Raw genomic sequence first — 56,240 nt, forward strand, 5'->3', positions numbered from 1 at the left:
ATCTCTATGATCCGCGAGACCACGACACGCCCCGACGCTGGTGCGCTGTCGGCGTGGTGGGATCAGATCGAGGCTTGGCGCGGCCGCGACTGCCTGAAGTACGATCGCGGGAACACCGAGGTGATCAAGCCGCAGTACGTGATCGAGACGCTGTGGAATATGACCCGTGATGCGGACGCCTACGTCACCTCCGATGTGGGCCAGCATCAGATGTGGGCCGCCCAGTTTTACAAATTCGACGAGCCGCGCCGCTGGATCAACTCCGGCGGCCTGGGCACCATGGGCGTGGGCATTCCCTATGCCATGGGCATCAAGCTGGCTAAGCCCGAGTCTGAGGTGTTCTGCGTGACGGGCGAAGGCTCGGTGCAGATGAACATCCAGGAGCTCTCCACCTGCCTGCAGTACAACACCCCTATCAAGGTGCTGTCGCTCAACAACCGCTACCTGGGCATGGTGCGCCAGTGGCAAGAAATTGAATACTCGGGCCGCTACAGCCACAGCTACATGGACGCGCTGCCCAACTTCGTGAAGCTGGCCGAGGCCTATGGCCACGTGGGCATGCTCATTGAGCGCCCGCAGGACGTGGAGCCGGCGCTGCGCGAAGCGCGCAAGCTCAAGGACCGCACGGTGTTCCTGGACTTCCGGACCGACCCCACCGAGAACGTGTTCCCGATGGTGCAGGCTGGCAAGGGCATCACCGAGATGCTGCTGGGGTCGGAAGACCTTTAAGCATCAAAAAGGCCTGTAACGCTTGCCTGGCAAGCGCTAATAGCTATTTATTTAATAGCGTTTTCTGACGAATCTATTGTCTGCCAAGCCTGGCGCTTACCGGCGCCAGGGGAGGGCAGCGAGAAGAGGAAGCTCATCCCATGAAACACATCATCGCCGTCCTGCTGGAGAACGAACCGGGTGCGCTGTCGCGCGTCGTTGGCCTGTTTTCCGCGCGGGGCTACAACATTGAATCGCTGACCGTGGCGCCTACCGAGGACGCGTCCCTGTCGCGCATGACCATCCAGACCCATGGATCGGAAGACGTGATCGAGCAGATCACCAAGCACCTGAACCGCCTCATCGAGGTGGTCAAGGTGGTTGACCTGACCGAAGGCGCCTACACCGAGCGCGAACTCATGATGGTGAAGGTGCGCGCCGTGGGCAAGGAGCGCGAAGAGATGAAGCGCATGGCCGACATCTTTCGCGGACGCATCATCGACGTGACCGAAAAGAGCTACACGATCGAGCTGACCGGCGACCAGTCCAAGAACGACGCTTTCCTGCAGGCCATCGACCGTACCGCCATTTTGGAGACGGTGCGCACGGGCGCCAGCGGCATCGGCCGTGGCGAACGCATCCTGCGTGTGTAAGTACGACAATCCCCCCGTTTTCCTTTCCCCCTGAACAGAATCCCAACCGGAGCGACCATGAAAGTTTTCTACGACAAAGACTGTGATCTGAGCCTCATCAAGGGCAAGACCGTGGCCATCATCGGCTATGGCAGCCAAGGCCACGCCCATGCCCAAAACCTCAACGACAGCGGCGTGAAGGTCGTGGTCGGCCTGCGCAAGGGCGGCGCTTCGTGGGACAAGGTCGGCAAGGCCGGCCTGACGGTCAAGGAAGTGAACGACGCCGTGAAGGAAGCCGACGTCGTCATGATCCTGCTGCCCGACGAGCAGATCGCCGAGGTCTACAAGAACAACGTCGAGCCCCACATCAAGCAGGGCGCCTCGCTGGCCTTCGCCCACGGCTTCAACGTGCACTACAACCAAGTCGTGCCCCGCGCCGATCTGGATGTGTGGATGGTGGCGCCCAAGGCCCCCGGCCACACCGTGCGCAACACCTACACCCAGGGCGGCGGCGTGCCCCACCTGGTGGCCGTGCACCAGGACAAGTCCGGCAAGGCCCGTGACCTGGCGCTGTCCTACGCCATGGCCAATGGCGGCGGCAAGGCCGGCATCATCGAGACCAACTTCAAGGAAGAGACCGAGACCGACCTGTTCGGCGAGCAGGCCGTGCTGTGCGGTGGCGCTGTCGAGCTGATCAAGATGGGCTACGAGACGCTGGTGGAAGCCGGCTACGCCCCCGAGATGGCCTACTTCGAGTGCCTGCACGAGCTCAAGCTCATCGTGGACCTGATCTACGAAGGCGGCATCGCCAACATGAACTACTCGATCTCGAACAACGCCGAGTTCGGCGAGTACGTGACCGGCCCTGAAGTGATCAACGAGCAGTCGCGCGCCGCCATGCGCAATGCCCTGAAGCGCATCCAGAACGGCTACTACGCCAAGATGTTCATCCAGGAAGGCCGCCTGAACTACCCGAGCATGACGGCCCGCCGCCGCAACACCGCCGACCACAGCATCGAAGTGGTGGGTGCCCAGCTGCGTGCGATGATGCCCTGGATCGCCAAGAACAAGCTGGTGGACCAGACGCGCAACTGATGCGCGAGCGCGGCCGGGCCGCGCTGGCGTCTTTCCCCAAGGCCACCCCGGTGGCCTTTTTTGCGTGCGGGGCAGCGGCTACACTGCGTCCTTTTCCGCACGCGTGTGCGGAACAAAAATACTATTGATTTTATAGCTGTTGGCGCTTGCTGGATGGGCGCTGGAGGTCGATTGAATGCATGATGGCAACGACGCCGCCGAAAACACGGGCGTGATGGTGCGCAAGCGCCGCAAGGGCATCTACATCCTGCCCAACCTGTTCACGCTGGCAGCGTTGTTTGGCGGGTTCTACGCCATTGTCATGGCCATGAATGGCCGCTTCGACTATGCGGCGGTGGGAGTGTTCTGCGCCATGGTGCTGGACAGCCTGGATGGCCGCGTGGCGCGCATGACCAACACGCAAAGCGCGTTCGGCGAGCAGATGGATTCGCTGTCGGACATGGTGTCCTTCGGCGTGGCGCCTGCACTGATCGCCTACGAGTGGGCCCTCAGCGGCCTGGGGCGCTGGGGCTGGATCGCGGCCTTCGTCTACTGTTCATGCGCTGCCCTGCGGCTGGCGCGCTTCAACGTCAACACCGGCACCGTGGACAAGCGCTGGTTCCAGGGGCTTCCATCTCCGGCCGCGGCGGCGCTGGTGACGGGCTTTATCTGGCTGCTGTCCGACGCGGGTGTGCAGCGTGGGCAGGACGGCCTGCTGACCTGGAGCCAGCTCTCCTGGGTGATGTTCGGGCTGACGCTGTACGCCGGGCTCACCATGGTGACCAATGCGCCGTTCTACAGCTTCAAGGACCTGCACCTCAAGCGCAGCGTGCCCTTCACGGCCATCGTGCTCATCGTGCTGGGGATCGCCATCATCAACATCCATGCGCCCACGGTGCTGTTCAGCATTTTCGTGGCTTATGGATTGAGCGGCTACGGCGTGTATGCATGGCGGCGTGCCAAGGGGTATCGGGCCAGCGTGATCAGCACCTCTAAGGACGAGCCTGAGGAGCGCGGGTTGCACGAGTAGCCCTGCGTGTCGCCGTGTGTTTTTTGTGCTAGAGTCGTTCGCATGCATTTCCTGTCGCTAGCACTACTACTGAACTTGTCCCTCGGGCAGGCATAGTAGCGCGCGCGTACACACCTACTTCCCACGGCCCGTGAGCACCAGCGACGGGCCGTTTTTGTTTTTCCGGGGTCGCTGGAGCACAGGTCAGACACCTACCTTGTTCCACGAAAGAGAGAATTCCGATGCTGCAGAACCCCGCCGCCAAATACCGTCCCTTTGCCCCCGTGCGCTTGACGGACCGCACCTGGCCCGACGCGGTGATCGACCGCGCGCCCATCTGGTGCAGTGTGGACCTGCGCGACGGCAACCAGGCGTTGATCGAGCCCATGGACATCGCGCGCAAGATGCGCATGTTCGAGCAACTGGTGAAGATCGGATTCAAGGAGATCGAGGTAGGCTTCCCGTCGGCCTCCCAGGTCGAGTTCGACTTCGTGCGCAAGCTCATCGAGGAAGACCGCATTCCTGACGACGTGACCATTCAGGTGCTGACCCAGGCGCGTGACCATCTGATCCGTCGCACGTTTGAGGCTTTGGAAGGCGCGCCCCGCGCCATCGTCCACCTCTATAACGCCACCGCGCCCGTGATGCGCCGCGTGGTGCTGGACATGAGCGAGGAGGAAATCGTGGAACTGGCGCGTGGAAACGCGCAGATGTTCAAGGACATTGCTGCCCAGTACCCCCTTACCGACTGGACGTTCCAGTATTCGCCTGAGATGTACTCGGACACCGAACTGGAGTTTTCCAAGCGTGTGATCGATGCGGTGACCGACGTGTGGCAGCCGACACCCCAGAAGAAGTGCATCATCAATCTGCCGACCACGGTGGAGCATTCCACGCCGAACATCTTCGCGGACATGGTCGAGTGGACGCACCGCCACATCCAGCGCCGCGACTGCGTGGTGCTGTCGGTGCACCCGCACAACGACCGCGGCACCGGCACGGCAACGGCGGAGCTGGCCTTGATGGCGGGCGCTGACCGCCTGGAGGGCTGCCTCTTCGGCAACGGCGAACGTACGGGTAACCTGGACGTGGTGAACGTGGCCCTCAACATGTACACGCAAGGCGTGCATCCGGGGCTGGACTTTTCGGACATCGACGGCATCCGCAGCACCGTGGAGTATTGCAACCAGTTACCCGTGCACCCGCGCCATCCGTACGTGGGCGATCTGGTCTATACCTCTTTCTCCGGTTCGCATCAGGACGCCATCAAGAAAGCATTTGCCGCCCGGCGCGAGGGCGACATCTGGGAGATGCCCTACCTGCCGATCGATCCCAAGGACCTGGGGCGCAGTTATGAAGCCATCATTCGCGTCAACAGCCAGTCCGGCAAGGGCGGCATCGCGTATCTGTTGGAGAGTGAATACGGCGTGCAACTGCCGCGGCGCTTGCAGATCGAGTTCAGCCAGGCAGTGCAGCGCGAAATGGACGCCAGCGGCAAGGAGCTCACGGCCGCCGATCTGTGGAGTTTGTTCGAGCGCGAATACCGTCTGGACGAGGCAGCAACGCCGGTATACCGTATGGAAGGCGAAAACGGCACGGTTGCATTGCGCGGACAACTGCCCTGGCAAGGCCAGACGCTGCAGATTGAAGGCGAAGGCACAGGCCCGATCGACGCATTCGTGCAGGCCGTGGCCGCTGCGCTGGACTGCGATGTGCGCGTGCTGGACTACAACGAACATGCCATCAGCGAGGGCGCCCACGCCAAGGCCGTGGCCTATGTCGAGATGCGCATCGATGATCGCCACACCGTATATGGGGTGGGCATGGATGCCAATATCGTGTCAGCCTCGATCCGTGCCATTCTTTCGGGGCTGCAGCGTGCTCCGCAAATACAAGCCCAGGTGATGGTTGCCTGATTCCCTATCCCCACAACGACCTCAAGAGACGATCCATGACCGACAAGCTCATCATTTTCGACACCACCTTGCGCGACGGCGAGCAGTCGCCGGGAGCTTCCATGACGCGCGATGAAAAGCTGCGCATTGCCCGTCAACTGGAGCGGCTGCGTGTGGATGTGATCGAGGCGGGTTTTGCCGCCAGTTCCAACGGCGACTTCGAATCGGTGCAGGCCATTGCGCGCGCAGTGAAGGACTCCACGGTCTGCTCGCTGGCACGTGCCAACGACCGGGACATCGCACGTGCTGCCGAGGCGCTCAAAGAAGCGAGCCGCGCGCGCATCCACACATTCATCGCCACCAGCGCGCTGCACATGGAAAAGAAGCTGCGCATGACGCCCGAGCAGGTGCTGGAGCAAGCCAGGCAGGCGGTGCGTTTTGCACGCAACCTGGTGGAGGACATCGAATTCAGCCCCGAGGATGGCTACCGCAGCGATCCGGACTTCCTGTGCCGCGTGATCGAGACGGTGATCGCGGAGGGCGCCACCACCATCAACGTGCCCGACACCGTGGGTTACGCCATTCCCGAGCTGTACGGCAACTTCATCAAGAACCTTCGCGAGCGCATTCCCAACAGTGACAAGGCCATCTGGTCCGTGCACTGCCACAACGATCTGGGCATGGCGGTCGCCAACTCGCTGGCGGGTGTGAAGATCGGCGGGGCACGCCAGGTGGAGTGCACCATCAACGGCCTGGGCGAGCGTGCGGGCAATTGTTCGCTGGAGGAGGTGGTGATGGCCGTGAAGACGCGGCGCGACTACTTCGGCCTGGACGTCGGCATCGATACCCAGCACATCGTGGCCGCCAGCCGCATGGTCAGCCAGACCACCGGCTTTGTGGTGCAGCCCAACAAGGCCGTGGTGGGCGCCAATGCGTTCGCCCACGCCTCGGGCATCCACCAGGACGGCGTGCTCAAGGCGCGCGACACGTACGAGATCATGCGCGCCGAGGACGTGGGCTGGAGCGCCAACAAGATCGTGCTGGGCAAACTCAGTGGCCGCAATGCGTTCAAGCAACGTCTGCAGGAACTGGGCGTCCAGTTGGAGAGCGAAGGCGAAATCAACGTGGCGTTTGCCAAATTCAAGGAACTCGCCGACCGCAAGAGCGAGATCTTTGACGAGGACATCCTGGCACTCGTGAGCGACGAAAGCGTGACCAGCGAGAAGGAGCAGTTCGGCTTCGTGTCCCTGGCGCAGCACAGCGAGACGGGCGAACGGCCCGAGGCGACCATCGTGTTCACCGTGGACGGCAAGGAAGTCCGCAGCTCCGCGGAGGGTAATGGCCCGGTCGATGCCTCGATGAAGGCCATCGAGGCGCATGTGCGCAGCGGTGCCGAGATGGTGCTGTACTCGGTGAACGCCATCAGTGGCTCCACCGAAAGCCAGGGCGAAGTCACCGTGCGGTTGCAGAGCGCCGGCCGGGTGGTGAATGGCGTAGGGGCCGACCCCGACATCGTGGTGGCATCGGCCAAAGCCTACCTCAGTGCCCTGAATAAATTACAAAGTAAAGCTGAGCGCGTGGCAGCACAGGGCTGATACCGCGTCCTATAATTCAGGCACTTTCTAAAAGAGTCGCGCAAGGTATTGATCTTGCGCGACTTTTTTTGATTTTGTACACTGCCACACAGTTTTTGCTGCTTGGAGCATTTGATGCATATGCGCGCTCGCATCGTCTCCCGTATCTCTCAGGGATTGGCCCTTCTGGTGATGGGTATCGCATTGACCTCGCCCGGCGTGCATGCGGCCGAACGCAAGAAGGCGGTGGCAAAAAAAGCCGCGTCCACCACGGTTGCCAAACGCACCCCCGCCAAATCGTCGGCCAAGGCGCCCCGCCGGACCGTGGCCGTGAAGGCGGCGCGCGCGTCTGCGGTGAGTGCCCGTGCGCCCGTGCGCGTAGCGGCGGAGCCCGCGCGCCTCTCATTCGGGCAGTTGGCAGGGCTGCACGACGTGAGCGATCCGCTGGACCTGAAGTCGAGCGTGGCACTGGTGATCGATCAGGACACGAAGGAAGTTCTCCTCAGCAAGAATGACCATGCCGTGCTGCCCATCGCTTCGTTGACCAAGCTGATGACCGGCTTGCTCGTTTCCGAGGCGCACTTGCCCATGGACGAGCTCATCACGATCACGCAGGACGACGTGGATACGGAAAAGGGCAGCGGCTCACGGCTTGCCGTGGGAACGACACTCTCGCGCGGTGAACTGCTGCACCTGGCCCTCATGTCCAGTGAGAACCGCGCCGCCCATGCGCTGGGACGCACGTTCCCGGGCGGGCTGGATACGTTCGTGGCACGCATGAATGCCAAGGCGAAGCTGCTGGGCATGGCGGATACGCGCTTTGTGGAGCCCACTGGCCTGTCCAGCCGCAACCAGTCCAGCGCGCACGACCTGGCGACGCTCGTGAATGTGGCGCATGGTGATGCGTTGCTGCGTGAACTCTCCACGTCTCCAAGCCACGAGGTCGCCATTGGCCGGCGCACCCTGCAGTACAACAACACCAACCGGCTGGTGAAGAGCCCTTCGTGGGATATCGGCCTGCAGAAGACTGGCTACATCTCGGAAGCGGGGCGCTGCCTGGTGATGCAGGCCGAGGTGGCGGGCCGCAAGCTGATCATGGTGTTCCTCGATTCGGCAGGAAAGTTCAGCCGTCTGGGCGACGCAGAGCGCGTGCGCTCCTGGGTCGAGAAGACCCACCCCAGCGCCGGCGCCATCCTGCACGCAGGAACCAACGGTTAGCCGCGGCTGACTGCGGCCACGGGTCGCATGCGTCTTGCGACACACCCGCCGGACGGCCGGCGTCAGGCCATTCAGGTCTTGAGCGGGCCGTCCAGGGCCGTGCGCTGCCCCGCCGTATAACCCAGCGCCTGGGAGATTTCATCGGCGGTGGACTGGAGCTTGGGCAGCCATCCGTCATCCAGTCGGTCAGCGGGCGCTGAAATTGACAGGCCTGCCACGAGCTGGCCCTGGTCGTCAAAGACCCCCGCCGCGATGCAGCGCACCCCGAGTTCCAACTCCTCGTTGTCCCGCGCAATGCCGTATTGGCGCGCCTTGCCCAGCTCACGTTCCAGGATGGGCAACTGGGTGATGCTGTTGCGCGTGTGCCCTGGCAGGCCGGTACGCGTGGCGTACGCGCGCACGCGCTGCGGATCGTCGGCCGCAAGGAAGAGCTTGCCCGTAGAGGTGAGGTGCAGCGGGGCGTGGCCGCCAATGGCGCGCACCACCTGCATGCCCGAACGCTCGCTGTAGGCGCGTTCCACGTACACGATCTCGTCCCCCTGGCGCACGCTGAGGTTCACCGGTTGCTGGATCTGCTTGTGCAATTGCCGCATGGGTGCCATGGCGGCGTCGCGCACGCTCAGGCGCCCCTTCACCAGATTGCCCAGCTCCAACAGGCGCATGCCCAGGCGGTAGCTGCCCGACTCAGGACGGTCCACGAAACGGCCGATGGTCAGGTCATTGAGGATGCGGTGGGTGGTGGACGGATGCAGGCCCGTCTTCTCGCTGATCTCCTTCAGCGAGATGGCTTCCTCGCGCGAAGCGAGTACGTCAATCAACTGGAACATGCGCTCCAGCACCTGGACACTGGGTTTGGCGGGCGCGTCCGGCGAGTGTTTCTTCATGAGGCAGGGCAGAACCAAGGAACCGGTGATTTTATCTTGTGAAATGCCGCGCTGCTTTTGCTCACTGGCTGTCCGGCCGGTCCGTGCCTTCCTCCGTGCGGCGCCAGGCCTCGTGCAGGGAGCTGCCGCAGCGAAGACTTGAACGCAGGCTGATAAAAACTTGCGGCCTAGCCACCCCAATGGGTAGGCCAGGCCGGGACCGGATCTTCAACTGCGGAGCAAGGTCCCGCTGCGCTCAAGCGCCGCGGGTGACCGGTTGGGCCGCACCACGACCGTAGGTGCCGTACTTGCCCAGTTCCCATTTGGCAATGGCGTTGCGGTGCACCTCATCCGGGCCGTCGGCGAAGCGCAGGGTGCGCGCGTTGGCATAGGCGTAGGCCAGCGGGAAATCGTCGCTCACGCCACCGCCGCCATGCACCTGCATGGCCCAGTCGATCACCTGGCAGGCCATGCTGGGGGCGACGACCTTGATCATGGCGATCTCGGTCTTGGCGACCTTATTGCCCACGGTGTCCATCATCCAGGCGGCCTTGAGCGTGAGCAGGCGCGCCATGTCGATCTTGCAGCGGGCTTCGGCAATGCGCTCCTGGGTCACGCTCTGTTGTGCCAGCGTCTTGCCGAAGGCCACCCGGCTGCTGGCGCGGCGGCACATCAGTTCCAGCGCGCGCTCGGCCTGGCCGATCAGGCGCATGCAGTGGTGGATGCGCCCGGGGCCCAGGCGTCCCTGGGCGATCTCGAACCCACGGCCTTCGCCCAGCAGGATGTTGTCCACCGGCACGCGCACGTTCTCGAAGAGGACTTCGGCGTGGCCGTGCGGCGCATCGTCATAACCGAACACGTTGAGTGCACGCACCACCGTGATGCCTGGCGTGTCGGCTGGCACCACGATCATGCTTTGTTGCGAGTGCTTGGGCGCCTCGGGGTCGGTCTTGCCCATGGTGATGAACACCTTGCAGCGCGGGTCGTTGGCGCCGCTGGTCCACCACTTGCGCCCATTGATCACGTAATAGTCGCCCTGGCGCTCGATGCGCGTTTCGATGTTGGTGGCGTCGCTGGAGGCGACATCGGGCTCGGTCATGGCAAAGGCCGAGCGCATGCGCCCTTCCAGCAGCGGCTTGAGCCACTGGGCCTTGATGGCCTCGGACCCATAACGCGCGATGGTCTCCATGTTGCCCGTGTCGGGGGCCGAGCAGTTGAACACCTCGCTGGACCACAGCACGCGGCCCATGATCTCCGCCAGCGGCGCGTACTCGGCGTTGGTCAACCCGGCGCCTTCGTAGCCCGATGCTTGGGCGGTGTCCACCGGCAGGAACAGGTTCCACAGCCCCGCGGCCTGTGCCTTGGGTTTCAGGTTTTCGATGGTTTGCAGTGGTGTCCAGCGCCTGCCCGCGGCGGTGTTGGCCGCCATCTCCTCGGCATAGGCCTTCTCGGCGGGGTAGATGTGGTCGTCCATGAACTGGATCAGGCGCGCCTGCAGTTCCTTGGTCTTGGGCGAGTAATCGAAGTCCATGGGGTGCTTTCTCGTCAGTGGGGAAGGGGGATCAACTCTTTTGCGCGAAGGACCAGGCCAGCTGCGCCATGGGCCGTGCGGTGGCGCCAGCGGCCTTGGCCTGTGCGCTGGCGGCCGTGCCGGCCTCCACGCGCTTGGCAATGCCTTGCAGGATGGCGGCGATGCGGAACATGTTGTAGGCCAGGTAGAAGTTCCAGTCCCGGTGCAGCGCATCCACGTCGGTGATGCCGGTGCGTTCGCAGTAGCGCTGGATGTAGTCGCGCTCGCACGGGATGCCCAGCGCCGCCAGGTCCAGCCCGCCGATGCCCCGGCTCAGCGATGCGGGGATGTGCCAGCTCATGCAGTGGTAGGCAAAGTCCGCGAGCGGATGGCCCAGGGTGGACAGCTCCCAGTCCAGCACCGCGATCACACGTGGCTCGGTGGGGTGGAACACGAGGTTGTCCAGCCGATAGTCGCCATGCACGATGGACACGCGGGTTGCGTCGCGCGCGCTGTCGGGCATGTGCGCGGGCAGCCATTGCATCAGCGCGTCCATCTCGGCGATGGGCTGGGTGACCGAGGCGGTGTACTGCTTGCTCCAGCGCGAGATCTGGCGTTCGAAGTAATTGCCCGGCTTGCCGTAGTCCGCCAGGCCGCGCGCCGTGAAGTCCACCCGGTGCAGGGCGGCGATCACGCGGTTCATCTCGTCGTAGATCGCCGCGCGTTCGGCCGGCTGCATGCCAGGCAGCGACTGGTCCCACAGCACGCGGCCCTGCATGAACTCCATCAGATAAAAAGCGCGACCGATGACGGACTCGTCCTCGCACAGCGCAATCATGCGCGGCACGGGCACGTCGGTGCCGGCGAGCCCGCGCATGACCGCGTATTCGCGCTCGATGGCGTGTGCCGACGGCAGCAGCTTGGCCACCGGGCCGGGCTTGGCGCGCATCACATAGCTGCGCGTGGGGGTCACGAGCTTGTAGGTGGGGTTGGACTGGCCGCCTTTGAACATCTCCACCGTCAGCGGTCCGGCAAACCCTTCCACATGCTGCGACAGCCAGGCAGTGAGCGCGTCGGTATCGAAGGCATGCTGCTCGGAGACGGGGCGTGTGCCGATGAAGTGCTCGAAGTTGCTCATGGGGATGGAGGGTTCTTTCAAAAAAGTGAGCTGCTTGCGGTTGTCAGCTATGGAATTCAAAGACTTTTCACATGGAAGCCATTGCGGGACAAGCGCTGGAAGCTATGGTTTTTGTAAACCTGGCTCATTGGTTGGCTTCGGAGATGCGCATCAGCGCATCCCGGTCGCGTATCACGAGGCCGCCGGGCTCGATGCGGATGGCGTCCTCGCGCTCCATGGCCTTCAGCTCCTGGTTCACGCGCTGGCGTGACGCGCCCAGCAACTGCGCCAGTTCTTCCTGGGCCAGTTGCAGGCTGATGCGCACTTCGTTGCCGTCGGACAGGCTGGGCACGCCATAGCTGCGCACCAGGTGCAGCAACTGCTTGGCCAGCCGCGAGCGCAGGGGCAGGGTGTTGAGGTCTTCCACCAGCCCGAACAGCTGCCGGATGCGCCGCGCATGCAGCCGCAGCATGGCCTCGTACAGTTCCGAGTGCTGTGCAAGGATCTTCTTGAAGTCGGCCCGCGCCACGCACAGGATGGTGGTGTCGCCATGGGCGTAGGCATCGTGCGTGCGCCGGTCCCCGTCGAAGATCGCCACGTCGCCGAACCAGATGCCCGGCTCCACATAGGTCAGCGTGATCTGCTTGCCGGAGATCGAGGTGGAGCTCACGCGCACGGCGCCGCGCGCGCAGGCAATCCATTCCTCGGGCGGGTCGCCGCGTGCTGCGATGAGTGCGCCATCCTTGAAGCGTTTGACGTAGGAACATCGCAGTATGTCGTGGCGCAAAGAAGGGGAGAGGGAAGAAAACCAGCGACCTGAGTTGATCGCCTCGCGTTCATCGATGGTAAGAATCGGATCGTCCATGGTCTGTCGTTTGCGTGACTGGGTTGCAGTCCATTGTCGCGTGAGGGACCGGGGCGCGGGGAGCGGGCTGTCACATGGGCGTCCGCGGGCGCGCGCGTGCTGGCGCCGCTGCCGCGGAGCCAGCAATGCCATGGATGGGTTTGAATGAGACAAGCCGCCGGCGCTTGACCGTCAAGTGCTAGCAGCTATAAAAATAGTAGCTTTAAGCGCGTGGGTCGGCAGAAGCCGCCCGGGTTTCGCCCGCCGGGGCATGCTGGAGGTTGCGCACGAAGTGGCTGCGCTCCAGCGCGAGCTGTTCGGTGAAGCTGTGGTGCCGCGCCTCGCTCACCAGTTCCTTGATGCTCGCCAGCGCATGGGGCGGGCCATCGTTCAGGCGCTGGGCCAGCGCCAGCGCCTCATGCAGGGCGCGGCCGGGATCGGCCAGCCGGTTGACCATGCCCAGGGACTGCAGTCGTGCGGCGTCGATGCGGTCGCCGCACATCAGGATCTCATGCGCCAGCGCGCGGGGCAGCATTTGCGCCAGGCTCCAGCTGGCGCCGCCATCGGGCGGCAGGCCCGCGTGGATATGGTTCATGGCAAACACCGCGTTGCGCGCGGCCACCATCAGGTCGCATGCCAGCGCGAGTGAAAACCCCGCGCCCTTGGCTTCACCCTCCACGGCGGCGATCACGGGCTTGGGATGGGTGCGTATCGCCTCGATCCAGTGGTGCAGCAGATCCAGGCCATGCACCTGCGCTGGCGCGCTCTGATGCCGCAACGCCTGTAGCCGCTGGGGACTGCTGCCGGCGCTGAACAGGCCGTCCGCGCCCGTGATGACCACGCAGTGCACGTCGGGATTGCGCTCCGCCACGTTCAGGGCCTCGATGCCCGCCGCGCAGATGGCCGGCTCCAAGGCATTGCGCAGCTCGGGGTGGCGAAGGGTCAGGACCAGGGTCTGGCCCTGGCTGGTGCTTTGCAGTTCGGCGGGCATGGCGGCGCGGGTGGTTGCAGGGTCAGGGTTCTTCGTGCGTCAGGCTCAGGCCGATGGCGCCGCGCCGGCGCAGCCAAGGGCTGGGGCGGTAGCGCGGGTCGCCGTACACGGTCTGCATGTTGAAGAGCACTTCCAGGATGTTGGTGGGGCCCCAGCGGTCGCCCATGGCCAGCGGGCCCAGCGGGTAGCCCAGGCCCAGGGTCACGGCGGTCTCCAGGTCCTTGGGACTGCAGATGCGCTGCTGGCAGATGTCCGCGGCGATGTTGACGATGTTGGCCACGACGCGCTGTGTGACGAAGCCGCCGCTGTCGCGGATCACGCTCACTGGCTTGCCGTCGCGTGCAAATAGCGCGTGCGCGGCGTCGCGCATGTCTTCGCGCGTGGCGGGGTTGGTCGCCAGCACGCGCCGGCGGGTGGCCGCGTCGTCGATCAGCATGTCGATGCCGATGGTGCGCGCGGGGTCCAGGCGCTCCACCACGGCCACGGTGGTCACGTCAAAGCCGAGTGGCGCGACCAGCGTGAGCGCCTGGGCCGAGGGCGAGGTGCCCGTCTCGATCGTTGCCCCCAGGTCCTTGAGCAACTGGTACAGCTCGGCGCGGCGGGCGGCGCGCGTGGAGACCCAGACCGGCGGCAGGCCCGATACCTCGGGCACCGGCGGCTCGGCCGGAAGCTCGGGCGCACCGTCCACGTAGCGGTAAAAGCCCTCGCCGGACTTGCGGCCCAGCAGGCCGCCGCTCAAGCGCTGCGCCGTGATCACGCTGGGGCGAAAGCGCGGCTCGTCGTAGTACTGGCGGTAGATCGACTCCATGACCGGGTGCGACACATCGAGCGCGGTGAGGTCCAGCAACTCGAAGGGGCCGAGCTTGAAGCCCACCTGGTCGCGCAGGATGCGGTCCACGGTGGCGAAATCGGCCACGCCCTCGCTCACGATGCGCAGCGCCTCGGTGCCATAGCCCCGCCCTGCGTGGTTGACGATGAAGCCCGGCGTGTCCTGCGCCATCACCGGGGTGTGGCCCATGGCGCGCGCATAGCCGGCCAGGCGGGTGCAGACATGGGGGTCCGTGCGCAGGCCGGCCACGACCTCGACCACCTTCATCAGCGGCACCGGGTTGAAGAAGTGAAAGCCTGCCATGCGCTGCGGCCGCTGCAGCGGTGCGGCCACGGCGGTGATGGACAGCGATGACGTGTTGCTGGCCAGCACGGCTTCGGGCGAGACGATGGCTTCGAGCTGTTTGAGCAGTTCCTGCTTGGCATCCAGTCGCTCGACGATGGCTTCCACCACCAATTCGCAAGCCGCGAAGTCGTGCAGCGACGTGACGGGAACCAGCCGCTGCACCAGAGCCGGCAACAGGCTCTCGTCCAGCCGACCCTTGTCCACCAGACGCTGCCACTGCTGGTGGATGTGGGTGCGGGCGGCGTCGGCGGCGCCGCCATGGGTGTCGTAGAGGTAGACCGTGCTGCCTGCCTGGGCGGCGATCTGCGCGATGCCGCGGCCCATGGCGCCAGTGCCCACGATGCCGATTGAAGTGAAGACCGTTTGCATGGCGGCAATTATCTAGCGCTATCGGATGCGGCAGGGTTATGGCAAAATTTATAAACAAATTGAAACCACTGTGTTTATGCGTAACCTACTTGTCGGCGCCTGGATCTATGCCGCAGCGTTTGGGGCCAGCGCGCTTTCGCTTGGCGGCAGCCACGGCACAGTGGTTCTGGGTTCCACGATCGATCTCACCTTCGAGGTACGGCCCGATCCCGGCAAGACCGTCGCGTCTTCCTGCCTCGGGGCGCGGCTGGTCTTAGGCGCAACCACTGTCCCCGAAACGCGTGTGCATGTCACTCCCCTGGAAGGAGGCGCCATTCCGATGGTGCGCGTGCAGGCGCTCATTCCCGTGGATGAGCCGGTGCTGACTGCCACGCTCACCGCCGGCTGCGAAGGGCGTGTGTCGCGCACCTACACGTTCCTGGCAGACCCGCCCGGCACTGCACCCCCAGCGGCACGGCAGCCCATCGATCTGTCGCGCCTGGCGGTGCCCGCACCACGCGCTACGCCGCAAGTGCGGAATGCATTGGGCGGCGAGGGGGAGGACGCACGCACGGTCCGGCGGCCTGGTGCGCAGCCGCGTGTTCCCGCGGCGTCCACGCATGCCCCGGCCGAGCGGGCGGCACGCCCATCGCGGGCAGCTAAGACCGCCACGACGCTGCGCACCAGCGCCAAAGCCTCGCCGCCCGCGGCTGCGGCGGCTCCCTCCCGCCTGGTAATGGAACCCCTGGACTTGGGTCCTGACAATGCCTCCGCGCTGCAGCTCACGCGCGAGCCGCCCCAGATGTCGCCGCGCCCCAGCGAGGCCTTGCGTGCGGAGTCGGCCGCATGGTGGCAGGCGCTGGACACTTCGACGGCCCAAACACAGCGGTTTGAAGAGCGGCTCAAGAGGCTCGAGGCTGATGCGGCCGCGCAGGGCCAGCTGGTGGAGCGCGAGCGCGCAACGGCGGCTGAGCTGCGCGAGCGCCTGGCGCAGGTGGAGTCGCAGGGGTTCCCCGCGACCGTGGTGTACATGCTCGCGGGGCTGCTGGTGCTCGCGCTGGCCTGCATTGCCTGGCTGCTGCGCCGCACCCGGCGCGAGGCGCTGCAGGCATGGCGTGACTCGGTGGCACTCAGCGGTGGCCTGCGGGACGGGGCCGTGGCCGCGGAAGGCCCTGACGGCAAGCTCCGGCTGCAGGTGGAGCCGGATGCGCGCGATGTCTGGCAGCCGACGGCGCCGCCGCCGCAAGGGCCGGACAGTGGGCCGCTTCCGCTCACGCCTACTACCGCGCCAGTGAGTGCACCCGCGGCGGCTCCAGGCCCCGCGGTGGCGGCGCCGGCTGTGGAGCCCTTGCAGGCAAGGGCCCAGTCTGGTGTGCAGCCCGAGTCGCTGTTCGATCTGCAACAGCAGGCTGAATTTTTCACCTCGGTGGGCGAGCACGAGCAGGCGATCCATGTGCTGCGCCAATACATCGCGCAGCACGGCGAAGACTCGCCGCTGGCGCATATTGAACTGCTGCGGCTGTACCACCAACTGGGGCGAACCGACAGCTTCGACGGCCTGCGCGCGCAGGTCGAGGAGCGGTTCAATGTACGCGTGCCTCCATTTGCACAGTTCCAGCAACTGGGCCGAAGCCTGGAAGACCACCCCGAGGCGCTGGCACGGGTCGAGGCGGCATGGTCCTCGCCCGAGGTCCTGGCCGTGCTGGAGGGCCTCTTATTTCACCGGGGACAGACGCAGGGCGAGGGGCCCTTCGACCTGGCGGCGCTGGACGATCTGCTGCTGCTGCTGTCCATCGCCCAGACCACACCCGCACATTTGCGCGGTGCGCCGCCGCCCCGCGCGCGCACCACCCCGCGTGCCACGCCAGCGCTCCACCCGATGGGCGCGCAGGATGGGACGGGCCGGTCGCTGGACTCGATGGCGGCCGGCCTGGCGCTGCTGCCGGTGGATGACGGCTCGCCAGCATCCACTTGCGCCGCCGCGGTGGACGTGGACGTGTCCGGGCCGCCTCACATCACCCTCAGCGATCTGCCGCCCGTGCCCGTCACCCCGGCGCCCGCGCAAGGGCAGGCCGTGGGTTTTGGCATGGAAAACGACAAGCTGGAGTTGCGCTTCGAACTCGAGCAGTTGCAAAAGAACCGCTTCTGAAGCGCGAACGCCCCCCCGTGCGCGGACGGGGCTATCGCCTGCCGGCGTCCATGGCCCGCATGAGCTGCGCCGCAGCGGCTTCCGGCTGATCGGCCGCCACCACGGCGCGCACCACGGCAATCGACCCCACTCCGGTGGCCAGCACTTGCGGGAACTGGGCCAGGCCAATGCCGCCGATGGCAACCAGCGGATAGCCGCGCATCAGCCGGGCATAGCCCGCCAGCCGCGCCACGCCCTGGGGCACTGTGGCCATTTTCTTGAGCGTGGTGGGGAACACCGCGCCCATGGCGATGTAGCTGGGGCTGGCCGCGTCGGCGCGCACCATCTCGGCATAGCCATGCGTGCTCACGCCCAGGCGCGCCCCGGACTCGCGCAGCGTGCACAGCTCTTCGGGGCTCAGCGCATCCAGATCCTCCTGGCCCAGGTGCACGCCATAGGCCCCGGCCGCGATGGCCTGGCGCCAATGGTCGTTGATGAACAGCAGCGAAGCGGTGCCTTGCACGGCCTGCACTGCGGCGCGTACCTCGCGCGTGATGGCCGCAGGGTCGTCACTTTTGAAGCGCAGCTGCACCGTCGGCACGCCGGCCTGCGCCATGCGGCCCACCCATTGGGCATCGGGCAATACGGCGTAGAGACCCAGGTTCTGCGGGCAGGCTGCAAAGGGGTGCGCATGGGGGCGCGGCTGCAGTCCGAAGTCTGCGGGCTCGTCGGGCCACTGCGCCGGGTCGAAGCGGCCGGTGCGCCGCGTCTGCGCAGCCCAGGCGCGGGCCAGGCAGTCTGCGTCATGGGCGATGAAACCCAGGGCGCTGCAGGCCGCAAGGGCTGCGCGGTACACGGGGTCTTCCACGGTTGTCGCCGGCATCGGCTGCGGCGGGAAGTCCGCAAACGCCGACGCATGGTGCTGGCGGATGGCTTGCTCCATGGCGGCTGCAGAAGGCAATGGCGCGGCGGCTTGCGGCATGCTCAGTCCTGCGCGTGGTGCCAGAACGGCGTGCCCAGCACGGGCGTGCTGGGTTGCGCCGCCTCCTGCGGTGTCATCGCGCCGGCCATGCGGGCGGCGCGGCCTGCGGCCACGGCATCGGCAAAGGCGCCGGCCATTTGCACGGGGTCGGTCGCCAGGGCCACGGCCGTGTTGAGCAGTACGCCGTCGTAACCCCATTCCATCACCTGGCAGGCGTGGGACGGCAGGCCGAGGCCGGCGTCCACGAGCAGCGGCACGTCCAGGCGCTCGCGCAGCAGTTGCAGGCCATAGGGATTCACCGGGCCGCGGCCCGTGCCGATGGGCGCCGCCCACGGCATGACGGCCTGGCAGCCCACGTCCACCAGGCGCTGGCACAGCACCAGGTCTTCAGTGCAGTAGGGCAGCACGTAGAAGCCTTCGCGGACCAGTTGCTCGGCCGCCTGCACCAGGTTCAGCGTATCGGGCTGCAGCGTGTAGTCGTCGCCGATCAGCTCCAGCTTGATCCAGGGGGTGTCGAAGACTTCACGCGCCATATGGGCGGTGGTGATGGCTTCCTGCAGGCTATGGCAGCCGGCGGTGTTGGGCAGCACCGGCACCTGCAGGCGCTTGAGCAGTTCCCAGAAGCTGCTGCCGGATTCGGCCGGGTTGCTGCCCTGGCGGCGCAGCGATGCGGTGAGCATCGCGGGCCGCGCGCGCTGCACGGCGGCCTCCAGCACGGCGGGAGACGGGTAGCGCGCGGTGCCCAGCAGCAGGCGGCTCGGGAACGCCTGGCCGTAGAGCACCAGCGTGTCGGGGGAAGAGGTAGGACTGTTCATGGGTGAAAAAGGCTCAACCGCCGGTGACCGGCGCAATGATTTCGATCTGGTCGCCGGACTGCAGGGCGTGCGCGGCATAGCGGGCACTGGGCACGAACTGCAGGTTCACGGCCACGGCAAACGGGGGCTGGGGGGCCAGGTGGGCCACGGCGTCGGCGACGGTGGCGCCATCGGGCAGTTGCACGGCGTTTTGGTTGATGAATACGTTCATGTGTGCAGCGCAGCTTCGCGGTCGAGCTGCAGCGAGAGGTCGAATTCAGGGGCGAGCTTGGATTGTCCCGTGTTCAGCACCTGCATGACCACATCGAGCATGGCCGGCGCGATCATGAAGCCGTGGCGGTACAGACCGTTGACCTCCAGCACGCGATCCTGCACTACGCGCACGGCGGGCAGGTTGTCGGGCAGGGTGGGGCGGCAGTGGGTGGAGATTTCCAGGATACGCGCCTCGGCAAAGCCCGGGTGCACGGCGTAGGCGGCGCTCAGCAGCTCCAGCGTGGAGCGTACGCTGGCGGGCGACATGTCGTCGGATTCGATCTCGGTGGCGCCGATGACGAACAGGTGGTTCTCCTTCGGTGCGATGTAGATCGGGTAGCGGGGATGCACGATGCGCGTTGGGCGCTGCAGCGTCACGTCGGGCGCGTGCAGGCGTACCACCTCGCCGCGCAGCCCGCGCAGTTGCGGCCATTGCGCACGCGCGCCCAGGCCCCGGCAGTCCAGCACCCAGTCGGGCTGGCCGGCCTGGCCGGGAGTGAAGTCGGCCGGCTGGCGCGCGCTGCCCCAATGGGTGACCACGCCCAACTGGTCCATGGTGGCGGCCAGCGCGGCCAGGGCCTGGCGGTTGTCCAATTGGCCCTCGCCGGGCAGGTACAGGCCCTGGTGGAAGCGCTGTGCGGCCGTGGGCTCCAGTGCAGCCACGCCAGCACTGTCCAGCGCCTGCATGCGCGGCAGCCCGGGCACCAGGCCTTGGGTCTGCTCGAACTTCAGGCGCATGCGCGCGGCTTCGGGCGCGTCCTGGCGGTGCCACAGGATCAGCGTGCCGTCATGTTGGAAGTACACCGGTGCGGCCAGCGGTGCCAGCAGCTCGGGCCAGCGCGCCAGCGAGTGCACGCCCATGCGCACCACGCCGGGCTCGGCCACGATGGATTCGGCCAGGGGGGCCACCATGGCGGCGGCCACGTAGGCTGCGGCGCCTTCGGCGGCGCGGGTGCCTGCCTCGTGCACCTCAACGGCGTGGCCCTGGCGGGCGAGTTCGACGGCCAGCAGGCGGCCCATGAGGCCCGCGCCCAGGATGGTGACGCGGGAGGAGGAGCGAAGGGTGGGGAAAGTGTGCATCGTGTCCGTGATGAAAGGCCAGGCCAAACAACCAAAGGACAAAACGGGAGCGCGCGGCGCGCCGATGCTGTTGAAACTCCCCACGCCAGCATGACCTGGATCGGGTGCTTAGGGTATTTCTCAGTCGCTTGCCGCTTTCGTCAACACGTTCTTAGTGCGGCGGGGACACCCCTGTTTCGTCCGTGGCCGGCATTACAGCACAGGGGTGGTGCCCCTGTTGTTGACGTGGCGCAGGCTCTGGCGTTGCCGCGGCTGCGTTGAATGCGCTGCGGCTTGGCCGATAATTTTTGCCATGAACCAAGAGACACAGACGCCCGGCGGTGGCCGGCGCTATGCGCGCGTGTTGACCATCGCGGGCTCGGACAGCGGCGGCGGCGCGGGCATTCAGGCCGACCTGAAGACCTTCAGCGCCCTGGGCTGCTACGGCATGACCGCGATCACCGCCATCACCGCGCAGAACACGCGCGGCGTGACGGGCATCCACGGCATTCCGCCCGAGATGCTGCGCGCACAGATCGACGCCGTGGTCGAGGACATCGGCGTGGATGCGGTGAAGATCGGCATGCTGCATTCGCCCGAGGTGGTGCAGGTGGTGGCCGACGCGATTCTTCGCCATGGCTTGCCCAACGTGGTGCTGGACCCGGTGATGGTCGCCACCAGCGGCGACCGGCTGATTGCCGAGGAAACCGTGGGCACGCTGGTGCGCGCGCTGTTCCCGCTGGCCGCCGTGGTCACCCCCAACCTGGACGAGGCCGGCTGGCTGCTGGGCCGCGCCATTGCCGACGAAAGCGCGCTGGACGCGGCCGCCACCGACCTGCTGGCGCTGGGCGCGCGCGCGGTGCTGCTCAAGGGCGGGCATCTGCCGGGCGACCGGGTGGTGGATGTGCTGGCCCTGCCTGGCGACGAGCGCCACCGCCTGGAAGCTGCGCGCATCGTCACGCACAACGGCCACGGCACGGGCTGCACCTTGTCGTCGGCGATCGCTGCGCACCTCGCATTGGGCCAGCCGCTGGCGCAGGCGGTGCGGTTGGCCCGCCAGTACATTCTGGGCGCGATCGCTGCCGGGGCCGATGTGCGCACCGGTCACGGCCACGGGCCGCTCAACCATGGCTATGCGCCGGTGGCGCAGCGTGTGATCGAGTAACGGGCGGCTGAGGGAGCGCCGGGCACCGCGCGCGCCACAGGCCCACACCGCCGCGGCACCCGAAATATCACCAGCCCCAGGTCAGGCGCCGGGCCACCCAGCCCTTTTGCCCGTCTTCGCGCTGCACCCGGGCCCAGCTACCCGACTGGCCCAGGCTGCGCACCACCTCATGCTGCTGCAGCTTGCCCACGGTCTTGTGCTGCTGGCCGGGGCCGGCGCGCAGGTTGGCGACGCGTGCCGTCACCACGCGGTGCGGCGTCTTGCTGGTCAGCGGCGCGTACACCCAGCCGAGCGGCTCCTCGAAATCCCGCACTTGGAGCCACCGGCCCTTGCGCTGCTGCACCTGCAGCGGATAGCCCCGACCCAGCTCCCACAGCGTCGCGGAGCGGGTGCTGGGCTCCTCGCGTACGTTGACCGCATTGCCCTTGATGCTGACGAACTCGCGCGCCTGCACGCCGGCGGGCATGAGCAGGGGCAGGGCCAGCGCGGCGGCGGCCAGGGCTTTGGACAGGATGCGATGCGGCAGGGGCAGTGCGAAGGGCACGGGGTGATCTCCTTGGAGTTGGAACTGAGGGATGACAACCCCCAGGTGGAGGGCCGCCCGCGTGCGAAGTTCCGGCCGTTTCAGGCGCGAACCGATGGCCGAAACGTCAATTGCTATGAAAAATAGAGCTGCCAGCGCACTCTACAAGCCATTATTAGACAGATTTCTATTTGGAAACAAGGCAGAACGCGCGCTGCAAGCTCCTGCTTCAATAGCGCCCGGCGCATTGCCGCAGGACGCGCCGCGCCGTCGCCGCAGGTCAGCGGGCCGGGGCGACGCCCAGCCGGGCCTGCAGCCGTTCGCTGCTGGTGGTGTATTCCAGGGGCAGCTTGTGGCCCGCCTGCCGTTCGGCCTCGGCGAAGGCGGCGAGGGTGGCTTCGTGGAAGCCGCACAGGATCAGCTTGCGCTTGCCGGGGTAGGTGTTGATGTCGCCGACGGCGTAGATGCCGGGGACGCTGGTGGCGAAAGTGGCCGTGTCCACGGTCAGCTGCTTGCGGTCCATCGCCAGGCCCCAGTCGGCAATGGGCCCCAGGCGGGGGGAGATGCCCAGGTAGGCCAGCAGCAGGTCCAGCGGCTGGCGCTGTGGCTGGCCTTGTGGGTCCAGCAGGGCCAGCGCCTGCAGGGTGCCGCCGGGCATGGTCTCCACGCCCGTGATCTGGCCGATCACGACCTGGATGCGGCCCGCTTCGCGCAGTGCCTGCAGTTGCGCCAGCGGCGCGGGCGCGGCCTGGAAGGCATCGCGCCGGTGCAGCAGCAGCACCTGCGCGGCAGCGTCCACGCAGTCCAGCGCCGCCTGCACGGCCGCCTCGTCGCCGCCATGTACCACCACGCGCTTGCCGGCCGCGGCACGGGTGGCCGTGGCGGCGTCAGGGTGGTAGAGCAATTGGCCGGGGGCCAGCGCCTCTACCCCCTCGGCCTTGATGGCGCGCGGCACGAAGGCGCCCACGCCCGCGGCGATGAAGACGCTGCGTGCCAGCAGCGCGGTGCCGGCGGTGGTGGTGAGCAGAATACGTCCGTCGGCCTGCGCGGCCAGCGTGTGGACCTGCTGGCCCAAGTGCAGCGTGGGGGCGAAAGGGGCGATCTGCCGCTGCAGCAGTTCCACGAGCCCCAGGCCCGTGCACACAGGGATGCCGGGAATGTCGTAGATGGGTTTGTCGGGATACAGCTCGGCGCACTGGCCGCCCACATGGGGCAGCGCATCAACCAGGTGCGCCGCGATGCCCTGCAGCCCGAGTTGGAAGACCTGGAACAGCCCCACCGGCCCGGCGCCGATCACCACGGCGTCCGCGGCCTGGGGCGTCGGGCTGCTGGGGGATGGGTGCATGCGGGGCGTGGCGGGAGCGTGGGAGTCAGCGCTCCAGCAGGTCCAGCTTGCCGGGCTTGCCGTTCCAGTCGTCAGCGTCGGGCAGCGGTGCCTTGCGCTTGGTGATGCTCTTGAACTTGGGCGTCAGCTCGGCGTTGATCTTGATGAAGGCCAGCTGGTCGCTGGGCAGGTCTTCCTCGGCAAAGATGGCGTTGGCCGGGCATTCGGGGATGCACACGGCGCAGTCGATGCACTCGTCGGGGTCGATCACGAGGAAGTTGGGACCTTCGCGGAAGCAGTCCACGGGGCACACATCCACGCAATCGGTGTATTTGCACTTGATGCAGTTTTCGGTGACGACGTGAGTCATGAGTAGTTGTGTTCTGGTATGGGGTTAGCCCGCGATTTTAGGCCGACCGCCGCCTCAGCAGGCCAGCCAACCATGCCTGAGGCGCGGAAACCTTAACGTTGATCAAGCTTTTGGGGCCGGTGCGTTCACCAGCACGGCGCCCGCCGTCTTGTGGCTGGCGGTGTCGACCAGGATGAGCGAACCGAGCACGCGGCTGCGCGCGAACGGCGCCGCGGGCAGGGGTTCCTGCAGCAGCAGCTCCACATGGCCGATGGCATTGGGCTCCAGCTGGGTGGCGTCTTCCTCGGCCAGGGTGTTGATGTCCAGGCGGTGGACCACGCGGCGCACCTTGACCTTGACCCAGCGGTGGCCGTGCAGCGCCCAGTACACGCGGCCCGCCACCAGCGGCTCGTCGTCCATCCACGCGACGGTGGCGGTGATCTCGCGCTGGCCGGGCCATGCGGGCACGGCGGCGGGGGTGTCGAAGTCGTCCTCGGCCGCGGCAGCGGGTGCAGGCGCAGCGACGATCCAGTCGCCGCGCGAGACGTCCACCTCGCGGTCGAGGGTGATGCCCGCGCTCTGGCCCGCGGCCACGCCGGTGGCGCGGCGCGCATGGTCCAGCACCTGCGCCACCTGCGCCAGCTGGCCGCTGGGGAAGATGGCGACCTGCGCACCCGGCTGCACGCGGCCCGTGCCCACCCGGCCCCAGAACACGCGGCGCCCCTGCGAGGTGTCGGATGAGGAAGAAAATTTCTCCACCCACTGCACCGGGAAGGCCAGGGGCAGGCCGGCGTCGGGCGGGGTGTTGGGCAGCCGCTCCAGGATCTGCAGCAGGCTCGGGCCCGCATAGTCGCACCAGCCGGGCTTGGCCTCTACCACGTTCCAGCCCTTGAGCGCCGACACCGGCACCACGCCCGCCACCGCGATGCCCGCGTGTCGGGCGAACTGCTCCAGCGCGGCACGGATGTGACGGTAGGCGAGCTGTGGGTCGGCCACGGCGTCGAGCTTGTTCACGGCAAACACCAGCGAATGCACGCGCAGCAGGTGCACCAGCAGGCTGTGGCGGCGCGTTTGCGGCAGCAGCGTGAGTTGCGGGTTCTGCCAGTCGAGCTTGGTGGCGTCCACCAGCACTACGGCGGCGTCGGCCTGGGAGGCGGCGGTGACCATGTTGCGCGTGTACTGTTCGTGGCCGGGCGCGTCGCCGATGATGAACTTGCGCGCCTCGGTGGCGAAGTAGCGGTAGGCCACGTCGATGGTGATGCCCTGCTCGCGCTCGGCACTGAGGCCGTCGGTCAGCAGCGCCAGGTCGGTCTCTCCGCCGCGCTGCACCCCGGCCAGGTGGTCCTGCAGCACGGCGCGGCTGTCCACCAGCAGGCGGCCGATCAGCGTGCTCTTGCCATCGTCCACGCTGCCGCAGGTGATGAAGCGCAGCGCGGAAATGTGATCATTTGTGCCGCCAGCGCTTTCTGGTTGTGCGCTGGAAGCTATTGAATTGATAGTGGCGGTGGTCATCAGAAATACCCGTCTTTCTTGCGCTTTTCCATCGAGGCGTCGCTGGTCTTGTCGTCCATGCGCGTGGCGCCGCGCTCGCTGACCTCGGCGGCCAGGGTCTCGATCACGATTTCGCGTGCCGTGGCGGCCGGGCTTTCCACCGGGCAGGTGCAGGTGATGTCGCCCACGGTGCGAAAGCGCACGGTGCGCGTCTGCACCGCTTCGCCGTCCTTCGGGGGCGTGAGCGGCGTGACGGGCACCAGCAGGCCGCGGCGCTCCACCACTTCGCGCGGGTGGGCGTAGTACAGCGATGGCAGGGCGACCTGCTCGCGCTCGATGTACTGCCACACGTCCAGCTCGGTCCAGTTGCTGATGGGGAATACGCGGAAATGCTCGCCGGGGGCCAGGCGGGTGTTGAACAGCGTCCACAGTTCGGGGCGCTGCGCCTTGGGCTGCCACTGGCCGAAGCTGTCGCGGTGGGAAAAGATGCGCTCCTTGGCGCGCGCCTTCTCCTCGTCCCGGCGCGCACCGCCGATCAAGGCGTCGAAGCGGAACTCCTCAATCGCTTCGAGCAGCGTGACGGACTGGTGCACGTTGCGCGATTCGCTGGGGTGGGCCAGGCGCACGGTGCCGCGCGCCATCGAGTCCTCGACGCTGCGCACGATGAGTTCGGCGCCCAGTTCCTTTGCGCGGAAGTCGCGGAAGTCGGTCACCTCGGGGAAGTTGTGGCCCGTGTCGATCATCAGCAGCGGGTAGGGAATGCGGCCCGCGCCGAAGGCCTTCTCGGCGCACTTGAGCATGACCAGCGAGTCCTTGCCGCCCGAGAACAGCAGGGCGGGGCGCTCGAAGGCCGCGGCCACCTCGCGCAGGATGAAGATGGTTTCTTCTTCCAGCGCGTCCAGGTGGCGGTTGCTGAGCTGGTTGAGCACTTGGGAGTCAACACGGGCGTTCATTCGATGTTCCAGTAAAATCTGGCTCCAGCGCTTGTGGGGCAAGCGCAGGCAGCTATCGTTTTTAGTGGGCCAGGTGCAGGCCGCATTCGCGGTTGTCTTCGCCCTTGGTGGGGTCCACGTAGTCAAAGTTGTTGGGCAGGCCGTGCTGCTGGCAGTATTCGTGCAACTGTTTGGACGACCAGTGCAATAGCGGCGCGACCTTGATCAGGCCGTCGGGGTTGATGCTCACGGGCTCCATCTGCGCGCGCACGGCGGTGTCGGTGGCGCGCAGCGCGGTGAACCACACCCTGGGTGCCGTTTCGCGCAGGGCGCGGGCGAAGGGTTCGAGCTTCACCTCTTCGGTGAACGCGGCGTGGCGCGGGTCGTCCAGTGCGGGCGTCGGGCCTTCGACGGCCTCGCGGTGGGCGCGCGAGCGGCGCGGCAGGTAGATCTTCAGGTTGAGCCCCAGCTGCTTCGTCACCGCGTCGGCAAAGCGGTAGGTGGCCTCGGTGTTGTAGCCGTTGTCCATCCAGACCACGGGCACGCCCGGCTGCACGCGGGTGACCAGGTGCAGGATCACGGCCTCGAACGGGCGGAAGTTGGTGGTGACGATGGGCGTCTGGCCCAGGCCCAGCGCCCAGGCCACCAGCGCGGCGGCATCGTGGCCGTGCTCGGCGTTGACGCGGGCGAGTTCGGCGGCGCTGACTGCCGTGGCGGTGCTCATGCGGCCTCCCGGGCGAACAGCGGGCGCGGCTCCAGCACGTCGCCCTGGTAGAAGGCGGCATAGCGCGCGAACTGGCGTTCGGCCGCGGCCGGGTCCACGCCGGGCGCCAGCACCGCGCTGCTGAAGCCGCTGCGGTGCATGTGCACCAGCTGGTCGATCAGCACGTCGCCTGTGGCGCGGATGTCGCCCGCAAAGCGGTAGCGGCGGCGCAGCAGCAGCGCCTGGCTGTAGGCGCGGCCGTCGGTGAACTTGGGGAACTGCAGCTCGATGCGCTGCACGCCCTCCAGCGCGCCTTCGGCGGCCAGCGCGGCCAGGTCGGCGTCGTTGGCGATCTGCAGGGTTTTGAGGTCGTCAGCGCCCAGGGACAAAGCGCCAGCAGCTATGATTTTCATAGTATTCGAGATCTTTCGGATGGGCTCAGGCCACGGCCTCTTCGGCCGCCTTGGGGTGGCGCGCACCATTGGCGGCGGCCTTGAAGGGGTCCTGGCCCACGCGGCGCAGGGTGTCGATGAACAGCTCGTTGCCCTTGCGCAGCGCGCGGTAGGTGTCCAGCAGCGCCTCGATCACGTCGGGCACTTCGGCGGCCGAGAACGACGGGCCGACCACCTTGCCGCCGATGGCCGGGCCGGACAGCTGCGTACCGTCGGAGCCGCCCAGCGTGATCTGGTACCACTCCTTGCCGTCCTTGTCCACGCCCAGGATGCCGATGTGGCCGCTGTGGTGGTGGCCGCAGCTGTTGATGCAGCCGCTCATGTGCAGGTCGATGGGGCCGATGTCGAACAGTTCGTCCAAATCCTGGTAGCGCTCGGTGATCGCCGCGGCGATGGGCAGCGAACGCGCGTTGGCCAATGAGCAGAAGTCGCCGCCGGGGCAGGCGATCATGTCCGTCAGCAGGCCGATGTTGGGCTGCGCCAGGCCCAGCTTGCGCGCGGCCTCGTACAGCGCGGGCAGGTCGGCTTCGTGCACCCAGGGCAGCAGCAGGTTCTGCTCGTGCGTCAGGCGCGCCTCGCCGGCGCTGAACTGGTCGGCCAGCTGGGCCAGGGCGTCCAGCGTGTCGCCGTCGGCATCGCCGGGCGCAAAGCCCACGCGCTTGAACGACAGTGTCACCGCCTTCAGGCCGGCCATGCGGTGGCCGCGCACGTTCTGCTGCAGCCAGCGCTGGTACAGCTGGCCGGAGGTGTTCACGCCGTGCGGCCGGCCGGCGGGCCGCAGTGGTGGCACGACGAAATGGCCGGTCACGCGGTCCAGCTCGGCCTGGGTGATGGTGTGGGGGGCGCCGTCCTGCTCCAGGATGGCGCGGTATTCGGCCTCCACCGCGTCGATGAACTGCTGGCCTTCGCTCTTGACCAGGATCTTGATGCGCGCCTTCCACTTGTTGTCGCGGCGGCCGTAGCTGTTGTACACGCGCACGATGGCTTCGATGTAGTTCAGCAGCTGGTCCCAGGGCAGAAATTCACGCACCACGGTGCCGATGACGGGCGTGCGCCCCATGCCGCCGCCCACCTTGACGGCAAAGCCCACCTCGCCGGCCGCGTTCTTCAGCGCTTGCAGGCCGATGTCATACCAGCCGGTGGCGGCACGGTCTTCCGCGGCGCCGTTGAAGGCGATCTTGAACTTGCGCGGCAGGTAGGTGAACTCGGGGTGCAGCGAGCTCCACTGGCGCGTGATCTCGGCGAACGGCCGGGTGTCCACGATCTCGTCCTCGGCGATGCCGGCGTAGGCCTCGCAGGTGATGTTGCGGATGTCGTTGCCGCTGGTCTGGATGCCGTGCATGTGCACGCTGGCCAGCAGGTCCATCACGTCGGCCGCGCGGGTGATGGGAATCCAGTTGAACTGCACGTTGGTGCGCGTGGTGAAGTGGCCGTAGCCGTAGCGCAGCGGGGGCGCGGCCAGTGTCAGGCCCGGCTGGGCGGCCTGCAGCTGGTCCTGCGTGGCCTGGGCATGGGCCAGCAGCTCGGGCGTAGGGCGGTCGTATTCGCGGGCGATGTGGGCCAGCATGCGCAGCTGGGTGCTGTTGATGTCGCCATAGGGCACGGCGATGCGGGCCATGGGCGCGTAGCGCTGGATGTACCAGCCGTTTTGCAGGCGCAGGGGTAGCAGTTGCTCGTCGGTCAACTCGCCGCGCTGCCAGCGTTCGAGCTGATCGCGGAATTGCTGGGCGCGCAGGTGGACGAACTGGCGGTCGAATTCGGTGTACTGGTACATGGCAGGGCCGTGGGCGTTTCAACACAGGTGCCGCCGGGCCCCGAATGGCGCCCGCAGCATCGATGGGCGCACTTTAAAAGTCTGTCTTATAAAGACAAACTATTTTTTAATGCTTCATATATTCCGTTATTTGTATATGAAATGCGTGTCGGCTCACTGTGGCTCATACCCTAGCCAGCGCTCGCTGCTCAACGCGCGCGCCAGAGGGGCGTCCAGCGGCAGGGGCTCACTGTGCAGCCGCGCGGCGATCAGTTCGCCGCACAGCAATGACAGCGTGAGCCCGCGCGCGCCCATGGCAGTGCACAGCCACAGGCCGGGCTGGCGCACCGGGTCCACCGGCCCCACGATGGGGCGGCGGTCCAGCGCGCCGCAGCGCACGGCCGCCCAGGTGCGCACGGGGCCGTCCGGCGCGGTGGCGGCCTGGGTGAAGGCGGCGTCCATGGCAGCGCCCAGGGGGGGCAGCAGCGCGTGCAGTTTGGCCTGATTGGTGGCCAAGCCCTTGGCTTGGTCGTCAGGGCTGGGGGGCAGGGCGGTCTTCAGGCGCTCGAACGTGGAGCCCAGCACCCAGCCTGCGCCACCCTGCAGCGGCACGCGGGGCACCAGGTTGCCGTTGCCATTGACCGGCTGGGGCGGCCAGGGGGCGCCCGCGGGGGCCTGGGCATGCAGGCCCCAGGCCAACTGGCCGCGCAGCGGATTCATGGGCCAATGCGCGTGCGTGAGCGGGCCGGTGTGGTGCCCGGCGCAAACCACGGCAAGTTCCGCCTCGGCCAGGACGCGCCCTTCGGCGTCCAGTGCCTGCCAGAGGGGCTGGCCGTCGACGGTGGTGCGGCGCAACTCCGCCACCGCCGCGCTGCCGCGCCAGTGGATGGCCGGGTCGTTCAGCAGGTGGGCGATGAGCTGGGGCGGGCGCACCCAGCCCGCGTGCTCGTGCCAGCAGGCCACCGTGTCTGCCGATAAGCCGTTGGCCTGCAGTTGTGCGGGTGTTGCGGGGCGACTCCAGTCCAGGCCAGGCCCGTCGCTCCAGGCCAATCCTGTGGTGCCGTCCACACGGTGCTCCAGCGTGCCGCACGCGCTCCAGTCGGTGCCGCGCGTCTCGGCTGGAAGCTGCGCCAGCGTATTCAGCGTGGTGCGTACCCCCGCGCGCGACAGGCGCGAGATCAGGTTGTCGTCCTGCGAGACATTGGGCGCGAACACCCCCGCCGGCAGGCCGGATGCACCGGCGGCAGGGTGATCGGCCCGGTCCAGCACCTGGACCTGCCAGCCACGGTGCGCCAGGCTGGCCGCCACGGCGGCGCCCGCCAGTCCTGCGCCCACCACCAGGCAGCGGGCCGGGGCGGCCACCGTGGCGTCTGGCAGCACGGGCTGGCCGGCGCGTGGCTCCCAGCGGGGCGCGTAGGTGGCCTGCAGGTTGTCGCGCTTGGGGTGGACACCCGGCACCTTCTGCACCTCGAAGCCGCACTGCACCAGCCCGTCCCGCACGCCGCGCGCCACCGTCCACGTCGCCAGGCGGGTGCCGCGACGGCAGCAGCGCGCCACGGCCTTGAGGGTGTGGATGTCCCACATTTGCGGGTTGTGCTGGGGGTCGAAGCCGTCCAGGTACACCGAATCCGCCGTGGGCTGCTGCTGCCTCAGCAGGGCTTGCGCGTCACCGATGTACAGCGTGAGCAGCACCTGCCCGCCGTCGAACGAGAGCCGGTGCACGCCCGGCAGCAAGCCCCAGTACTGCGCCGCCAACTGCTGGGCCAGCGATTGCAGTGTGGAATCGATGGGCGCGGCGCGCAGCAGATCGGCCGCGCTCACGGGCCAGGCCTCGCAGGAAACGAAGTGCAGCCGCTGTGGCCGGTGGGGGTCGGCGCGCCAGGCGGCCCAGGTCACGAGGAAGTTCAGGCCCAGGCCGAAGCCGGTTTCCAGCACGCGCCACTGCGGCTGGTTCTGCCAGGCCTGGGGCAGGCCGCAGCCGGCGAGAAATGTGCCGCGGGCTTGATCCAGGCCGCCGTGCTCGCTGTGGTACCGGTCTGAGAAGCGCGGGCTGTAGGGCGTGCCGTCTTCCAGCCATTCAATCGGTTCGGACATGGTGTCGGGAGGCGCGAAAAGATTACAGAAACAGTGTCATTCCCAGCGCTGCTGGTACGAGAACACCGGCAGGCGCCAGTGGTAGTGCAGTGCCAGCAGCCGCAGCGCCAGGCCGGCGGCGAAACACACCAAAGTGCTGAGGTTGTTTTCCACTTCCATCGTGCGCAGTCCCAGGAACAGCAGGCACACGGCCAGGGACACGCTGGCGTACAGCTCGCGCCGAAAGACCACGGGCACCTGGTTGCACAGCACGTCGCGCAGGATGCCGCCGCTGATGCCCGTGAGCATGCCGGACATCACCACCACCACGGGCGGGTAGCCCAGTTCCAGGGCCACGTTGCATCCGATCAGCGAGAACGCGATCAGCCCCATGGCGTCCAGCAGCAGGAACACGCGCTTGATCCGGTGCAGGTAGCGCGCCACCACCGTCGTCAGCAGGCCTGCGGAGATCACTAGGTACACGTATTCCGGGTGCTGTGTCCAGCCGATCGGGTAGTGGCCCAGCACCATGTCACGGATGGTGCCGCCGCCCAGCGCGGTCACAAAGGCGATCACGCTGACACCGAAGATGTCCATGTTGCGCCGGCCTGCGGCCAGCGCGCCAGACATGGCCTCGGCCGTGATGGCCACAAGGTAGATCACCAGCAGGGTGGTGAACTGTGAGAACTGGAACGAGTCCAGCAATGACACCGACGGCAACATGAAATCTCCTCAGGGAGCCGGGCCTGGGCCGCCTGCCAGGCGCAGTGGGCTACAACGGTAACGCCCCCGCCACAGTGATGCGACGGGGGCGACTGCAAAGAGGCGCTGCTTTGGCGCAGCGCTGCGTCATGCGCCGGGCGGGACTCAGCCAGCCTCAGCGTCTGCGCCGCGCCAAAGAAGTGGTTTTATCGAAACCGCTTCTTGCAGCGCTGCACTGCGTTACGCGCTGGGCGGCACATAACCCGCCGCAGCGTCTGCGCCGCTGCCGAAGAAGTGGTTTTAGCGAAACCGCTTCTTGTAGCGCTGCACTGCGTTACGCGCTGGGCGGCACATAACCCGCCGCAGCGTCTGCGCCGCTGCCGAAGAAGTGGCTTTAGCGAAACCGCTTCTTGCAGCGCTGCACTGCGTTACGCGCTGGGCGGCACATAACCCGCCGCAGCGTCTGCGCCGCTGCCGAAGAAGTGGTTTTCCATCTGGCGGGCGAGGTATTGGCGGGCGCGCGCGTCGGCCAGGTTCAGGCGGTTCTCGTTGACCAGCATGGTCTGGTGCTTGATCCAGTCGGCCCAGGCTTGCTTGCTCACGTTGTCATAGATGCGTTTGCCCAGATCACCGGGGTAGGGCGCAAAGTCGAGGCCTTCGGCTTCCTTGCCGAGCTTGATGCAGTGGACGGTACGTGCCATGGAGCGATTCCTTGCTGAAACTTCAGACGTCAATGGAATAACGAACTGAAATCTTATTGGTTTGGATTTTGAAGGGCGACTTCCAGAATGCCTTGCATCGGTGAACCGCACCGACGCACCCTGCAACGAAAGCCCTTCATGAACAATCGCCGCGACTTTATCAAGTTTCCCCTGGCCACCGCCCTGACGGCGGTCATGTCCCTGACGTCTTTGCCGTCGTTCGCCCAGCCCGCGCAGTTCCTCAACGTGTCCTACGACCCCACGCGTGAACTCTATGTGGCCTACAACCAGGCCTTCGCGCGCCACTGGAAGGCCAAGACGGGGCAGGAAGTGCAGTTCAAACAGTCGCACGGCGGCTCGGGCAAGCAGGCGCGTTCGATCATCGATGGCATCGACGCCGACGTGGCTACGCTGGCCCTGGGCGGAGACGTGGATGCGCTGGCCCAGCACGGCCTGCTGGCGCCCGCTTGGCAAAAGCGCCTCCCGCACAACTCGGCGCCCTATACCTCCACCATCGTGTTTCTGGTGAAGAAGGGCAACCCCAAGGGCGTGAAGGATTGGGATGACTTGGTCAAGCCCGGCGTGCAAGTCATTACCCCTAACCCAAAGACCAGCGGCGGGGCGCGCTGGAACTATCTTGCTGCCTGGGAATTCGCCAAGCGCAAGTACGGCAGCGACACTCAAGCCAAGGATTTCGTGTCCAAGCTCTACAAGAACGTGCCGGTGCTCGACACGGGTGCGCGCGGCTCGACCATCACCTTCGTGCAGCGCGGTGTGGGCGACGTGCTGCTGGCCTGGGAGAACGAGGCGTTTCTTGCGCTCAAGGAGTTCGGCAAGGACAAGTTCGAGATCGTAGTGCCATCGCTGTCCATTCTGGCCGAACCCACGGTGGCGGTGGTGGACAAGGTGGTGGACAAGAAGGGCACGCGCGCGCTGGCGGAGGAGTACCTTTCCTACCTCTATTCCGACGAGGGGCAGGACATTGCTGGAAAGAACTTCTACCGTCCAACCAGCGAGAAGGCCAAGGCCCAGTACGACAAGCAATTCCCCAAGCTCACACTGGCCACCATCGACCAGGCTTTCGGTGGCTGGGCCAAGGCCAATCGGGAGCATTTTGCGGACGGCGCACTGTTTGATCAGATCTACAGCCGGCGTTGATCCGTCTTTGGATAAAAATCGGCGCTAAGCGTTGATGAGTAGGCGCTGTAAGCTATAAAAAATATAGCTTTCAAAGCGCCCCGCACTCCTTTGGCGAAGGGAGGGACGTGGGTCCGGGCCTCGGCGCGAGGGAAGGCCCACCCATGGCGGGGCACGCCGTGCCGCGGCAGGCGCCAACCCTTCGTGCGCGACTGCACTACCATGCCGCCCATGCTGACCGTTCACCACCTGGAAACCTCGCGCTCCCAGCGCATTCTGTGGCTGCTGGAAGAACTGGGCGTGCCCTACGACATCCGCCGTTACTCGCGTGACCCCGTGACCAAGCTGGCGCCACCAGAGCTCAAGCGGGTGCACCCGCTGGGCAAGTCGCCCGTCATCACCGATGGCGACATGGTGGTGGCCGAATCTGGCGCCATCATCGAATATCTGGCCGAGCGCTACGGTGCACAGGCGCCGGCGGATCTGGCCCATCTGGAACCCGCGCGCGGCACGGCAGAACATCGCCAGTGCAGGTTCTGGATGCACTACGCCGAGGGGTCCCTGATGAACTGGCTGGTGATGAAGCTGGTGTTTGACACCATTGCGCGCCAGCCCATGCCGTTTTTTGTGCGCCCCATCGCGCGCACCCTGTGCGCCAAAGTGCAGCAAAGACTCATCGGCCCGAACGTGCAAACCGCGCTGGCTTTCATGGACGCGCACCTGGCACAGCACGACTGGTTCGCCGGGGGGCACCTGACCATGGCCGACTTTCAGATGAGCTTTGCCGTGGAGGCGGCCCTCGCACGCGGGGGCGACGAAACGGCCTGGCCGCACCTGGTGGCCTACCGCCAGCGTATGCGGGCGCGTCCGGCCTACCAGCGGGCGCTGGAGCAGGGCGGCCCCGTGGTGATGCAGGCCTGAGGGGCACTGCCGCGCCGTCAGCCAGACCAGTCCTTCCCGTCCCATGCCAGCCAGCGCCCTTGTGTGGCTGCGGCGCGATCTGCGCTGCCATGACCACGCCGCCCTGTACCACGCACTGCGCCGTTTCGAGCGCGTGTACTGCGTCTTCGTCTTTGACACCGACATCCTCGATGCGCTGCCGACCCGGTGCGATCGGCGGGTGGAGTTCATTCACGCCAGCGTGTGCGCATTGGATGAGGACCTGCGCGCGCTGGCGGCGCGCAGTGGCGCCCCCGGTGGCGGCCTGATCGTGCGCCACGGTACGGCGGTGCAGTGCATCGTGCAATTGGCCCGCAGCCTGGGCGTGCGCGAAGTGCTGGCCAATCGCGACTACGAACCTGCAGCCCTGGCCCGCGACCGACGTGTGGCAGACGGCCTGGCGGCGTGTGGCATCGCGTTCAGCGACTACAAGGACCAGGTGCTGCTGGAGCAGGGCGAGGTGCTGAACCAGCAGGGCCAGCCCTACAGCGTCTTCACGCCATACAAACGCACTTGGCTGCAGAAGCTGGATGCCTTCCAGACCAAGCCTTATCCCGTGGAGCGCCACGCTCAGCACCTGGCCGTGCCCCCTGCGGGGGAGCGGCTGCCCACGCTGGCGGATCTGGGCTTCGTGCCCACCAACCTGGCTGACTTGCAGCTGCCTGTGGGCTCGCGCGGCGCGCAGCAGTTGCTGCAGGATTTTCTGCCGCGCATGGCGGCTTACAAGCTGGCGCGCGACTTTCCTGGGCGCAAAGGCGTGTCCTACCTGTCGGTGCATCTGCGCTTTGGCACCGTGTCCATCCGCCAGCTGGCCTCACTGGCCGCGCGACAGGCCGCGCAAGGCTGCGAAGGCGCGCAGACCTGGCTGTCCGAACTGGCGTGGCGCGACTTCTATTTCATGATTCTGTGGCACCACCCGCACGTGGTCACCCAGGCATTTCGCCCTGAGTACGACCGCGTCCAGTGGGATGACGCGCCTGAGTACTGGCAGGCATGGTGCGCGGCGCGCACTGGCTATCCGTTGGTCGATGCCGCCATGCGCCAACTGCTGCAGACGGGCTACATGCACAACCGGCTGCGCATGGTGGTGGCGAGCTTCTTGACCAAGGATTTGGGTATCGATTGGCGCCGTGGCGAGCGCTTCTTTGCCCAGCACCTGAACGACTACGACCTGGCTGCCAACAATGGCGGCTGGCAATGGGCGGCGTCAACCGGATGTGACGCTCAGCCCTGGTTTCGCATCTTCAACCCGGTGGCGCAGTCACAGAAGTTTGACCCCGATGGCAGGTTCATCCGCCGCTATCTCCCGGAGTTGGCGTGTGTTCCTGATAAGCACCTCCACTTCCCTGCAAGCATGAAGCCGCTGGAATTGCAGGCCTGTGGACTGCGTTTAGGCATCGACTATCCACTGCCGGTAGTGGACCACGCCAGAGCACGGGAGCGTACCCTGATGCGGTTCCATTTTTTGGGGCGTGGGCGAGAGGCATCCTGAAAGGCGGGGAACCGGAATGTTCCTTCCTGGGACCCGTGAAGGATGTTTTTTCGAGGGAACAGTCAGAACTTTGAAAAAGTGTCTGTGCAGCATCTATAATGGAAGGCTTCGGAGAGGTGGATGAGCGGTTTAAGTCGCACGCCTGGAAAGCGTGTGTGGGCTAATCCCCACCGCGGGTTCGAATCCCGCCCTCTCCGCCAGGCGTTCCAAGGGTTAGCAGGTACTCATCTGCTAACCCTTTTTCGTTGCGATTCCTCTAAGAACGAGGCCCGCAGCAGAGGCAGCCCCCCGCAAACCATATAAGGTTGGCGTGTGAACCAAGCTGGGCCGGTTATGCCTTCCTGGATGGCGAGATGACCGCCTCGCCTGCGACGGATGCGGGCCAGCCTGTGCAGGGCAAGCGGCCCACGCTGACTCCCCGGCACAGCGCGAACCTGTGGGTGACCAAGGCACTGGGGCACGGCTTTGGCCTGGGCGGCGGCCTGAACTATGTGGGAGCGCGGTTCGCCAACCCCGGCAACACGGTTACCTTGCCTGGCTACACCACGGTGGATGCCATGGCCTAACTACCGCCAGGGCGCCTGGGATGTGCAACTCAAGCTGAACAATCTGTTCGACCGTCGCTATATCGTGGCGGGCCACGGCAGTTCGCCGAACCTGAACCTGCCGGGTGCCCCGCGTTCGGCGCAGGTGGTGGCACGCTACCGATTCTGAGATCGTGGCCCGGGGCATGCCGCAGGAGTCCCGGCGCCCCAACGAAGGCTCGATCATGGGCAACCAGCGGTCCTGAAAGTCCGCGCACAGTGACCGAAACGAACAACGGGCCTTGCAGGCCCGTTGGTTCTTCAAGCAAGGGCGGAGTGGCGCACCCACTCCGCAGTCATTGCCGCAGGCTCACACCTGGTCTGCCGAAAGCCCGGCGGTTTGGCTGAAGCCGCCGTCCACATAGGTGATCTCGGCGGTCACGCCGCTGGCCAGGTCGGACAGCAGGAACGCGGCCACGTTGCCCACGTCTTCGATCGTCACGTTGCGACGCAGCGGGGCGGCGTCAGCCACGCGGCCCAGCAGCTTGCCGAAGTCCTTGATGCCGCTGGCGGCCAGGGTCTTGATGGGGCCCGCGCTGATGCCGTTGGCACGGATGCAGCGGCCGTCTTCAGTGCGGCCCACGGCTTCGGCCAGGTAGCGCACGCTGGCTTCCAGGCTGGCCTTGGCCAAGCCCATGGTGTTGTAGTTGGGGATGGAGCGCAGGGCGCCCAGGTACGACAGCGTCAGGAGCGCCGACTTGTCGTTCAGGTAGGGCAGGGCCGCCTTGGCCATGGCCGGGAAGCTGTAGGCGCTGATTTCGTGGGCCACCTTGAAGGCTTCGCGAGAGAGGCCTTCCAGGAAGTTGCCGGCGATGGCCTCGCGCGGAGCAAAGCCGATGGAGTGCACGAAGCCGTCGAACTTGCCCCAGGCGGCGCCGATGTCGGCGAACAATTTGTCGATCTGCGCGTCGTCGGCCACGTCGCAGTCAAAGACCAGCTTGGAGTCGAATTCGGCGGCGAACTCGGTGATGCGGTCCTTGAAGCGCTCGCCCACGTAGCTGAAGGCCAGTTCCGCGCCTTGTTGGTGGCAGGCCCTGGCGATGCCGTACGCGATCGAGCGATTGGACAGCACGCCCGTGATGAGCAGCTTCTTGCCGGCGAGAAAACCCATTGTTGTTCTCCTGAAATGCGATGTGCGAAGGGAAATGGCAAGCGTGGCGCGGGGGCTTGCGGGCCGCTTGCGTGGTGCAGAATTGTCGCATGCGGTTCTGGCGTATCTGTTTATTGATCGGTTGGCTGGGAGGGAGCAGCGTGGCGGGCGGGACGGCCTGGGCCGCGCATGCCTACGCGATGTGGGGGGCGCCCGCGCTGGCGGCCGACTTCGCGCACTTCCCCTACGTCAACCCACAGGCGCCCAAGGGCGGCGAACTGCGCCTGGTGAGCAATCTGCGCACCTCCACCTTCGACAAGTTCAACCCATTCACGATCCGCGGCAACGCGCCGGCCTACCTGTCGGCGCTGATGTTCGACTCGCTGCTCACCGGCTCGCTGGACGAGACAGCCACCGGCTATGGACTGCTGGCCGAGGATGTGGCGGTGGCGCCGGATGGCCTGTCAGCCACCTTCAGGCTGCGGCCCGAGGCGCGCTTTCACAACGGCAAGCCGGTGCTGGCCCAGGATGTAAAGCACAGTTTCGACACCCTGATGGGCCCTTACACCTCACCGGGCTACAAAACGCTCCTGATCGAGGTGGCCGGTGTGGATGTGCTGGACGACCGCACCGTGCGCTACCGCTTCAAGGCGCCCAACCGCGAACTGCCGCTCACCGTCGGGGGGCTACCCGTGTTCAGCCGCGACTGGGGACTGGGCGCCGACGGCAAGCCCAAGCCCTTCGACCAGGTGGTGATGGACATCCCCATCGGCAGCGGACCGTACAAGATTGGGCCTGTCAACTTCGGCAAGGACATCACCTATGTGCGCGACCCCCAGTATTGGGCGCGCGACCTGCCCGTGCGCAAGGGGACGGCCAACTTTGACCGTGTGCTGGTCAAGATCTACAAGGACAACACCGCGCGGCTGGAGGCGCTGAAGGCCGGCGAGTTCGATCTGATGCGGTTTTTCAGTGCGGGCGACTGGGCGCGGCGGGTCAACGGCCGCAAGTTCGACACGGGTGAGCTGGTCAAGGGCGAGTTCGCCAACAAGCTGCCCTCGGGCTTTCAGAGCTACGTATTGAACACGCGCCGCCCGCTGCTGCAGGACCGCCGCGTGCGAGAGGCCCTGGGGCTGGCGTTCGACTTTGAGTGGATGAGCCGCCAGCTTTTCTATGGTGCCTATCAGCGCGTGCGCGGCATCTTCGGCAACACCATGTGCGAGACCCACGGCATGCCCACGCCGCAGGAGCTGGCGCTGCTGGAGCCCTGGCGCAAGGATCTGCCCCCCGCGGTCTTCGGCCCCATGTTCGAGCCGCCCACCACCGACGGCGCCACCACGCTGCGCGACAACCTGCGCCGCGCGCAGGCGCTGCTCCAGGAGGCAGGCTGGCAGGTGCAGGATGGCGTGCTGCGCAACGCCAGCGGCCAGGCCATGGTGCTGGAATACATGGACAGCAGCGAAGGCGGCGTGCGCACGTTGTCCTCGTGGATGCGCAACCTGCAAAAGCTCGGCATCACGCTCAGGTTCCGCTCGGTGGACTTCGCGCTGTACCAGCAGCGTCTGCAGAAGTTCGACTTCGACATCACCACCATTGCCTACCAGGGCACCAACAACCCGGGGCAGGAGTTTGCCGACCTGTTCGGCAGCGCGGCGGCAGACCAGGAAGACTCGGGCAATTTCCCCGGCGTAAAGAGCCCGGCCGTGGACGCAATGATCCGTGCCATGGTGTCTGCCAAGACGCAGGAACAGATGTTGCCCGCGTGCCATGCGCTGGACCGCATCATTGCGCACGGCCACTACCTCATTCCGCAGTGGTCCGCGGGTACCCATCGCATGGTCTACAACGCCTGGCGCCTGGACCGGCCCGAAGTGGTGCCGCCGTATTCGACCGGAGAGATGTGGGCGGTGGATACGTGGTGGGCCCGTTCGCCTGCGCTGACCGCCGAGACCGCGCCCAAGGCCGCGACGCCGCGCAAGGACTGAAACCGCCATGTTCGCCTACATCCTCAAGCGCATCCTGCTCATGCTGCCCACGCTGTTGGGCGTGTTGCTGTTGACCTTTGTCGTGATCCAGTTCGTGCCGGGCGGTCCGGTGGAGCAGTATCTGGCTGAGGCCAAGGCCGGCGCTGCCGGCATGGGCGGGGGCGGCGAGGGCGGCGGCATGGCCTATCGCGGCGCGCAGGGCGTGGATCCCAAGCGGCTGGAGCAGATCAAGCAGCTCTATGGCTTTGACAAGCCGGCGCATGAGCGCTTTTTCCAGATGCTGGGCCAGTTCGCGCGCTTCGACCTGGGGCGCAGCTTCTTTCAGAACAAGGACGTGTGGCAACTCGTGAAGGAGAAGCTGCCCGTGTCCGTCAGCCTGGGGTTGTGGACCTTCTTCATCAGCTACCTCGTGGCGGTGCCGCTGGGTGTGGCCAAGGCGGTGCGCGCCGGCTCGCGCTTTGACTTCGTCACCACGCTCATCATCCTGGTGGGCTACGCGATCCCGGGTTTCGTGCTCGGCGTGGCGCTGCTGGTGATCTTTGGCGGGCAATTGCAGTGGTTCCCGCTGCGCGGGCTGACCTCGGCCAACTGGGACGAGCTGGGCCTGTGGGCCAAGGTGACGGATTACCTGTGGCATATCGCGCTGCCCATCACGGCCATGGTGGCCGGCAGCTTTGCGGTGACGGCGATGCTGACCAAGAACGCTTTTCTGGAAGAGATCCGCAAGCAATATGTGCTCACCGCGCGTGCCAAGGGACTGACAGACCGGCAGGTGCTCTACAAGCACGTGTTTCGCAATGCGCTGATTCCCATCATCACGGGCTTCCCATCCGCCTTCATCGGCGCGTTCTTCGCGGGCTCGCTGCTCATCGAGACGCTGTTCTCGCTCGACGGCCTGGGCCTGCTGTCCTATGAGAGCGTGATCCGCCGCGACTACCCCGTGGTGCTGGGCACGCTGTACCTGTTCACCCTGATCGGGCTGGTGACCAAGCTCATCAGCGACCTGTGCTACGTGTGGGTGGATCCCCGCGTCAAGTTTGATTGAAATATGGCTCCAACGCCCGACCACCAAGCGCTAGCAGCTATTGATTCGGTAGCTAATGGGGCGCCAGCTGCGCCCGTTGCCGCCTCGGCGTCACCCAGCCGGCGCGCCTGGCAGCGCTTTCGTGCCAACCGCCTGGGGTTCTGGAGCCTGCTGGTGTTCTGCGCGCTGGTCGTGGTCAGCCTGGGGGCAGAACTGGTCAGCAACGACCGGCCCCTGGTCGTGCGCTATGAGGGTCAGACGTATTTCCCGTTGTTCAACGATTACCCCGAGACGACTTTCGGCGGTGACTTCCAGACGCCCACCGACTACCTCGACCCCTTCATTCGCGAGCGACTGTCGCAGGGGGATAACTGGGCGCTGTACACGCTCAACCGCTACGGGCCAAACACGCTGAACTACTTCGCGAAGGAGCCCAACCCCTCGGGCCCGTCGCGCGACAACTGGCTGGGCACGGACGACCGCGGGCGTGACCTGCTGGCGCAACTGATTTACGGCTTTCGCGTGAGCGTGTTGTTCGGCATTGCCCTCACCGTGGTGGGCGTGGCGCTGGGCGTGGCGGCGGGGGCGGTACAGGGCTTCTTTGGCGGCAAGACCGACCTGGCTTTCCAGCGCTTCATCGAGATTTGGGGCTCCATGCCCGAGCTGTACCTGCTCATCATCTTCAGCGCCGTGTTCGCGCCCAGCATCGGGCTGCTGCTGGTATTGCTCAGCCTGTTCGGCTGGATGGGGCTGTCGGACTATGTGCGCGCCGAATTCCTGCGCAACCGGCAACTGGACTATGTGAAGGCCGCGCGGGCGCTGGGCGTGTCCAACGGCCAGATCATCCGCCGCCACATCCTGCCCAACAGCATGACGCCGGTGGTGACCTTTCTGCCGTTTCGCATGGGTGCGGCGATCCTGGCGCTGACGTCGCTGGACTTCCTGGGCCTGGGCGTGCCGCCCGGCACCCCCAGCCTGGGCGAGCTGCTGTCGCAGGGCAAGAACAACATCGACGCGTGGTGGATCTCCGTCTTCACCTTCGGGGTGCTGGTCACCACGCTGCTGCTGCTGACCTTCATGGGCGATGCGCTGCGCGACGCGCTGGACCCCCGCAAGAACTGAGGCATCGTGAACCCTTCTGCCATGCGCGCTGCGCCCCCCCTGTCTCCATCGTCCGCGCCGCTGTTGCAGGTGCGGGATCTGCGGGTGCGCTTCGGCGCCAAGCAGGTGGTGCATGGGGTGAGCTTCGACATGGCCCCGGGCGAAAAGCTCGCGCTGGTGGGTGAATCCGGCTCGGGCAAAACAGTGACCGCGCTGGCGCTGCTGCGCCTGACGGGCGATGCGCAACTGGAGGGGAGCGCGCTGATGCACGGGCGTGATCTGCTGCAACTGCCTGAGCGCGAACTGCGCGGCGTGCGCGGCGGCGATATCGCCATGGTGTTCCAGGAGCCCATGACGGCGCTGAACCCGCTGATGACGATTGGCGACCAGGTGGCCGAGGTCTTGGTGCTAAAACAGGCCCTGAGCAAGGCGCAGAGCGCGCAAGCAGCTATCGAACTGCTAGCGAGTACCGGCATCCCCGAGCCGGCGCGGCGCGCGGGCAGTTTTCCGCACCAGCTTTCGGGAGGGCAGCGCCAGCGCGCCATGATCGCCATGGCCCTGGCCAGCCGACCGAAGCTGCTGTTGGCCGACGAGCCCACCACCGCGCTGGACGTGACGCTGCGCGGCCAGATCCTGGACCTGCTGTCCGACCTGCAGCGCCAGACGGGCATGGCCGTGCTGCTCATCACGCACGACCTGCTGCTGGTGCGCCGCTTTGCCGATCGCGTGGCCGTCATGGAGCAGGGCGCCGTGGTGGAGCAGGGCACCGTCGCCCAGGTGTTCGACGCACCGCAGCATGCCTACACGCGCAAGCTGATCGGCAGTACGCCGCGGCGGGACGTAGTAGAAAGCGGTGCCGACGGCGACGCCGTGCCCGCCGCGCAGGCAAGCGGCCTGCGCGTGGCCTACCCCGTGCCGGTGCCGGGCATCCGCGGCTGGTTTGCCAAGGGCGAATTCGTGGCCGTGAAGGATGCGGGCTTTCGCATTGCGCGTGCGCGCACGCTGGGGGTCGTGGGCGAATCGGGCTCGGGCAAGTCCACGCTGGCCCAGGCGCTGCTGGGCCTGCTGCCGTCGCGCGGCGAGCTGCGGGTTGCCGGCCAGGCCTGGCAGCAGCCCGCCCACCGCAACACCGCGCACAACCAGCAGCTGCGCCGGCAGGTGCAGGTGGTGTTCCAAGACCCGTTCTCGTCCCTGTCGCCGCGCATGACCGTGGAGGAGATCGTGGGCGAGGGCCTGCGCGTGCACATGCCTGCGCTGGACGTGGCCGAGCGCCGCGCGCGCGTGGCCGCCATGTTGGCCGAGGTGGGCCTGACGGACGCGCAATTCCCCGGCCTGCTGGCGCGCTACCCGCATGAGTTCTCGGGCGGCCAGCGCCAGCGCCTGGCCATTGCGCGCGCGCTCATCGTCGAACCGCAGGTGCTGGTGCTGGACGAGCCCACCAGCGCGCTGGACGTCACCATCCAGCAGCAGGTGCTGAGCCTGCTGCAGCGCCTGCAGAAGGAGCGGGCGCTGTCGTACCTGCTCATCACGCACGACGTGGCGGTGGTGCGCGCCATGGCGCATGAGGTCATCGTCATGAAGGACGGCGAGGTGGTGGAAAGCGGCAGCGTGCACCAGGTGCTGGATGCCCCGCGCCACGCCTACACGCAACGGCTGGTGCAGGCCGCGCAGCCGGTCTGACCTGCCCGGCGGCGGGTCGCGCAGCAGGGTGTGCGGGGCCGTGGGCGACTACCGCGTTTGGTGTAGGACACGGGCGCGATCTGCTTGCATGTCCGTTGGCCGGTTGCTCTGCTATTCATAGCGTTGAATTTCGATTTCATGTGCCTGTCCGGTGTTTTACAGCGCAGAAGTCGGCTCCCGCTTTTCTGGCGATTCCATACATCAGGCAACACCTGACATTTGGCTGCCAGGTGCCGCGGGGTGCCGTTCTCACAATGCGCCCCGGGGCGGTAGGCTGGTCTGACGGCACCTTCCTCGGCAAGAAAAACCCCGGAGGCAATGAACATCATGCGCACGAAAACCCTCTCCTGTTGCAAGTATCTGGCTGGCGCCACCGCGCTGGCTGCCCTGGTCGCCTGTGGCGGCGGCGGTGGTGATGGCGGTGACGGTAGCGGCACCGGCACGCTGAAGCTGGCGCTGACCGATGCCCCCAGTTGCGGCTATGACGCGGTGAACGTCACCGTGCAGAAAATACGCGTGCACCAAAGCGCTGCGGCGGCGGATGACGCTTCCGGCTGGCATGAGCTCACGCTGAACCCCGCGCGCCGCGTGGACCTGCTGTCGCTGACCAACGGCGTGCTGGAGGAACTGGGCGAGCTGCCGCTGCCCACGGGCAAATACACCCAGATGCGTCTGGTGCTGGCGGGCAATGGCGGAGCGGCCCCCTTCGCCAACTCCGTCGTGCCCACAGGGTCGGGCGAAGTAGCGCTGACCACGCCCAGCGGCCAGCAAAGTGGCGTGAAGATGAACGTGAACATCGACATCGCCGCCAACCAGATGGCGGACTTCGTGCTCGACTTCGACGCCTGCAAGTCCGTCGTCACGGCCGGCGCATCGGGCCGCTACCTGCTCAAGCCGGTGGTGGCGGTGATTCCGCGCCTGGTCTCTGGTGTGCAGGGCTTCGTCGAACCCGTTGCTGGCGCCACGGTGACGCTGCAGTCCCAAGGCGAGGTGGTGCGCGCCACCGTGCCGGACGCTTCGGGCCGCTACCTGCTGCGGCCGGTGGTGCCGGGCAGCTACACGCTGGTGCTGACGGCACCCGGCCGCACCACGGCCGTGGTGACCCAGGTGCCGGTGCAGTCCGAGCTGGTCACCTCCGTCGGCACGTCCACGCAGGCCGTAGCGCTGCCGGCATCGCCCGTTGGCACCGTGAACGGCACCACCTCGGTGGATGCCTGGGTGCGGGCCCTGCAGCCGCTGGCAGCGGCTGGCACGGTGCAAGTGTCGGCCAAGCCCGTGGACGGCGTGACCGGCGCCTACAGCTTCACGCTGCCCACGGCCGCCCCGCTGGTGGCGCCGTATGCCGCGGCGCCCACTCCGCTCGTGTTCACGGCCGATGCCGGAGCCGCAGGGCGCTACACCATCCAGGCGCGTCTGGCGGGGCAGGCCGACAAGCAGCAGGCCTTGACCCTGGGCGCGGGAACGACCCAGACGGTGAACTTCACGTTCCCCTGACGCCCACCACGCGTTCCTAGAATGAAGGGCGCCAGTCCGCGACTGGCGCCCTTTTTTGTACGAACGCCCTTCCTGTCATGCCTCGCCTTGCTGCCAACCTCTCCATGCTCTACGCCGAGCATGCCTTCCTGGACCGCTTTGCCGCTGCCGCGTGCGACGGCTTCCGGGGGGTGGAATACCTTTTTCCCTACGACCATCCTGCGGAGCAGATTGCGCAGCGCCTGGCCGAACATGGACTGACGCAGGTACTGTTCAATGCCCCGCCGGGGGACTGGGCGGCGGGCGAGCGCGGTCTGGCCTGTCTGCCGGGGCGCGAGGCGCAATTCCAGGAGGGGCTGCAACAGGCGCTGCACTATGCGCAGGCGCTGCGCTGTGAGCGCCTGCACGTGATGGCTGGCGTGGTGCCGCCCGGGCTGGCGCACGCCGACGCACGCGCCTGCTACCTGCGCAACCTGCGCTGGGCCGCCGGCCAGGCCGGGCGCCAGGGCGTGCGGCTGATGATCGAGCCCATCAACGGGCGCGACATGCCCGGCTACTTCCTGCAGCGCCAGCAGGACGCCCATGCCGTGCTGCAGGAACTGGGCGCTTCCAACGTGCAGGTGCAGTTCGACCTGTACCACTGCCAGGTCATGGAGGGCGACGTGGCCACGAAGATCCGCCACTACCTGCCCACGGGACGGGTGGGGCATTTCCAGATCGCCGGCGTACCCGAGCGGCACGAGCCCGACCAGGGCGAACTGCAGGTCGACTACCTGCTGGGCGTGATCGACGAGGTGGCGACCACCTGCGGTTTCGACGGCTGGGTGGGCTGTGAATACCGTCCGGCGATCGCGGGCCCGGGCGGCACCTCGCAGGGGCTGGCCTGGGCGCGGCGCTGGGGTGTCGTGCCGCGCGGCGCGGATTGAGGGCGTTCGCCCCGGCGCGGGGCGGGGGCTAGCGTGGGGACGTCACAGTTCAGATAAAAAAGGCCTGCAGCGCTTATGCAGTAAGCGCTAGCAGCTATTGAATCGATAGTGAACCCGTCAGCGCAGCACCAGCACCGGCACGCTGCACAGCCGCAGCAGCGCGCTGGTGGTGCTGCCGACGATGAGCTGGCGGATGCGCGAGTGCCCGTAGGCGCCCAGCACCAGCAGTACGTTGCCGTGCGACTGCAGCAGGGCCGGCAGCGCCTCCTCCGGCACGCCCGGCACGATCTGCGTGGTGATGTCGAAGCCTGAGGCCTCCAGGTGTGACTGGGCGCTTTGCAGCGCTTCCAGCATCTCCAGCGTGGGCTCGCCGGCCAGGGCCAGCAGGCCGGGCATGCCGCGCAGCAGCGGGCTGCGGCCCACGGCCTCTACGGCGCGGCGCGCGGTGGCGCTGCCGTCAAAGGCCACGACGAAGCCCGCCGGCGCCACGAACTCCGGCATGGTCACCACCATCACCGGCTGGCGCACGTTGCGCACCACGCCTTCCACACGGTAGTCCAGCCGCAGCTTGCGCGCGGCGGTGGCGCGGTGCTGGCGCCCCAGCACGAACAGGCGCGCGCTGGGTTCGTGCTCCAGCAGCACGTCGGTCAGCTCGCCCTGGCGCAGCAGCGCCTGCAGCGAAGGCACGCGGGCGGCATCCACGCGCGCCTGGGCCTCGGCCAGCATGCGGCGCGCGGCCTCCTGAGCGACGTGGCTGCGCTCTTCATCGAGGGTATTCAGGCGCTGCAGCAGCAGGTCCTGCGCGCCCATGCCGATGACGCCGCTGTAGTCGCCCACGGGCGGCATGGGTTCAGGCCGCTCCAGTGCGTGCAGCAGCGCCAGGGGGGCCTGCAGGCGCTGCGCGGCCCACAGGGCCCCGTCCACCACGGCGTGGGTGGTGGCCAGCCCGTCGATGCAGGCATACACGGTGTCGTGGGTGTTCATGGCTTCCTCCTGCGCACGCATGTGATGGCCCGAGTGTGGCATCGCAGAGCGTGCAGTGCCACCGGGGGTGCCCCGCAGGCCGTGGGCGCGGGTGAACGCAAGTTTCAGGGAAATCGGGCTCCAGCGCTTGTCCGTCAAGCGCTGCCAGCTATTGTTTTGATGGCATTTCGGCATGCATCGGCCGCTGCTGCATCACCCGTGCGTACAGCGCCTGCGCGGCCACCGACAGGCCCCGGTCGCGCCGGCGCACCAGGTAGATCTGCCGCGTGAGCCCGGGCAGGGCCAGCGGCCGGGTGGCGAGGCCCTCCTGCTGGAAGTGGAACAGCGTGAGCGTAGGCACCACGCTGATGCCCAGCCCGGCCCGCACCATGCCCATGACGGTGGCCAACTGCTCCACTTCCATCAGCGTGCGCATCGCATGGGGATGGAAGGCCGCCTCCAGGTACTGGCGCACGCTGCTGTGCCGCGCGAGATGGATGAATGGCCACTCGGCCAGGGCGCGCCATTGCGCGGCGGCGCTGCGCCGGCCGGCGGGCAAGGGCTGCCGGGCGAGCGGATGGTCCGCGCGGCAGACCAGGTGAAAGCCGTCCTCGCAGAAGGGCTCGGCCTGCAGCTCGGGCGTGTCCGCGCGGATGGCGGCCAGCGCGAAGTCGGCCTTGCCCGTGGCCACGCGCTCGATGCAAGGCTCGGACAGCACGTCGGCAATGTCCAGTTCCACGCCCGGGTGCTGTGCGCGAAAGCCGGCCAGCACACCCGGCAGCCACCCTGCGGCCAGCGAGGGCAGCAGCGCGACGGACACGCGCCCGCGCCGCAGCAGTGCGGCGTCGCGCAGCGTGGCCAGCGCGGCATCCACCTCGGCGCGAATGCGCAGCGCCGACGCATGGAAGTTCTCGCCCTCGGCCGTCAGGCTCACATGGCGCGTGCTGCGGTCGAACAGGCGCAGACCCAGGTCGTCCTCCAGCGCGCGGATGAGCGCGCTGAAGGCCGGCTGCGACAAGTGGCACTGCGCCGCGGCGCGCGTGAAGTTGCGCTGCGCCGCCAGGGCAAGGAAGGCGTCGACCTGCCGTGTGGAGATATTCATTTGATATCCAGATGAATTGATCTTGACAATCTATTTCACAGAATAACCTGCCGTGCCTACAGTGCGCCCTGGAGACATTCCCAAGGACCCCTGCAATGGCGAACCCCTCACCCCTGCTCATCGGCTGTGCGGCCGGCTTCTCGGGCGACCGCCTGGATGCTGCCGCACCCGTGGTGCAGGCGCTGGTGGACAGCGGCCGGCCCGGCGTGCTGATCTTCGAGACCCTGGCCGAGCGCACGCTGGCGCTGGCCCAACTGGCGCGCCGCGCCAATCCCGATGCGGGCTACGAGCCGCTGCTGGATGAGCTGCTGCGGCCGGTGCTCGCGCAATGCCTTCAACACGGCGTGCGCATCGTGAGCAACTTTGGCGCGGCCAATCCGCGGGGCGCTGCGCTGCGTATCCAGCAACTGGCGGCCGAGCTGGGCGCGCGCCGCCCGCGCGTGGCGGTGGTGCACGGCGACGACCTGAGCGGCGCACAGCACCGCGCCGTGCTGGAGCGGGCGTTGGGCCCGTCCATGCCCGCGCAGCCCATCGTGAGCGCCAATGCCTACATTGGCGCGGAACCCATCGCCCAGGCGCTGCGCGCGGGGGCCGACATCGTGGTCTGCGGCCGCGTGGCCGACCCTGCGCTGGTGCTGGGCCCGGCGCTGGCGCATTACGGCTGGTGCATGGACGACTGGGACCGCCTGGCGCGCGCCACCATGGCGGGCCACCTGCTGGAATGCGGCGCGCAGGTCACGGGCGGCTACTTTGCCGACCCGGGCTACAAGGACGTGCCGGGCCTGGCCCGGCTGGGCTACCCGATCGCCGAGATCGACGCCGACGGCCATTGCACCCTCACCAAGCCGCCGGGCACGGGGGGGCGCGTGGACGAGCGCACGGTCAAGGAGCAGCTGCTGTATGAACTGCACGACCCCGCCGCCTACCTGACGCCCGACGTGGTGGCCGACATCACCCAGGCGAGCGTGGCGCAGGTCGGCAGCGACCGCGTGCACCTGCAGGGCGTGCGCGGCCATGCGCGGCCGCCGTCGCTGAAGGTGAATGTGTGCTTCGAGTCCGGCTGGTTTGCCGAGGGCGAAATTTCGTATGCCGGCGCGCGCGCCGAGGAGCGCGCCCGCCTGGCGGGCGACGTGCTGCGCGAGCGGCTTGCGAGCGTGGCACCGCTGCGCGTGGACCTGATCGGCGTGGCCAGCGTTTGGGGTGACGACGCAGGGCGGTGGCTGGCGGCGCAGGCAAGCCAGGGCGCGCGGGACGTACGCCTGCGCGTGGCGCTGCAGCACCGCGACCATGCCAGCGCGCAGCGCCTGGTGCGCGAGGTGACGGCGCTGTACTGCTGCGGCCCGGCGGGGGGCGGCGGTGTGCGCACGACCATGCGCCCGCGCCTGGGCACCGTTTCCTGCCTCGTGCCGCGCGAGGCGGTCAATCCTGGCTACACGCTGCTGGACTGAAGGACCACGATGAACCCTACCGATCTCACGGTTCCCCTGTATCGCCTGGCGCACGGCCGCACGGGTGACAAGGGCGACCGCTCCAACATCAGCGTGATCGCCTGGCACCCGGCCCTGTGGGACGTGCTGGTGCAGCAGGTTACCGAGGAGGCCGTGGCGCGCCAGTTCGCGGCGCGCGGGCCCACGCGCGTCACGCGCTATCTGTTGCCCCAACTGCAGGCGATGAATTTCGTGCTGGATGGCGTGCTGGACGGCGGCGTGAACGACGCGCTCAACCTCGACAGCCATGGCAAGGCGCTGTCCTTTCTGTTGCTGGACCTGCCGGTGCGGATGCCGGCGGCGCTTGTACATCACCTGGCCGGAGCGCATTGACGCGCGCCGGCGGCATTTTTCATCACCACAACCAAGGAGACACCATGAACCCGTTCCCGCATCGCCGCCGTGTACTGGCTAGCACCGCTGCGGCCGTCCTGTGTGCCGCGGCCGGCGCCGCCAACGCACAGGCCCCCGCCTATCCTGCCAAGCCCGTCACTTTCGTCGTGCCGTTTGCGGCCGGCAGTGCCACCGACCAACTGGCGCGGGCATTGGGCCAGGCCGTGAGCACCGATGCGCGGCAACCCGTGGTCGTGGAGAACAAGGCCGGCGCCAGCGGCATGATCGCCGCGCAGTCCGTCGCCAAGGCACCGGCGGATGGGTACACGGTGCTCATCACCACCAACACCACGCATGCCGCGAACGAACACCTGTACAAGAAGCTGCCCTACGACCCGGTGAAGGACTTCGCTCCCGTCACCGGCCTGGGCAAGGGCGGCCAGGTGCTGGTGGTGAACGCGGGCGCTCCCTACAAGAACGTGGGCGACCTGCTGGCCGCCGCCCGCAAGAACCCCGGCAAGCTGAGCTTTGGCAGCGGCAGCTCTTCCAGCCGCATGGCCGGCGAGATGCTCAAGCAACTGGCGGGGGTGGACATCCTGCATGTGCCGTACAAGAGCAACCCGTTGGCCATCACCGATCTGCTCGGCGGGCAGATCGACCTGATGATCACCGACACGTCCACCGGCGTTCCTCAGGTCAAGGCGGGAAAGCTGCGCGCGCTGGGGTACTCCACGCAAAAGCGCAGCACGCAGCTGCCCGAGGTGCCCACGCTGGATGAGGCCGGCGTGAAGGGCTATGACATGGGCTACTGGTTTGCGGCCTACGTGCCCGCCGGCACGCCCGCGCCCGTGGTGGCGCGGCTGAACGCTCTGCTGGCGCAGGCGACGAGGAGCCAGGCCGCCCAGTCGTTCTTCGAGGCCGCAGGCTCCGAGGCCTGGACCACCACGCCCGAAGAGCTGGCGCGCTTTCAGGCCGCCGAGACCCAGAAGTGGGGCAGGGTGATCAAGGCTGCGGGTATTGAGGCGGAATGAGTGCGCCGGCGGGGTTGAAGGTGTTTTGGCCTTCAATGCCCGCCCATCAAGCGCTGGGAGCTACTATTTCAGGAGCGTTCTGCGCCGTCGTGCGGCGCGAACAGGTCCCAGGTGGCGATGAACAGCGCGGCGATCATCGGGCCGATCACAAAGCCCGTGAGCCCGAACAGCGCCATGCCGCCCAAGGTGGAGATCAGCACCACGTAGTCGGGCAGCTTGGTGTCCTTGCCGACCAGCACGGGACGCAGTACGTTGTCCACCAGCCCGATGACGAATACGCCATAGGCGGTGAGGATCACGGCCTGCCCCGGCGCGCCGGTCGCCAGGAAGTAGATGGCCACGGGCCCCCAGATCAGGCTGGCGCCCACGGCGGGCAGCAGCGACAGGAACGCCATCAGCACGCCCCACATCACCGGCCCCTGGATGTTCAACAGCCAGAAGATCAGGCCACCCAGGGCGCCCTGGACGGCGGCCACCACGATGTTGCCCTTCACGGTGGCGCGGATCACGGTGGTGAACTTGATGGCCAACTGCTCCTTGTGCCGCGCATCCAGGGGGATGGCCTCGCGGATGCGCGCCGCCAGCCGCGCGCCGTCGCGCAGCAGGAAGAACAACAGGTAGAGCATGACGCCGAAGCTCACCACGAACTGCAGCGTGTTCTGGCCCACGTCCAGCGCCTTGGTGGCCAGGAACTGGCTGGCCTGGGCGCCGATCGTGGTCAGGCGGGCTTGCAGCTCCGCGCGGGTGGTGAGGTGAAAGCGGTCCAGCAGCTCCAGCATCCAAGGGGGCAGTGCGGCCAGCACCTGCTGCAGGTAGGCGCCGAAGTTCAGCTGCCCCGAGCGGGCACGCTCGTAGGCCACGCTGGCCTCCTGCACCAGCGAAGCGCCGATCAGCGTGACCGGCAAGATCACGATCACCAGGCACACGCCCAGGGTGGCAAGCGCGGCCAGGTTGCGCCTGCGCGGCATGCGCCGCTGCAGCCGCCGGTGCAGCGGCGTGAACAGGATGGCGAGCACCACACCCCAGAAGATGGCGCCGTTGAGCGGCCAGAGGATGGCGCCAAAGGCCAGCGTCACGACGGTGAGCAGGAGCAGCAGGGTGCGGGACTGGAGCGTGGGCGGGTTCATGGGGGCGGTGGAAGGAGCGAAGCCCAAAATGTAAGCCACACACACGCCTGTCTTGATACCCGCTCGCCGCGCGCGCAGGCGTTCAATGGCACAATAGCGGCCGCAAACGAGGCCCTTCCCCTGCCACAGTCGCATCCGCCAACCGGTTCAGCCGTGACGCGGAAGGTTTGTTAACCAGCTAACGCTTCCTTCAGGGAAGTGGAGGTCAGCGGAATATGAGCGATCCGACATCCGTCTACCAAGCCTACCAAGGCAACACCTATCTTTTCGGCGGCAACGCGCCCTACGTCGAAGAGATGTATGAGAACTACCTTGCCAACCCTGGCAGCGTGCCAGACTCCTGGCGCGAATACTTTGACGCACTGCAACATGTGCCCGCGGTAGACGGCAGCAATGCCAAGGACGTTCCCCACCTGCCCGTTATCAACGCCTTTGCCGAGCGCGCCAAGGCCGGCGGCACCAAGGTCGTGGTGGCCAGCGCCGACGCCGAGATGGGCCGCAAGCGCACCGCCGTCCAGCAACTGATCGCCGCGTACCGCAACGTGGGCCAGCGCTGGGCCGACCTGGACCCCCTCAAGCGCACCGAGCGCCCCCAGATTCCCGAACTGGAGCCTTCGTTCTACGGCTTCAGCGATGCCGACCAGGAAACGGTGTTCGACGCGAGCAACACCTTCTTCGGCAAGGACAAGATGCCCCTGCGCGAGCTGCTGAACGCGCTGCGCGAAACCTACTGCGGCACCATCGGCGTGGAGTACATGTACGCCACCGACCAGGTGCAAAAGCGCTGGTGGCAGCAAAAGCTGGAAAGCATCCGCAGCAAGCCCAACTTCTCTGCCGACAAGAAAAAGCGCATCCTGGAGCGCCTGACGGCCGCCGAAGGCCTGGAACGCTACCTGCACACCAAGTATGTGGGCCAGAAGCGCTTCTCGCTTGAGGGGGGCGAGTCCTTCATCGCCGCCATGGACGAGTTGATCAACTCCGCAGGCGCGAAGGGCGTGCAGGAAGTGGTGATCGGCATGGCCCACCGCGGCCGCCTGAACGTGCTGGTCAACACCCTGGGCAAGATGCCCAAGGACCTGTTCGCCGAGTTCGAGCACACCGCCCCCGAGGACCTGCCCGCCGGTGACGTGAAGTACCACCAGGGCTTTTCCTCCGACGTCTCCACGACCGGCGGCCCGGTGCATCTGTCGCTGGCCTTCAACCCCTCGCACCTGGAAATCGTGAACCCCGTGGTCGAGGGCTCGGTGCGCTCGCGCATGGACCGCCGCGGCGACCACGCGGGCAAGCAGGTGCTGCCCGTGCTGGTGCACGGCGATGCGGCCTTCGCCGGCCAGGGCGTGAACCAGGAAACCCTGGCGCTGTCGGAAACCCGCGGCTACACCACGGGCGGCACGGTGCACCTGGTCATCAACAACCAGATCGGCTTCACCACCTCCGACCCGCGCGACCTGCGCTCCACGCTGTACTGCACCGATATCGTGAAGATGATCGAGTCGCCCGTGCTGCACGTGAACGGCGACGATCCGGAAGCCGTGTGCCTGGCGGTGCAGCTGGCGCTGGAGTTCCGCATGGAATTCTCCAAGGACGTGGTGGTGGACATCGTGTGCTACCGCAAGCTCGGCCACAACGAGCAGGACACGCCGGCGCTGACCCAGCCGCTGATGTACAAGAAGATCTCCCAGCACCCGGGCACGCGCAAGCTCTACGCCGACAAGCTGGCGGCTCAGGGTCTGGGCGAGACGCTGGGCGACGACATGGCTAAGGCCTATCGCGCCGCGCTGGAGGAGGGCAAGCACACGGTCGATCCGGTGCTCACCAACTTCAAGAGCAAGTACGCCGTGGACTGGAGCCCCTTCCTGGGCAAGAGCTGGACCGACGCCGGCGACACCGCCATTCCGCTGGCCGAGTGGAAGCGCCTGGCCGAGCGCATCACCACCATGCCCCCGACGGTGACGCCGCACCAGCTGGTCAAGAAGGTGCTGGACGACCGCGCCGCCATGGGCCGTGGCGAGATCAACGTGGACTGGGGCATGGGCGAGCACATGGCCTTCGCATCGCTGGTGGCCTCGGGCTACCCGGTGCGCCTGTCGGGCGAGGACAGCGGCCGCGGCACGTTCACGCACCGCCACGCCGTCATCCACGACCAAAAGCGCGAGAAGTGGGACGAAGGCACCTACGTGCCGCTGCAGAACGTCGCCGAGAACCAGGCTCCGTTCACTGTCATCGACTCCATCCTGTCCGAGGAGGCCGTGCTGGCCTTCGAATACGGCTACGCCTCTAACGACCCCAACACCCTGGTGATCTGGGAAGCGCAGTTCGGTGACTTCGCCAACGGCGCGCAGGTGGTGATCGACCAGTTCATCGCCTCGGGTGAGGTGAAGTGGGGCCGCGTGAACGGCATCACGCTGATGCTGCCGCACGGCTACGAAGGCCAGGGCCCGGAGCACAGCTCGGCGCGCCTGGAGCGCTTCATGCAGCTGGCCGCCGAGGCCAACATGCAGATCGTGCAGCCCACCACGGCCAGCCAGATCTTCCACGTGCTGCGCCGCCAGATGGTGCGCCCGCTGCGCAAGCCGCTGGTCATCATGACCCCGAAGTCGCTGCTGCGCAACAAGGACGCGACCTCGGTGCTGTCGGAGTTCACCCAAGGCAGCTTCCAGACCCTGCTGGGCGAGAAGGACGAGGCCGTCGCGCAGAACGCCGCCAAGGTCAAGCGCGTGATCGCCTGCTCCGGCAAGGTGTACTACGACCTGGTCAAGAAGCGCGCGGAGAAGGAAGCCACCGACGTGGCCATCATCCGCGTCGAGCAGCTCTACCCGTTCCCGCACAAGGCCTTCGCCGCCGAGCTCAAGAAGTACCCGAATGCCACCGACATCGTGTGGTGCCAGGACGAACCGCAGAACCAGGGCGCCTGGTTCTTCATCCAGCACAACATCCACGAGAACATGCTCGATGGCCAGAAGCTGGGCTATGCCGGCCGCGCCGCCTCCGCGTCGCCCGCCGTGGGCTACGCGCACCTGCACCAGGAGCAGCAAAAGGCGCTGGTCGAGGCCGCGTTCGCCAAGCTCAAGGGTTTTGTCCTGACCAAGTAAGGCCGAGAACCCCCGCTACTGAAGTACAGACAAAACCCTCTTTTGGAAAGCATTCGAAACATGTCCATCGTTGAAGTCAAGGTCCCCCAGCTGTCCGAATCCGTGGCCGAAGCCACGATGCTGCAATGGAAGAAGAAGGCCGGGGAGGCCGTCGCCCAGGACGAGATCCTGATCGAGATCGAAACCGACAAGGTGGTGCTGGAAGTGCCCGCGCCTGCGGCCGGCGTGCTCGCCGAGATCGTCGTGGGCGATGGCGGCACGGTGACCTCCGATCAGGTCATCGCCAAGATCGACACCGAAGGCAAGGCCGCTGCGGCCGCGGCGCCGGCAGCCGCCGCTGCCGCACCGGCGGCCACGGCCTCCGCGCCGACACCGGCCGCGGGTGGCAGCAAGGGCGACGTGGCCATGCCCGCAGCCGCCAAGCTGCTGGCCGAGAACAACCTGTCGGCCTCGCAGGTGCCGGGCAGCGGCCGCGATGGCCGCGTGACCAAGGGCGACGTGCTGTCGGCCGTGGCCGGCGGGGTGAAGTCCACCGCGGCCGTCATCCCCACCGGCGTGCCCACCAAGGCCCTGCCGCAGGTGGCCGCGCCCGCGTCCAAGGAAGAGCTGTGCGAGCGCCCCGAGCAGCGCGTGCCCATGACCCGCCTGCGCGCGCGCATCGCCGAGCGCCTGCTGCAGTCGCAGTCCACCAACGCCATCCTGACCACCTTCAACGAGGTGAACATGGCGCCGGTGATGGAGCTGCGCAAGAAGTTCCAGGACCAGTTCACCAAGGAGCACGGTGTGAAGCTGGGCTTCATGTCCTTCTTCGTGAAGGCAGCGGTGCATGCCCTCAAGAAGTACCCGGTGCTCAACGCCTCGGTGGACGGCAACGACATCGTCTACCACGGCTACTTCGACATCGGTATCGCCGTGGGCTCGCCGCGCGGCCTGGTGGTGCCCATCCTGCGCAACGCAGACCAGATGAGCTTTGCCGACATCGAAAAGAAGATCGCCGAATTCGGCAAGAAGGCGGCCGACGGCAAGCTGGGCATCGAAGAGATGACCGGTGGCACGTTCTCCATCTCCAACGGCGGCACCTTCGGCTCGATGATGTCCACCCCCATCATCAACCCGCCGCAGTCGGCCATCCTGGGCGTGCACGCCACCAAGGACCGCGCCGTGGTCGAAAACGGCCAGGTCGTGGTGCGTCCGATGAACTACCTGGCCATGTCTTATGACCACCGCATCATCGACGGCCGAGAAGCCGTGCTGGGCCTCGTGGCCATGAAGGACGCGCTGGAAGACCCGTCGCGCCTGTTGTTCGACCTGTA

General features: G+C 66.9%; 48 protein-coding genes, 1 tRNA gene, 1 pseudogene and 1 riboswitch (2 of these 51 only partly in view). Of the genes and pseudogenes, 25 read left to right on the forward strand and 25 right to left on the reverse strand.

Translation table 11 applies throughout. From position 1 onward, the window contains the following. The 7 genes from PCQ86_RS09930 to PCQ86_RS09960 form a co-directional block, all read left to right on the forward strand. Window positions 1-729, forward strand: the 3' end of a protein-coding gene (locus tag PCQ86_RS09930) for an acetolactate synthase 3 catalytic subunit (RefSeq protein ID WP_270175392.1). It extends 1,068 nt beyond the left edge of the window; the window shows 729 of its 1,797 coding nt (coding positions 1,069-1,797); its start codon lies off the left edge, out of view; its stop codon occupies window positions 727-729. Window positions 730-869: 140 nt separating this feature from the next. Beyond that, the gene (gene ilvN / locus PCQ86_RS09935; RefSeq protein ID WP_011805034.1) at window positions 870-1,361 is read left to right on the forward strand and encodes an acetolactate synthase small subunit; all 492 of its coding nucleotides are present in this window, start codon (window positions 870-872) and stop codon (window positions 1,359-1,361) included. A gap of 57 nt (window positions 1,362-1,418) precedes the next feature. Then, window positions 1,419-2,435, forward strand: a complete 1,017-nt coding sequence (gene ilvC, locus PCQ86_RS09940) for a ketol-acid reductoisomerase (protein ID WP_270175393.1) — start codon at window positions 1,419-1,421, stop codon at window positions 2,433-2,435. Window positions 2,436-2,610: 175 nt separating this feature from the next. Next, the gene (gene pssA, locus PCQ86_RS09945; protein WP_220637533.1) at window positions 2,611-3,444 is read left to right on the forward strand and encodes a CDP-diacylglycerol--serine O-phosphatidyltransferase; all 834 of its coding nucleotides are present in this window, start codon (window positions 2,611-2,613) and stop codon (window positions 3,442-3,444) included. Between the two features lie 221 nt (window positions 3,445-3,665). Next, window positions 3,666-5,339 carry a 2-isopropylmalate synthase gene (gene leuA, locus PCQ86_RS09950; RefSeq protein ID WP_015913457.1) on the forward strand — a complete coding sequence of 558 codons (1,674 nt, stop codon included), beginning with the start codon at window positions 3,666-3,668 and terminating at the stop codon, window positions 5,337-5,339. A gap of 35 nt (window positions 5,340-5,374) precedes the next feature. Beyond that, a complete protein-coding gene (locus tag PCQ86_RS09955) occupies window positions 5,375-6,913 on the forward strand; it encodes a 2-isopropylmalate synthase (RefSeq protein ID WP_047351333.1) in 1,539 nt (512 codons plus the stop codon). Window positions 6,914-7,027: 114 nt separating this feature from the next. Further along, on the forward strand, window positions 7,028-8,110 hold the full coding sequence (locus PCQ86_RS09960; protein ID WP_270175394.1) for a serine hydrolase: 1,083 nt from the start codon (window positions 7,028-7,030) through the stop codon (window positions 8,108-8,110). Window positions 8,111-8,181: 71 nt separating this feature from the next. Here the strand turns inward: PCQ86_RS09960 and PCQ86_RS09965 are convergent, their stop codons facing one another. The 6 genes from PCQ86_RS09965 to PCQ86_RS09990 all read right to left on the reverse strand — a co-directional run bounded on the left by PCQ86_RS09965 (window position 8,182) and on the right by PCQ86_RS09990 (window position 14,978). Further along, window positions 8,182-8,994, reverse strand: a complete 813-nt coding sequence (locus PCQ86_RS09965; protein WP_011805040.1) for an IclR family transcriptional regulator — start codon at window positions 8,992-8,994, stop codon at window positions 8,182-8,184. 235 nt (window positions 8,995-9,229) lie between these two features. Beyond that, window positions 9,230-10,504: an acyl-CoA dehydrogenase family protein gene (locus tag PCQ86_RS09970; RefSeq protein WP_270175395.1), complete on the reverse strand. Its 1,275-nt coding sequence runs from the start codon at window positions 10,502-10,504 to the stop codon at window positions 9,230-9,232. Between the two features lie 31 nt (window positions 10,505-10,535). Beyond that, on the reverse strand, window positions 10,536-11,621 hold the full coding sequence (locus tag PCQ86_RS09975; protein WP_123675750.1) for a phosphotransferase: 1,086 nt from the start codon (window positions 11,619-11,621) through the stop codon (window positions 10,536-10,538). Window positions 11,622-11,745: 124 nt separating this feature from the next. Continuing rightward, the gene (locus PCQ86_RS09980) at window positions 11,746-12,465 is read right to left on the reverse strand and encodes a Crp/Fnr family transcriptional regulator (protein WP_047351330.1); all 720 of its coding nucleotides are present in this window, start codon (window positions 12,463-12,465) and stop codon (window positions 11,746-11,748) included. A 202-nt stretch (window positions 12,466-12,667) separates the two neighbouring features. After that, a complete protein-coding gene (locus PCQ86_RS09985; RefSeq protein WP_270175396.1) occupies window positions 12,668-13,435 on the reverse strand; it encodes an oxepin-CoA hydrolase, alternative type in 768 nt (255 codons plus the stop codon). Window positions 13,436-13,457: 22 nt separating this feature from the next. Beyond that, window positions 13,458-14,978, reverse strand: a complete 1,521-nt coding sequence (locus PCQ86_RS09990) for a 3-hydroxyacyl-CoA dehydrogenase (protein ID WP_270175397.1) — start codon at window positions 14,976-14,978, stop codon at window positions 13,458-13,460. A 283-nt stretch (window positions 14,979-15,261) separates the two neighbouring features. Here PCQ86_RS09990 and PCQ86_RS09995 point away from each other — a divergent pair, with 283 nt between their 5' ends. Continuing rightward, complete coding sequence (locus PCQ86_RS09995; protein WP_270175398.1) at window positions 15,262-17,106, forward strand: type IV pilus assembly protein FimV; 1,845 nt, start codon at window positions 15,262-15,264, stop codon at window positions 17,104-17,106. A 31-nt stretch (window positions 17,107-17,137) separates the two neighbouring features. Here PCQ86_RS09995 and PCQ86_RS10000 read toward each other — a convergent pair whose 3' ends face one another. From PCQ86_RS10000 to PCQ86_RS10015, 4 genes are read right to left on the reverse strand one after another with little or no spacing between them, the layout of a single operon-like run. After that, on the reverse strand, window positions 17,138-18,067 hold the full coding sequence (locus tag PCQ86_RS10000; protein ID WP_270175399.1) for a thiamine phosphate synthase: 930 nt from the start codon (window positions 18,065-18,067) through the stop codon (window positions 17,138-17,140). 2 nt (window positions 18,068-18,069) lie between these two features. Further along, a complete protein-coding gene (locus PCQ86_RS10005) occupies window positions 18,070-18,882 on the reverse strand; it encodes a thiazole synthase (protein WP_270175400.1) in 813 nt (270 codons plus the stop codon). A 13-nt stretch (window positions 18,883-18,895) separates the two neighbouring features. After that, window positions 18,896-19,093: a sulfur carrier protein ThiS gene (thiS, locus tag PCQ86_RS10010; RefSeq protein ID WP_011805049.1), complete on the reverse strand. Its 198-nt coding sequence runs from the start codon at window positions 19,091-19,093 to the stop codon at window positions 18,896-18,898. After that, complete coding sequence (locus tag PCQ86_RS10015) at window positions 19,090-20,214, reverse strand: FAD-dependent oxidoreductase (protein WP_270175401.1); 1,125 nt, start codon at window positions 20,212-20,214, stop codon at window positions 19,090-19,092. Before PCQ86_RS10015 ends, thiS begins: the two co-directional genes overlap by 4 nt. A gap of 60 nt (window positions 20,215-20,274) precedes the next feature. Beyond that, window positions 20,275-20,397: riboswitch (TPP riboswitch) on the reverse strand. A gap of 109 nt (window positions 20,398-20,506) precedes the next feature. On the opposite strand from PCQ86_RS10015, the gene thiD reads away from it, so the two are divergent. Further along, window positions 20,507-21,358, forward strand: a complete 852-nt coding sequence (thiD, locus tag PCQ86_RS10020) for a bifunctional hydroxymethylpyrimidine kinase/phosphomethylpyrimidine kinase (protein WP_047351324.1) — start codon at window positions 20,507-20,509, stop codon at window positions 21,356-21,358. Window positions 21,359-21,425: 67 nt separating this feature from the next. On the opposite strand, the gene PCQ86_RS10025 is transcribed toward thiD, so the two are convergent. The 11 genes from PCQ86_RS10025 to PCQ86_RS10075 form a co-directional block, all read right to left on the reverse strand. Further along, window positions 21,426-21,824 carry an SH3 domain-containing protein gene (locus PCQ86_RS10025; RefSeq protein WP_270175435.1) on the reverse strand — a complete coding sequence of 133 codons (399 nt, stop codon included), beginning with the start codon at window positions 21,822-21,824 and terminating at the stop codon, window positions 21,426-21,428. A 337-nt stretch (window positions 21,825-22,161) separates the two neighbouring features. Continuing rightward, entirely contained in the window at window positions 22,162-23,226 is a 1,065-nt protein-coding gene (locus tag PCQ86_RS10030; RefSeq protein ID WP_270175402.1) for an NAD(P)/FAD-dependent oxidoreductase, read from the reverse strand. A 25-nt stretch (window positions 23,227-23,251) separates the two neighbouring features. Then, window positions 23,252-23,575 carry a ferredoxin FdxA gene (gene fdxA / locus PCQ86_RS10035; protein ID WP_047351321.1) on the reverse strand — a complete coding sequence of 108 codons (324 nt, stop codon included), beginning with the start codon at window positions 23,573-23,575 and terminating at the stop codon, window positions 23,252-23,254. 102 nt (window positions 23,576-23,677) lie between these two features. Then, window positions 23,678-25,066: a sulfate adenylyltransferase subunit 1 gene (locus PCQ86_RS10040; RefSeq protein ID WP_172207001.1), complete on the reverse strand. Its 1,389-nt coding sequence runs from the start codon at window positions 25,064-25,066 to the stop codon at window positions 23,678-23,680. After that, window positions 25,066-25,998 carry a sulfate adenylyltransferase subunit CysD gene (cysD, locus tag PCQ86_RS10045; protein WP_270175403.1) on the reverse strand — a complete coding sequence of 311 codons (933 nt, stop codon included), beginning with the start codon at window positions 25,996-25,998 and terminating at the stop codon, window positions 25,066-25,068. The genes PCQ86_RS10040 and cysD overlap by 1 nt, the downstream gene beginning before the upstream one ends. 61 nt (window positions 25,999-26,059) lie before the next feature. After that, on the reverse strand, window positions 26,060-26,701 hold the full coding sequence (locus PCQ86_RS10050) for a phosphoadenosine phosphosulfate reductase domain-containing protein (RefSeq protein WP_015913441.1): 642 nt from the start codon (window positions 26,699-26,701) through the stop codon (window positions 26,060-26,062). After that, window positions 26,698-27,093 carry a DUF934 domain-containing protein gene (locus PCQ86_RS10055; protein WP_011805058.1) on the reverse strand — a complete coding sequence of 132 codons (396 nt, stop codon included), beginning with the start codon at window positions 27,091-27,093 and terminating at the stop codon, window positions 26,698-26,700. Before PCQ86_RS10055 ends, PCQ86_RS10050 begins: the two co-directional genes overlap by 4 nt. Window positions 27,094-27,118: 25 nt before the next feature. After that, complete coding sequence (locus PCQ86_RS10060; protein ID WP_011805059.1) at window positions 27,119-28,906, reverse strand: nitrite/sulfite reductase; 1,788 nt, start codon at window positions 28,904-28,906, stop codon at window positions 27,119-27,121. A gap of 153 nt (window positions 28,907-29,059) precedes the next feature. Beyond that, a complete protein-coding gene (gene mnmC / locus PCQ86_RS10065) occupies window positions 29,060-30,979 on the reverse strand; it encodes an FAD-dependent 5-carboxymethylaminomethyl-2-thiouridine(34) oxidoreductase MnmC (protein WP_270175404.1) in 1,920 nt (639 codons plus the stop codon). Between the two features lie 36 nt (window positions 30,980-31,015). Beyond that, entirely contained in the window at window positions 31,016-31,681 is a 666-nt protein-coding gene (locus PCQ86_RS10070; protein ID WP_011805061.1) for a trimeric intracellular cation channel family protein, read from the reverse strand. Window positions 31,682-32,088: 407 nt separating this feature from the next. Continuing rightward, window positions 32,089-32,361 carry an oxidative damage protection protein gene (locus PCQ86_RS10075; protein ID WP_011805062.1) on the reverse strand — a complete coding sequence of 91 codons (273 nt, stop codon included), beginning with the start codon at window positions 32,359-32,361 and terminating at the stop codon, window positions 32,089-32,091. A 138-nt stretch (window positions 32,362-32,499) separates the two neighbouring features. On the opposite strand from PCQ86_RS10075, the gene PCQ86_RS10080 reads away from it, so the two are divergent. The 5 genes and pseudogenes from PCQ86_RS10080 to PCQ86_RS10100 all read left to right on the forward strand — a co-directional run. Then, on the forward strand, window positions 32,500-33,519 hold the full coding sequence (locus PCQ86_RS10080; protein ID WP_041835972.1) for a sulfate ABC transporter substrate-binding protein: 1,020 nt from the start codon (window positions 32,500-32,502) through the stop codon (window positions 33,517-33,519). A 210-nt stretch (window positions 33,520-33,729) separates the two neighbouring features. After that, window positions 33,730-34,419 (forward strand): glutathione S-transferase family protein, encoded by a 690-nt coding sequence (locus tag PCQ86_RS10085; RefSeq protein ID WP_210435935.1) that lies wholly within the window; start codon window positions 33,730-33,732, stop codon window positions 34,417-34,419. A 43-nt stretch (window positions 34,420-34,462) separates the two neighbouring features. Then, complete coding sequence (locus PCQ86_RS10090; RefSeq protein WP_270175405.1) at window positions 34,463-35,929, forward strand: cryptochrome/photolyase family protein; 1,467 nt, start codon at window positions 34,463-34,465, stop codon at window positions 35,927-35,929. A gap of 110 nt (window positions 35,930-36,039) precedes the next feature. Continuing rightward, window positions 36,040-36,129 (forward strand) — tRNA-Ser (locus tag PCQ86_RS10095). 126 nt (window positions 36,130-36,255) lie between these two features. Beyond that, window positions 36,256-36,643: pseudogene (locus PCQ86_RS10100) on the forward strand (TonB-dependent receptor domain-containing protein); the annotation flags it as partial. A gap of 180 nt (window positions 36,644-36,823) precedes the next feature. Here the strand turns inward: PCQ86_RS10100 and fabI are convergent. Then, entirely contained in the window at window positions 36,824-37,624 is an 801-nt protein-coding gene (gene fabI, locus PCQ86_RS10105; RefSeq protein WP_047351315.1) for an enoyl-ACP reductase FabI, read from the reverse strand. 89 nt (window positions 37,625-37,713) lie between these two features. On the opposite strand from fabI, the gene PCQ86_RS10110 reads away from it, so the two are divergent. The 6 genes from PCQ86_RS10110 (at window position 37,714) to otnI (ending at window position 45,792) form a co-directional block, all read left to right on the forward strand. Beyond that, window positions 37,714-39,588 (forward strand): extracellular solute-binding protein, encoded by a 1,875-nt coding sequence (locus PCQ86_RS10110; protein WP_270175406.1) that lies wholly within the window; start codon window positions 37,714-37,716, stop codon window positions 39,586-39,588. A gap of 7 nt (window positions 39,589-39,595) precedes the next feature. Next, the gene (locus PCQ86_RS10115) at window positions 39,596-40,633 is read left to right on the forward strand and encodes a microcin C ABC transporter permease YejB (protein ID WP_011805074.1); all 1,038 of its coding nucleotides are present in this window, start codon (window positions 39,596-39,598) and stop codon (window positions 40,631-40,633) included. A 3-nt stretch (window positions 40,634-40,636) separates the two neighbouring features. Next, window positions 40,637-41,734: an ABC transporter permease gene (locus tag PCQ86_RS10120; RefSeq protein ID WP_135148672.1), complete on the forward strand. Its 1,098-nt coding sequence runs from the start codon at window positions 40,637-40,639 to the stop codon at window positions 41,732-41,734. A 21-nt stretch (window positions 41,735-41,755) separates the two neighbouring features. Continuing rightward, window positions 41,756-43,393: an ABC transporter ATP-binding protein gene (locus tag PCQ86_RS10125; RefSeq protein WP_047351312.1), complete on the forward strand. Its 1,638-nt coding sequence runs from the start codon at window positions 41,756-41,758 to the stop codon at window positions 43,391-43,393. Between the two features lie 327 nt (window positions 43,394-43,720). Then, a complete protein-coding gene (locus PCQ86_RS10130; protein WP_047351441.1) occupies window positions 43,721-44,887 on the forward strand; it encodes a DUF4382 domain-containing protein in 1,167 nt (388 codons plus the stop codon). A 77-nt stretch (window positions 44,888-44,964) separates the two neighbouring features. Further along, a complete protein-coding gene (gene otnI / locus PCQ86_RS10135) occupies window positions 44,965-45,792 on the forward strand; it encodes a 2-oxo-tetronate isomerase (RefSeq protein WP_011805078.1) in 828 nt (275 codons plus the stop codon). Window positions 45,793-45,909: 117 nt separating this feature from the next. Here the strand turns inward: otnI and PCQ86_RS10140 are convergent, their stop codons facing one another. Further along, entirely contained in the window at window positions 45,910-46,776 is an 867-nt protein-coding gene (locus tag PCQ86_RS10140; protein WP_270175407.1) for a universal stress protein, read from the reverse strand. Between the two features lie 148 nt (window positions 46,777-46,924). Continuing rightward, entirely contained in the window at window positions 46,925-47,857 is a 933-nt protein-coding gene (locus PCQ86_RS10145) for a LysR family transcriptional regulator (protein WP_196995480.1), read from the reverse strand. A gap of 95 nt (window positions 47,858-47,952) precedes the next feature. Here PCQ86_RS10145 and PCQ86_RS10150 point away from each other — a divergent pair, with 95 nt between their 5' ends. From PCQ86_RS10150 to PCQ86_RS10160, 3 genes are read left to right on the forward strand one after another with little or no spacing between them, the layout of a single operon-like run. Next, window positions 47,953-49,305 carry an acyclic terpene utilization AtuA family protein gene (locus PCQ86_RS10150; protein WP_270175408.1) on the forward strand — a complete coding sequence of 451 codons (1,353 nt, stop codon included), beginning with the start codon at window positions 47,953-47,955 and terminating at the stop codon, window positions 49,303-49,305. Between the two features lie 9 nt (window positions 49,306-49,314). Further along, window positions 49,315-49,677, forward strand: coding sequence for an AtuA-related protein (locus PCQ86_RS10155; RefSeq protein ID WP_011805082.1), 363 nt, complete (start codon window positions 49,315-49,317; stop codon window positions 49,675-49,677). Between the two features lie 44 nt (window positions 49,678-49,721). Then, the gene (locus tag PCQ86_RS10160; RefSeq protein ID WP_270173629.1) at window positions 49,722-50,708 is read left to right on the forward strand and encodes a Bug family tripartite tricarboxylate transporter substrate binding protein; all 987 of its coding nucleotides are present in this window, start codon (window positions 49,722-49,724) and stop codon (window positions 50,706-50,708) included. Window positions 50,709-50,776: 68 nt separating this feature from the next. On the opposite strand, the gene PCQ86_RS10165 is transcribed toward PCQ86_RS10160, so the two are convergent. Then, window positions 50,777-51,835 carry an AI-2E family transporter gene (locus tag PCQ86_RS10165; protein ID WP_047351228.1) on the reverse strand — a complete coding sequence of 353 codons (1,059 nt, stop codon included), beginning with the start codon at window positions 51,833-51,835 and terminating at the stop codon, window positions 50,777-50,779. A 215-nt stretch (window positions 51,836-52,050) separates the two neighbouring features. Between PCQ86_RS10165 and PCQ86_RS10170 the strand changes: the two genes are divergently transcribed. Both PCQ86_RS10170 and odhB read left to right on the forward strand, forming a co-directional pair. Then, a complete protein-coding gene (locus PCQ86_RS10170) occupies window positions 52,051-54,927 on the forward strand; it encodes a 2-oxoglutarate dehydrogenase E1 component (RefSeq protein ID WP_270173630.1) in 2,877 nt (958 codons plus the stop codon). 60 nt (window positions 54,928-54,987) lie between these two features. Then, window positions 54,988-56,240, forward strand: the 5' portion of a protein-coding gene (gene odhB, locus PCQ86_RS10175; RefSeq protein WP_270173631.1) for a 2-oxoglutarate dehydrogenase complex dihydrolipoyllysine-residue succinyltransferase. Its footprint extends 1 nt past the window's final position; 1,253 of the gene's 1,254 nt are visible here — the first part of the coding sequence; the start codon lies at window positions 54,988-54,990; its stop codon straddles the right edge of the window (only 2 of its three bases are visible, at window positions 56,239-56,240).

It is taken from the genome of Diaphorobacter sp. ED-3, from assembly GCF_027625375.1.
Taxonomy (GTDB): domain Bacteria; phylum Pseudomonadota; class Gammaproteobacteria; order Burkholderiales; family Burkholderiaceae_C; genus Diaphorobacter; species Diaphorobacter nitroreducens.

What these genes read in the sequence shown, in the direction of transcription:
- ilvN (WP_011805034.1), top strand. Translation starts at nt 870, where the DNA reads ATGAAACACATCATCGCCGTCCTGCTGGAGAACGAACCGGGTGCGCTG.
- ilvC (WP_270175393.1), top strand. Translation starts at nt 1,419, where the DNA reads ATGAAAGTTTTCTACGACAAAGACTGTGATCTGAGCCTCATCAAGGGC.
- pssA (WP_220637533.1), top strand. Translation starts at nt 2,611, where the DNA reads ATGCATGATGGCAACGACGCCGCCGAAAACACGGGCGTGATGGTGCGC.
- leuA (WP_015913457.1), top strand. Translation starts at nt 3,666, where the DNA reads ATGCTGCAGAACCCCGCCGCCAAATACCGTCCCTTTGCCCCCGTGCGC.
- PCQ86_RS09955 (WP_047351333.1), top strand. Translation starts at nt 5,375, where the DNA reads ATGACCGACAAGCTCATCATTTTCGACACCACCTTGCGCGACGGCGAG.
- PCQ86_RS09960 (WP_270175394.1), top strand. Translation starts at nt 7,028, where the DNA reads ATGCATATGCGCGCTCGCATCGTCTCCCGTATCTCTCAGGGATTGGCC.
- PCQ86_RS09965 (WP_011805040.1), bottom strand. Translation starts at nt 8,994, where the DNA reads ATGAAGAAACACTCGCCGGACGCGCCCGCCAAACCCAGTGTCCAGGTG.
- PCQ86_RS09970 (WP_270175395.1), bottom strand. Translation starts at nt 10,504, where the DNA reads ATGGACTTCGATTACTCGCCCAAGACCAAGGAACTGCAGGCGCGCCTG.
- PCQ86_RS09975 (WP_123675750.1), bottom strand. Translation starts at nt 11,621, where the DNA reads ATGAGCAACTTCGAGCACTTCATCGGCACACGCCCCGTCTCCGAGCAG.
- PCQ86_RS09980 (WP_047351330.1), bottom strand. Translation starts at nt 12,465, where the DNA reads ATGGACGATCCGATTCTTACCATCGATGAACGCGAGGCGATCAACTCA.
- PCQ86_RS09985 (WP_270175396.1), bottom strand. Translation starts at nt 13,435, where the DNA reads ATGCCCGCCGAACTGCAAAGCACCAGCCAGGGCCAGACCCTGGTCCTG.
- PCQ86_RS09990 (WP_270175397.1), bottom strand. Translation starts at nt 14,978, where the DNA reads ATGCAAACGGTCTTCACTTCAATCGGCATCGTGGGCACTGGCGCCATG.
- PCQ86_RS10000 (WP_270175399.1), bottom strand. Translation starts at nt 18,067, where the DNA reads ATGCCGCAAGCCGCCGCGCCATTGCCTTCTGCAGCCGCCATGGAGCAA.
- PCQ86_RS10005 (WP_270175400.1), bottom strand. Translation starts at nt 18,882, where the DNA reads ATGAACAGTCCTACCTCTTCCCCCGACACGCTGGTGCTCTACGGCCAG.
- thiS (WP_011805049.1), bottom strand. Translation starts at nt 19,093, where the DNA reads ATGAACGTATTCATCAACCAAAACGCCGTGCAACTGCCCGATGGCGCC.
- PCQ86_RS10015 (WP_270175401.1), bottom strand. Translation starts at nt 20,214, where the DNA reads ATGCACACTTTCCCCACCCTTCGCTCCTCCTCCCGCGTCACCATCCTG.
- thiD (WP_047351324.1), top strand. Translation starts at nt 20,507, where the DNA reads ATGAACCAAGAGACACAGACGCCCGGCGGTGGCCGGCGCTATGCGCGC.
- PCQ86_RS10025 (WP_270175435.1), bottom strand. Translation starts at nt 21,824, where the DNA reads ATGCCCGCCGGCGTGCAGGCGCGCGAGTTCGTCAGCATCAAGGGCAAT.
- PCQ86_RS10030 (WP_270175402.1), bottom strand. Translation starts at nt 23,226, where the DNA reads ATGCACCCATCCCCCAGCAGCCCGACGCCCCAGGCCGCGGACGCCGTG.
- fdxA (WP_047351321.1), bottom strand. Translation starts at nt 23,575, where the DNA reads ATGACTCACGTCGTCACCGAAAACTGCATCAAGTGCAAATACACCGAT.
- PCQ86_RS10040 (WP_172207001.1), bottom strand. Translation starts at nt 25,066, where the DNA reads ATGACCACCGCCACTATCAATTCAATAGCTTCCAGCGCACAACCAGAA.
- cysD (WP_270175403.1), bottom strand. Translation starts at nt 25,998, where the DNA reads ATGAACGCCCGTGTTGACTCCCAAGTGCTCAACCAGCTCAGCAACCGC.
- PCQ86_RS10050 (WP_015913441.1), bottom strand. Translation starts at nt 26,701, where the DNA reads ATGAGCACCGCCACGGCAGTCAGCGCCGCCGAACTCGCCCGCGTCAAC.
- PCQ86_RS10055 (WP_011805058.1), bottom strand. Translation starts at nt 27,093, where the DNA reads ATGAAAATCATAGCTGCTGGCGCTTTGTCCCTGGGCGCTGACGACCTC.
- PCQ86_RS10060 (WP_011805059.1), bottom strand. Translation starts at nt 28,906, where the DNA reads ATGTACCAGTACACCGAATTCGACCGCCAGTTCGTCCACCTGCGCGCC.
- mnmC (WP_270175404.1), bottom strand. Translation starts at nt 30,979, where the DNA reads ATGTCCGAACCGATTGAATGGCTGGAAGACGGCACGCCCTACAGCCCG.
- PCQ86_RS10070 (WP_011805061.1), bottom strand. Translation starts at nt 31,681, where the DNA reads ATGTTGCCGTCGGTGTCATTGCTGGACTCGTTCCAGTTCTCACAGTTC.
- PCQ86_RS10075 (WP_011805062.1), bottom strand. Translation starts at nt 32,361, where the DNA reads ATGGCACGTACCGTCCACTGCATCAAGCTCGGCAAGGAAGCCGAAGGC.
- PCQ86_RS10080 (WP_041835972.1), top strand. Translation starts at nt 32,500, where the DNA reads ATGAACAATCGCCGCGACTTTATCAAGTTTCCCCTGGCCACCGCCCTG.
- PCQ86_RS10085 (WP_210435935.1), top strand. Translation starts at nt 33,730, where the DNA reads ATGCTGACCGTTCACCACCTGGAAACCTCGCGCTCCCAGCGCATTCTG.
- PCQ86_RS10090 (WP_270175405.1), top strand. Translation starts at nt 34,463, where the DNA reads ATGCCAGCCAGCGCCCTTGTGTGGCTGCGGCGCGATCTGCGCTGCCAT.
- fabI (WP_047351315.1), bottom strand. Translation starts at nt 37,624, where the DNA reads ATGGGTTTTCTCGCCGGCAAGAAGCTGCTCATCACGGGCGTGCTGTCC.
- PCQ86_RS10110 (WP_270175406.1), top strand. Translation starts at nt 37,714, where the DNA reads ATGCGGTTCTGGCGTATCTGTTTATTGATCGGTTGGCTGGGAGGGAGC.
- PCQ86_RS10115 (WP_011805074.1), top strand. Translation starts at nt 39,596, where the DNA reads ATGTTCGCCTACATCCTCAAGCGCATCCTGCTCATGCTGCCCACGCTG.
- PCQ86_RS10120 (WP_135148672.1), top strand. Translation starts at nt 40,637, where the DNA reads ATGGCTCCAACGCCCGACCACCAAGCGCTAGCAGCTATTGATTCGGTA.
- PCQ86_RS10125 (WP_047351312.1), top strand. Translation starts at nt 41,756, where the DNA reads ATGCGCGCTGCGCCCCCCCTGTCTCCATCGTCCGCGCCGCTGTTGCAG.
- PCQ86_RS10130 (WP_047351441.1), top strand. Translation starts at nt 43,721, where the DNA reads ATGCGCACGAAAACCCTCTCCTGTTGCAAGTATCTGGCTGGCGCCACC.
- otnI (WP_011805078.1), top strand. Translation starts at nt 44,965, where the DNA reads ATGCCTCGCCTTGCTGCCAACCTCTCCATGCTCTACGCCGAGCATGCC.
- PCQ86_RS10140 (WP_270175407.1), bottom strand. Translation starts at nt 46,776, where the DNA reads ATGAACACCCACGACACCGTGTATGCCTGCATCGACGGGCTGGCCACC.
- PCQ86_RS10145 (WP_196995480.1), bottom strand. Translation starts at nt 47,857, where the DNA reads ATGAATATCTCCACACGGCAGGTCGACGCCTTCCTTGCCCTGGCGGCG.
- PCQ86_RS10150 (WP_270175408.1), top strand. Translation starts at nt 47,953, where the DNA reads ATGGCGAACCCCTCACCCCTGCTCATCGGCTGTGCGGCCGGCTTCTCG.
- PCQ86_RS10155 (WP_011805082.1), top strand. Translation starts at nt 49,315, where the DNA reads ATGAACCCTACCGATCTCACGGTTCCCCTGTATCGCCTGGCGCACGGC.
- PCQ86_RS10160 (WP_270173629.1), top strand. Translation starts at nt 49,722, where the DNA reads ATGAACCCGTTCCCGCATCGCCGCCGTGTACTGGCTAGCACCGCTGCG.
- PCQ86_RS10165 (WP_047351228.1), bottom strand. Translation starts at nt 51,835, where the DNA reads ATGAACCCGCCCACGCTCCAGTCCCGCACCCTGCTGCTCCTGCTCACC.
- PCQ86_RS10170 (WP_270173630.1), top strand. Translation starts at nt 52,051, where the DNA reads ATGAGCGATCCGACATCCGTCTACCAAGCCTACCAAGGCAACACCTAT.